Genomic DNA, 54104 nt, shown 5'->3' on the forward strand with positions numbered 1-54104 from the left:
GGCCGAGGCGTCGCCGGGCGCAGGCGGGGCGGCGGGGGGCCGGGAGGGGGGCCGCGGGCGGGGGGGTGCAGTGGGCGCTGAGCGGGGCGAGGACGCCGTACACGATGCGGAACGGCTCGACCGCCTCGTCGAGCCCGTCCAGCACCACGGTCACCGGGTCGCCCGGCTCGGCGAGGTAGGCGTCGAGGAGGGCGGTCCACCGTTCCACCGGGTCGTCCGTCGGGCCGGGCGGGGACGGCTCGACGCCCAGCCCCAGGAGCAGTTCCCGCAGCACGTCGGCGGCGGAGAGCCGGCGGGCCAGGACGGCGACCGTCACGGCGTCCGGCGCGGGGACGGTCCCCGGCGGCGCCGAGCCGACGGCGTCGCGGTAGCGCGGGTGGGTGCGGAACAGCGGGTCGCTGAGCGTCACCGCCCGCCCCAGCACCGCCGACTTCCCGCTCCCGGCCGTGCCGGTCAGCAGCAGGACACCGCCCGGCCGGCCGAGGAAGCCGGTCAGTTCCCGGTTGAGCCGGCGCCGTCCGCTGAAGTACCAGCCCGGGTCGTCCTCCTGGGGGCGTCCGCTGGCCCGGGCGAGCCATACGTCGATGTCGTCGGCGGGCGTGGCGACCTGGCGGCGCGCCGGTGCGACCACCTCGCGCGGCGGCCGGTACCCGGGGTTGGGCAGGCACGGCGTGGGGGTGGTCTGCCCGGCGCCCTCGACGATCCGGTGCAGCCGGTGCTTGCGCCGCTCCGCGTCGGAGCCCAGCTCGTTCTCGAACTCGGTCATCAGATGGGCCACGCTCAGCCACGGGCTGGTGATCTGCGCGGTGGTGCGCAGCCGGTCGAGGACGCGGCGCAGCACCGAGGGGAAGCGCCGTACGTGGACGAGCTGGTCGTGGTCGCAGGTGGCGATCACCTCCAGGGACCCGCCGTGGCGCCGCTTCGGACCGATCTCCCGGCACAGCCGCACCAGTTCGTCGGCGACGCCCCTGGCGTAGCAGGTGTTGACGATGACCAGGACGTGTTCGGCGTGCGAGTCCAGGGCGGCGGCGACGATCTCGCTGGTGCGCACGGCCGTGGCGAGCTGGCGGCGGGGTTCCGTCCTCGGCAGTTGCAGGAAGTGCGTGCCCGAGGCGCCCAGTCTGCCGTGTCCGGTGACGAAGAGGACCAGTGCCTTGCCCCGGGTCTCGCGCACCCCGGCCTCGTGCAGGAACCGCTCCACGTCGTGGCGTTCGAGCAGTTCGGGCTGGGGCACCTTGTGGAACGGTTCCGCGGCGCCCGGCGGGCACCACCACTCGTCGAGGACGGCGAGCTGTTCGTCGATGCCGTCGGCGAACTCGCCCGCGTCGTCGCCGTAGTCGCGGACCGCGACGGTCACCAGCACGCGCTCGGCCGGCTCTCCGGCCGGACCGGGGCCGCCCTCGCCCGGGTCGCCCGGCAGCCCGGCCGACGGCGTGTTCCCTCTTCCGGCAAGTGCGCCCGCCCCCCGCTGCATGCTCCCTATTCTTCCGTCATGAGCCCAGCGTCGCAGCAGTATCCGGCACCCCAACGGCCCTATCACCTGCCCGGTCTGTCCCCGAACACCACCCAGGACGCCGTGGTCGTCGTCCCCGGCATCATGGGCAGCGAGCTGTACGACGCGGAGCGCGACGCGGTGGTCTGGGGGCTGGCGGACGCCGGCTGGCTGCTGCGCGCCTGGACCACGCCCGGGGGCCTGCGCCCGCTGCACCTGACACCGGACGAGCGCGAGGGGCGGCTGGGCCGCATCCGCGCCCGGCGGCTGCTGGCGACGCCCGCCTGGAGTCCCGTGCTGCGCGGGGTGGAGCCGTACACCGACCTGGTCGCGACCGTCACGCGCAGCGTGGCCGACCCGGCGGCGGTCCTGGAGTTCCCCTACGACTGGCGGCTGCCCGTGGCCGTCAACGCGCGTCTGCTCGCCGCGGCGGCGCGGGCGCATCTCGAACAGTGGCGCGCGCACCCGGCGCACGCGGCGGCGCGCAGGCACCGCGTCGACGAGCGCGAGGGCCGGCTGGTGTTCGTCGCCCACTCCATGGGCGGGCTGCTCACCCTGGCCGCGCTCACCGACGGCCCGGACGGCGACCTCGCGGCGGACACCCGGGGGGTGCTCACGCTCGGTACGCCCTTCCACGGGTCGGCCGCCGCCGCGCTGATCCTCAACACCGGCCGGGGCACGCCGGTGCCGCTGCCGCACGGGCGGCTGCGCGACCTGGCGACGACCCTGCCCGGCCTGCACGACCTGCTGCCGACGTTCCCGTGCCTGGACGAGGGCCTGGACGTCCGCGCGCTCACCCCCGTCGACGTCGCCGATCTCGGCGGGGACAAGGACCTCGCCGAGCAGTCGCGGGCGTTCCACGAGCGGCTGCGCGGCCGGACGCTGCCCGGGCACCGGGCGGTGGTCGGCATCAGCCAGCGCACGGTGCAGTCGCTGGCGCTGCGCCAGGGCGTCGTGGTGCCCTTCGAGCACTGCTACCGGCAGCACAGCGACGGCGAGCTGATGCGGGACGCGGACGGTGTGCCGCGCCGCTTCGACGTGGCGGGCGACGGAACCGTGCACAAGGAGTCCGCCTCCCTGACCCGGGTGACGGTGCCGCTGGCCCTCCAGCACGGGGCACTGGCGAAGGGGCAGGCCGCGCTGGACGCGGTCACCTCTTTCCTGGAGGAGGACGAGCACCTCGGCCCGCCGCAGGCCGCGGCAGGCCTGGGGCTGCGGGTGCCGGACCTCGTCGCGCCCGGCACACCGTGGGCGGTCCGGGTGCACGGCGCGGACGGCCCTGCGGGGCTGGAGTGCACGGTCGAGGAGGTGGGCGCACCGGGCGGCTTCCGCGCCCGCGCCGCCCTGTACGCCGAGTACGCGGAGGAGGCGGGGGACGCGGGGGGCGCCGGGGAGTGGGGTGACGAGGTCGTCACCGGGCGCGTCACCGTGCCGTCGCCGGGGCTGTACCGGGTCACGCTCGACTCGGGTGACGACACGCCGCTGACCCAGCTCGTCCTGGCGGGGCCGACCGGTCCGGAGGGCGGCGACTGACCGCGGACGGCCGCCGCACGGCGCGCTCGCGCGTGGAGGCGGCCGTCACACCCCCATCCCACCGGCGGCCGTCACACCCGCCCGACCGGCAGCCGTCACACCCATCCCACCGGCGGCCGTCACACCCATCCCACCGGCGGCCGTCCTGCCGCACGTCCGCGGCCGGCACGGACGCCGGGAACCTCGCGGCCGAGGAACAGGCGTCCCGCCCGCGGTCCGAGTCCGTGACGGCCGTACCGGAGGCAGCGGCCGACACGCCCGTCACGCCGTCACCTCCGTCACTCCCGTACGGACACGGTGGCCGTCATGCCCGCGCAACCAAGGCCGGGTCAGGTCTTTCCCCCTGGTTCACCAAGGACTGGTGGGCTGCACTCCGTCGGCAGCCGCAAGGCATCCGTACGCCACACCCGTCGTACGGCCGTTCCAAGGAGTCGCTCCCATGCACAGACCCACCCGTCGCCAGCTCACGATCGCCACCGCGCTGGCCGCCGCCACCGCGGCCGCCCTGACCGCCACCACCGTGGCCGGCGCCTCGGACACCGCGCAGCACGCCCGGCACGCCGTCCAGGGCGGCAAGGCGAAGAACGTCATCCTGCTGATCGGCGACGGTATGGGTGACTCCGAGATCACCCTCGCCCGGGACTACACGGTGGGCGCGGCCGGCCGGCTGAACATGGACCGGTTCCCGCTCACCGGCGCCTACACGACGTACGCGGTGCACGCCGACGGCACCCCCGACTACGTCACCGACTCCGCCGCCAGCGGCACCGGCTGGGCCACCGGCCACAAGACGGTCAACGGCCGCATCTCCAAGACGCCGGGCACGGACAAGGCCGTCCCGACGATCCTGGAGCTGGCGCAGAAGAACGGCTACGCGACCGGCAGCGTCACCACCGCGGAACTCACCGACGCCACCCCGGCGGTGCTCGCCTCGCACGCCACCGACCGTTCCTGCCAGGGACCGGCCGACATGGCCAAGTGCCCCACGGACACCCTCAAGGCCGGCGGCCCCGGCTCCATCGCCGAGCAGTCCGTCAACCACAAGGTGGACGTCCTCTTCGGCGGCGGCAGGCAGCGCTTCGACCAGAAGGTCACCGACGGGAAGTACAAGGGCCTGACCGTCACCCAGCAGGCGCAGAAGCTCGGCTACCAGGTCGTCACCGACGCCGCGTCGATGAAGGCGGCGAAGGCGGGCCGGCCGGTCCTCGGCCTGTTCGCCCAGGGCAACGTCCCGGTGGAGTGGACCGGCAAGGCGGCCGCCGTCGGCGGCACCGCCCCGCAGCGGTGCGTGACCTCCAACCCGCAGCGCCCGGCGAGCACGCCGAGCCTGGCCGACTCCGCCACCAAGGCGATCCAGCTCCTGGAGGCCAAGCAGCGGCACGGCCACTCCGGGCAGGGCTTCTTCCTGCAGATCGAGGGCGCCTCGATCGACAAGCAGGACCACGCGGCCGACCCGTGCGGCCAGATCGGTGAGACCGCGGCCTTCGACCGTGCGGTCAAGGTGGCCCGCGACTACGCCGCCAAGCACCCCGACACGCTCGTGGTGACCACCGCCGACCACGGCCACAGCAGCCAGATCGTCCCGGTGGACGCCACCCCGCCCGGGCTGTCCTCCACCCTGGTCACCGACGAGGGCCAGCAGCTGAAGGTCAACTACTCGACCAACACGCCGGGCCAGTCCCAGGAGCACACCGGCACCGAGGTCCGTATCGCCGCCCAGGGCCCGCAGGCCTACCGCGTCCTCGGCGTCACCAACCAGACCGACCTGTTCACCACCGTGCGCGAGGCCCTGCGCCTGCGCTGAGGCCCTGCGCCTGCGCTGAGCCCCGCGGCCTGCCGGCCGCCCGAGCGGGTGCGGGGAGAGGAGCGACACCTCCTCTCCCCGCACCCCTCAGTGCTTCTCCGGGGCGCGGAGGGCGGGGAAGCCGTGCCTCCGCGCGCCTGCCACGACGAGCAGCACCGGCACGAGCAGGGCCAGCACCGTCCACGGGAAGGAGCCCGGCCCGGCCGCGTCGAGCAGGACGCCGCCCGCCGCTCCGCCGACGGCCATGAACGAGTTCCAGGTGGTCACCAGCAGGGGCTGCGCCCGGTCGCCGCCCGCCCCGGTCACCGCCGTCTGCAGCAGGGTGGACACCCCGCCCCAGCCCAGGCCCCACAGCACCACCGCCGGGTACACCAGGGCGGCGCCGCCGCCGGGCGCGGCCAGCAGTGCGGCGGCCAGCAGGAAGGCGGCGGTGCTCGCGAGCGTCAGGGGCCGCAGCAGGCGGTCGACCAGGGCGCCGGTGACGGCGATGCCCGCCACCGACGCGACGCCGAGCACCAGCAGGACCGTGTCCCGGGCACCGCCCATGCCGCGCGCGTCCAGGAACGCGGCGACGTAGGTGTAGAGGATGTTGTGCGCCAGGACGTAGGCGGCGACGACGAACAGCACCGGGACCACTCCGGGCAGCCGCAGCGCCCCCAGCACCGGCTCCCTGGCCCCGGACCGCCGGCCGGGGTGGTCCGGCACCGACGCGGCGATCCACACCGCGAGCCCCGCCGAGACCACACTCACCAGGACGAACGTCGCCCGCCAGCCGATCAGACCGCCCAGGAGGGTGCCGAGGGGGATGCCCAGGGAGAGCGCCAGCGGAACCCCGGCCATGGTGATCGCGATGGCGCGGCCCACCAGGTGCGGGGGCGCCAGCCGGCGGGCGTACCCGACGAGTTCGGCCCACACCACGGCGGCGGCGACCCCGGCGGCGGCGCGGACCACCATGGTCAGCAGGTAGTCGGAGGAGAGCGCGGTCACCGTGTTGGCCGCGGCGAAGGTGACGACGGCCGCCACGACCAGCCGCTTGCGGCGCCAGGCCGCCGTGGCCGCGGTCACGGGCAGCGCCGTCAGGCCGGTGGCGATGGCGTAGACCGTCAGGGTCTGCCCGGCGGCGGACTCGCCGACGGAGAGGCCGCGGGCCATCTCGGGCAGCACACCGGCCGGCAGGGCCTCGGTGAGAATGGCCATGAAGGCCGCCGTGGCCAGGGCGAGCAGCGGGGAGAGCGGGAGCCCCCCGCGCTCCCGGCCGGACGGGGGCGCGGTGGAGGCCGTGGAGGGCTCGGCAGGGGGGACGTCCGTCGGGCGTCCGGGCTCGGACATCTGCGACATCGACATGCCTGTTAGGGTTCAACCTTCACATGTATGTGAGGGTCAACGCGACATGATGTGAGGTGGGCCACATGCGCATCGGGGAGCTGTCCGACCGCACGGGAACCCCGCGCCGGCTGCTGCGCTACTACGAGGAGCAGGGGCTGCTCACCTCCGACCGCCGCCCGAACGGCTACCGCGACTACGACGAGCGCAGCGTGGACCGCGTGCTCCAGATCAGGGGGCTGCTGGACTCCGGGCTGCCCACCCGGGTCATCAAGCAGATCCTGCCCTGCCTGAAGAAGCCCCGCTCCATCCAGGTCGCCGACGCCACCCCGGAGACGATCGCCACACTGGAGCGCGAGCGGGACCGGATGACGCGGCGGATCGAGTGCCTGGTCCGCAGCCGGGACGCCATCGCCGTGTACGTGGACGCCGTCCTCGCCGAGCAGCGGGACGCCGCCCCGTCCGTCGCCTGACGCCTCGTCCCAGGCCGCGGTACGCCCCCGCCCGGCGCGTGCGGCGCCCGGCGGCCTCGCCCGCCGCGCCCGCCGCGCCCTTCCACGCCGCACCCTTCCACGGCCCCCGCGCACGACCGCGGCCCGCGCGCCCCGGCCCCCGCAGCGCCCCCGCCCCGCACGGCTCCCGCCCCGCATGTGTCCCGGCGCACGGCACCGACCCGGCCGTCCGGGCAACCACACCTCCGGCTGCTAACGTCTACCAACCTGTAGACGTTCATCTGTCGGACAACCCGACTTCACGAGGATTCCACTCCTGCACCCACGAGCGTTCACCGCGGCGCTCCCGCCCTAGAGAACCTGGCCCGGAGATCCACCTGATGACGACTTCCTCCCCGACCGCCCTTGCGCTCGACGGCGCGTCCATCGACGGCGGCCTCTACACCGACGTCACCGACTTCGCCCGCCACACGCACTGGCTGAACGGGACGGCCGCCGCCTACTCCTCCGTCGGCATGGGCGTCTTCGTGGTCCTGCTGCTGGCCGCCTGGTGGGGCGCCCGGCGGCAGGGGAACTCCGTGATGACCGCCGTACTGGCGACGCCGTTCGCCGTCGTCATCGCCTACGTCGCCAACACCGGCATCAAGGACGTCTTCGAGGAGCCCCGCCCCTGCCGGGCCCTGCCGCACGACTTCCTCATCGAGGCGTGCCCCCCGGTGGACGACTACGCCTTCCCCAGCAACCACACCACGGTCGCCTTCGCCTTCGCCGTCGCGCTGCTGATCGTCAGCCGGTGGCTGGGCTCGATCGCGCTGCTCGCCGCCGTGGCGATGGGTGCCTCGCGGGTCTACGTCGGCGCCCACTACCCGCACGACGTCGCCGTCGGCGCCGTGGTCGGCAGCCTCGTCTCGGTCGCCGTCGTCCTGCTGGCCTTCCGGTTCTGCACCCCGCTGGTGCAGCGCCTGCGGGCGGGGGCGCTGCGCCCGCTGCTCGCCGCTCAGACGCCCTGAGCGCCTTCCCCGGCCGCGTTCCCGGCCCCGGCCCCCGCGGCCGGGGCCGCCGCGTGCCGGGGGTGCGCCGCGCCGCCCGGGTGAGCCGTCCCGCCCCTGAGGGCCGCTTCGACGGCGGCCAGGCGGTCGGCCAGCAGGGAGAGGGCGGCGGTCGCGCGGACCAGCGGGTCCTCGGCGGGACCGCCCAGCGCCCGGCTGCGGGCGTACGCGGCCTTCAGGGCCGCCCAGCGCTCCGCCTGCTCCCCGGTGAGCGTGCCGCGCAGCTCGGCCAGCTTCAGCAGGTTGGCCTCCGCCCCGGTGGCGAGGGTCTGCGCCTCGGCCGTGAAGTGGTCCTCGACGACGGCGGCCGCCTCGGCCTCGTTCATGACCGGCCGGAGCCGCTGGGCGATCTTGTTCATGGTGCGGTACGAACCCTGGAGCCGGAACGGCGGCTCGGTACGCGTCTCCTGCGAGCGGGCGGCGGAGGCGATGTACGCGGCGTTCACCGCGAGGACCGTCTCCCGCGCGGTGAGCAGGTGGCGCAGCACGCCCGTGATCTGCTCCAGCTCGGCCGGGGCGCAGGGGTGAGCGAGCCGGTCCGCGCGGGCCGCCGGGTCCCCCTGCGCCAGCCGGACCAGCAGCGGGAGGTCCTGGCGGTCGCGGCCGGCCAGCGGCGCGAGGACCGGGTTCGCGGTGAGCGCGTTCTCCAGGAAGCTCAGCGCGAAGACGTCCTCCTTGCCGGTGAGCACGTCACCGAGGTTCCACACGTCGGCGCGGTCGGCGAGCATGTCGGGCACGCGGAAGCGCTCGCCCGACTCGGTGTACGGGTTGCCGGTCATGCAGACCGCGAAGCGCTTGCCGCGCAGGTCGTAGGTGCGCGGCTCGCCGTCGCGCACGCCCTCGATGCGGCGGGTGGCGTCGCACAGCGGGATGAACTTCTGCAGCAGCTCGGGTGAGGTGTGCTGGATGTCGTCCAGGTGCAGCAGCGTGTTGTTGCCCGCCGCCAGCGCGAAGTTGATCTTCTCGACCTCCTGGCGGGCGGTGGCGTTCGGGGCCTCGGCCGGGTCGAGCGAGGTGACGGCGTGGCCGAGGGCCGGGCCGCTGACCCGCACCATCATCAGGCCCAGCCGGTCGGCGACGTACTCCATCAGCGTCGTCTTGCCGTAGCCGGGCGGGGAGACGAGCAGCAGCAGACCGCCGGTGTCGGTCCGCTTGTCCTGCCCCGCGGTGCCGATCTGGCGGGCCAGGCTGTCGCCGACGAGCGGCAGGTACACCTCGTCGATGAGGCGGTTGCGGACGAAGGCCGCCAGGGAACGCGGGCGGTGCTCGTCCAGCCGGAGCCGCGCCCGCTCGGCCGCGACCAGTTCGGCGCGCCGGCGCTGGTGCGCCCGGAAGGCCGGTACGTCATCGCGCGCGAAACGGCCCGTGCGGGCCAGGAACTCGTCGATCCGCAGCGCGAGGGAGCGGCCGTGGATGCGCGGGTGGGTGCCGAGCAGCCCCTCGGCCACGGTCACCGGGGAGGCGTCGCACTCGTAGCGGGGCAGGTCCGCGCACAGCTCGGCGGCCACCGCCTCGGCCAGGTCACCGGCCGTCACCTCGCTGCCGGTGGAGTCGGCGTACGCCGACAGCCACGCCCCGGCGAGCTGGCGGCGCGCGGCGAGGTCACCGAGCGCGGCCAGGTCCTCGTCGTAGGCCGAACCGCCCACCGTCCTGCGGAACTTGTCCAGCAGGGTGCGGGTGGCGGCGGCGACGGCGAAGCCCTCGGGTCCGGTCGTCAGCTCCTCGAAGAGGTACGCGGCGGCAGCGCGCGCCGCCTCCCGCGCGCCGTCCACGTCCCCGGCCAGGTGCCCCTCCGGCCGCTCCCCGGCAGCCCCCGGGCCGCCCCCGCCGGACGCCCCCGGCACCCCGCCGGCCGCCCGCGCGAGCCCGGCCCCCCGGCCCCGGGAGCCGGCCCCGGCGTCCTCGCCCGGGGCGGGCCCCCACCCGCCCGTGCGGGCGGCGGTCTTGGCCGTCCACCCCCCGATCGCCTGCGCGAGTTCCTCCTCCAGTTCGGTCACGGCACCCGCCGCCGCCGGGCCGAACGTGTCGCGGGCACGGGCCAGGGAGCGGGCCCGCCGGGTCCAGGCGGCGCGGGCGTCCGGCGCGGTGCCGTGGGCCCAGAACAACTGGGCGGCCGCGCGGGCGGCGGGCTCGTGGCGCAGCACGCCCACCCGCTCGTACAGCGGGAGCAGGGCGGTGAGGACGACCGTGGCGTCGTGGTCGTGGACGCCCCGCTCGTACCCCTCGTCGTAGGCCTCCTCGGCGGCCCGGCGGACCAGCCCCGGCAGGTCGTCGGCGGCCGCGAGCGCGGCCGGGCCGTGCTCGCGCAGCAGCCGGGCGGCCAGGTACTCGCCGCGGTAGACCTCCGGCGACTCCGAGGGGAGCTGCCGGTCCGCGTACGCGCGCAGCGCGGCGGCGCCGGGGCCGGTGACCGGGGAGCGGTAGTCGGTGCCGGTCAGCGCGAAGGCGAGGCCGTCGCCGTCCGGGACCAGGGTGAGGTCGAGGGGCTGGGTCGCGACGGCGAAGCGGTGGCTGCCCAGGCGGATGGTCCGGCCGCCGTCGTCGTACAGGTCGGTGCGGTCGCGCAGCGCCCGGCCGGCCTCCTGGCGGGCGGCCTTGAGCCGGCCGTCCAGTTCCTCCGCCCGTACCGGATCGCCGAGTTCGCGCAGTTCGGCGGCGGTGCGCCGGACCTTGGCGACCATCGGGTCGGAGGCGAAGTAGGTGCTGACCGCGTCGGCGTCGGCGAGGGTGGCCGCACGCCGGGCGACCGTCAGCAGGATGCGGCCGGCGGCCTCGGCGAGCTGTCCGGCACGGCGGGCGCGGGCGTCCAGGAGTGCCTGCTTGCGGGCGGAGAACGCGTCGTGGACCTCGGTGCGCTTGGTGGTCAGCTCGCCGAGGAAGTCGTCGTACTCGGCGAAGCGGGACTCCAGGTCCTCCAGCCGCGCCAGCGCGCCCGACAGCTGCTCGTCGCACGCCTCGGGACTGCCGGCGGCGGCCAGCGCGCCGGTGACGGCCTGTCCGAGCAGCGCGAACTCGGCGGCGAACTCGGCGCGGCCCTCGCGTTCGCCCAGCTCCCGGCGGCGGGCGTCGAGGAGGGCGCGGGCCCGGTTGACCCCGCCGAGCACTCCGGCGACGCGCTGGAGGACCGAGGTGCGCACGGTGGCGTCGCCGATGTCGAGGCCCGCGACGACCTCGGTGACCGTGCGCAGCGTGCCGGCCAGGTCGTCGAGCCGGGCGGCGACCGGCCGCGCCGCGGCCACGGACTCGATCGCCCCGGCGTCCGCGGCGAGCTGTTCGACGTCCCGGTGGTGGCCGGCGAAGGCGTCCTCGCGGGCGAGGAAGGTCACGGCCCGCTTGCCGAAGGCGGCGAGGTCGCTCTCGGCACCGGCGGCGAGTTCGTCGATGCGGGCGGTGTCGGCGTAGCGCATCTCCTTCAGGGTGAGCAGGTGGCCCTGGGCCCGGCGCAGTTCGGTCAGGCCGCTCACCCAGGCGGCGGCGCCGCGCGGTGCCTCGCCGCGCAGCCGCCGCACCACGGCGGCGAGCCGTTCGGCGGCCTCCTCCAGCGCCTCGGCCGCCCGCCGGGTCAGGTCCCGCACGGTGCGGAACTCGCCCAGCACCTGCTCGGCGGTGGCCCGTACGGCCTCCAGGGGGGTGCGCAGGTCCCCGAGGCCGGCCTCGCCCAGCCAGTGGTGGGTGTCGGCGGCGCGCACGCAGGCGGCGGCCAGCGCCTCGTACACCTCCACGGTCGGTGTGGTCTCGGCGACGGCGCGGCTGATGGACAGGCAGTCGGAGATGCCGCGCACCAGGTCGGCGTTGCCGACGCGGGCCAGGGGGCCGGTGCCCGCGGTGGCGGCGGCGTGCGTGTCGGAGACGTACGGGGAGGCCCACCGCTGGACCGGGTGCACCCGGGCCGGCTCCGGGGCCGTGCCCGCCGCCTCCGCGCGCAGCGCGAGCAGTGCGCCGTCCTCGAACAGCGCCCAGCCGTGGCAGGTCAGCGGGGTCGCGACCTCCTCGCGGATGGTGTTGTACGACAGCAGCAGGCCGCGTCCCCCGGCGGGCGCGTGGAAGGCGTACAGCACGTCCTCGCCGTAGGGCGAGCGCACCTCGCGCTCGAACTCCAGGCTGCTCGTGTCCAGTTCGTACGTCTTGTACGCCCCGGTGGCCAGGCAGTAGCCGCCGGGGAAGACGATGCCCTGGTCCTCGGGCAGGCGGCGGCAGGCCCGGCCGATGCCGTCGAGGCGGACGACCGAGCGGGTGAGGGTGTTGAAGACCAGGTGGCGGTGGGCGTCCTCCTTGTAGGGGCGGACGCGCAGCAGGATCAGCGCGCCGACGCGCGCGTGCGCGATCTCGGCGTCGGCGAGCGCCTGCAGCGGCTCGTCCACCGGCTCGCTGTGGACGCCCTCGCCGGTCTCGGTGTCGTCCTCGGTCTTGACGGTGAGGGTGCCGCCGACGGTGGAGACGTAGATCTCACCGGCGACCGCGACGTGCGGGTGGCGGCCGAGGCGCTGGTCCTCGCGGGTCGCCTCGGTCCAGGTGAAGTCGTGGGCGGGCGGCAGCACGTGGTCGCGTTCGCCGCGCGCGTCGAGGAAGGCGGCCCGCCCGTCACCGGTCAGGTTCCAGCGCAGGACGCGGATGTCACCGGCCTTCTCACCGGTGCGGAAGACGGCCAGCAGCCGCCCCTCCACCCGGTGCAGCCGCAGCAGCCGGGCCTGCCGGTAGTAGCGGTGCAGGGCCGCGAACTCCCGTACGAACGCCGGGTCGTCGAGCAGGCCGGGGACGGCGTCCTCGGGCAGCGGTTCCAGCTCCCGGTCGTACAGGGCGAGGACGTCCCCGATCCGGGGCTCGGGCCGGGTGCCGTCGTCCGGGCCGGCGTGCGCGCCGTTGTACCCGAACAGCAGCCGGTCACCGACGGCGACGACGTCCCGGGGGACGCTCGGCCGCTCGGTGCGCAGCCGCCCGGTGCCGGTCAGGCCGAGCCGGGTGGCGCCGAACTCCGCGGCCCGGCGGGCGTTGAGCTGTTCGGCGCCGCGGGCCAGCTCCGCGGCCTGCGCGGCCAGCCGGTCGCGCAGCACCTCGTAGGTGCCGCTGTCCACGGCGCCGTACGGACCCGGCTGCTGGGCGGTTGCCATCGACGTGCGTCCCTTCGAAGGCTCGGGATGGGGGGGAGCGCGGGCCCCGCGCGGCCGCCGTCCCCCGTACGGCGGCCGCGCCGGGCCCCCTGGACCGTCAGGCCCGGGCGGTGCCGTTGACGGCGAGGGCGGTGACCGGGGTGTCGGCCAGGCCCAGTTCGCCCGCGCGGTCCAGGAGCTGCTGGAACCGGCCGGCGTGCGTACCGCCGGAGTTCATCAGCTTCATCAGCAGTGCGGACACGGTCAGGTTCTGCACGTCGGCCGTGGAGACCGAGCCGAGGATCCGGCCCAGGTCCTCGGCGAGGCTCGCCGAACCGTCCAGGTAGGGGCCGGCCAGCGCCTGCGCCGTCCCCGAGTGCTCGACGAACCCGTCGACGCCCTTGCCGAGCGAGATCGCGTTCACCAGCCGGTCGAAGAAGACCGAGTCGCCGCCCACGATGTCGATGTCGGCGTTCTCCAGGCCGGTCGCCAGCACCGTGGCCTGCGCCTCGGCGACCTGGCGCTGCACGTCGAGCCCGGCGAGCCGGATCTCCTTCTCCGCCTGGAGGCGCAGCCGGTACTCCTCGTGGCCGCGCGAGGCCTCGTCCAGGGCGGCCATCGCCGCCGCCTTCTCGGTCAGGCCCGCCGCCTCCGCCTTCAGCTTCTCGCCGATCGCGGTCGCCTCGGCCAGCGCCTTGGCCTGCGCGCCCTCGGCCTCGGCCCGCAGCCGCGCCTGGGTGCCCTCGGCCTCCGCGAGCATCCGCGCCTGGGTGGCCCCGGCCTCCGCGCGGCCGGTCTTCTCGACGACCTCGGCCTCCTTGTCGCGGACCTGCACGGCGGCCAGTCCCTCGGCGGCGGCCTCCGCCTGGATGCCCTCGGCCATCCGCAGCTTGGCGCGGGCCTCCAGGTCGGCGGACTTCAGCCGGGCCTCGGCCAGGGTCAGCGACTCGGCGGCGCGGTGGGTCGCCGCCTGCTCGGCGGCCTCCGCGGCCTTGATGTCCTTGACCAGCTTCTCCTGCGCCTCCGCCTCGGCGGCGATGATGATCGCCTGCCGCTCGCGTTCCGCCTCCTCCACGGCGCGCAGCTTCTTGATGGACTCCTCCTGCTCGGCGACGGTGCGGTCCACCGCGACCCGCTCGCGCACGACCTCGGCGATCTCCCGCTTCTCCGCCTCGACCTCCTTGTCGGCGGAGATCTTCGTCAGCTGGGTCTCGCGCTCGCGGGCGATGACCTCCAGCATGCGGTCCTTCTCGATGCGCTCGTTCTCGACGGCGATGACCCGCTCGCGGTTCTTCGCGGCGACGGCGACCTCGCGGGCCTGGTTCTCGCGCTGCACCCCGAGCTGTTCCTCGGTGCGCAGGAAAGCGCTCTGGGCGCGCAGCCGCTCCTCCTCGACGACCCGGGCCGTCTCGGCCTCCTCGCGGGCCCGGGAGGTCTCGATCTCCCGCCTCTGCTTGATCTCGGCGTCCGCCTGCCGGCGCTCCAGCTCCAGGATGGTCTCGCGCGCGTCGACGTTCTGCCGGGTGATCTCCTTCTCCTCGGTGCGCTGCGCCTCGTTGGTGCGCACGTGCTCGACGGCCGTCAGCTCGGTGATCTTCCGGATGCCCTGCGCGTCGAGGACGTTGGCCGGGTCGAGCTGGGACAGCGGCGTCTGCTCCAGGTAGTCGATCGCCGCGTCCTCCAGGTGGTACCCGTTGAGGTCGACGCCGATCAACTCGATGATGTGGTACCGCAGTTCCTCACGCTTGGTGTAGAGGTCGGTGAAGTCCATCTGCTTGCCGACGGTCTTCAGCGCCTCGGAGAACTTCGCGTGGAACAGCTCCTGCAGGGTGTCCTGGTGACTGGCGCGCGCGGTGCCGACGGCCTGGGCGACCTTGATGACGTCCTCGGCGGTCTTGTTGACCTTGACGAAGAACGAGATGCGGATGTCGGCGCGGATGTTGTCCCGGCAGATGAGCCCGTCGCGCCCCGAGCGGGTGATCTCGATGGCCTTCACCGAGATGTCCATCACCTCGGCCTTGTGCAGCACCGGCAGCACGACCTGCCCGGTGAAGGTCACGTCGACCTTGCGGGTCTTGGAGACGATGAGCGCCTTGCCCTGCTCCACCTTGCGGAACAGCCGGGAGAAGACGAACAGCGCGAGCAGTACGAGAATCAGGATGGCCGCGACGAGCGCGCCGATGACAACCATGGCAAACGTCCCCTGGAGTAACGAAGTTGTGGCGTGCGGGCGGCGACTTCGGACCCGGTGACCGGGCCCGGCGTCTCGGTGTCAGCTATCGACGCCCGGCCGCCGGTCCCGGTTCCTGATCCGCGCGCACCGCTTTCCGCGGCCGTTCCCGCGGCCCCCGCGCGCGCCACCGGTTCCGGTGTACGCCCTCCGTACGGCGGCCGGTTCCGGGCCCCGTTCCCCCGTACGGCGGCCGGTTCCCGGGCCCGCTCCCCGCACGGAGCACGACGACGGGTTCCGGTGCCGGTGCCCGCGTACGAGCACCGGGTCCGGCGCCCGTTGCCGTGTACGAAGACCGGTTCCGGCGCCCGTCCCCGTGTACGAAGACCGGTTCCGGTGCCGGCTCCGCGCCCGGCGCGGCCGGTTGCGGGCGGCCGTCCCGGCCGTGCGGATCCGGACGGCCCTTTCCGCGCGGCCCCCCGGCGGCCGTGACGGCCGCGTGGGTGAATCCCCCTCTCCCCCGTACGGTTCCCGGCGCGGCCCGGCACTGCCGGGTCCCGGCACCGGAAACCGTCCGTAGTGCTCCCCTGCCGCCATCCTGCCCGCGTACAGGCGCCTCGCGCATTGCCGGTTCCCGGCAGTCTTCCCCCCTGCCTCCATGCCGGGACCGCACCCGTGACCGCGGCAAGGGGGCGGCCCGGCCCGGCAAGCGGGCCGGCCAGGCCGACCGGGCCGGTCCGGTGCGTCCGGCGCCCCGTCCGGGACACGGTGTTGCCGTCCGTCGCTCGTGAGGCTCCCGCAGGACCGGCGTCGGGGCGCGGCCCGGTGAGGGCGTCGGGCGGGGCGGTCGGCGACGGCGGCCGGGAAGACTCCGCCGGTGCTCCGCCCCTCGTGATCCCGCGAGGGGCGTCACCGAAGGGGCCGGCGGAGAGGGGAGCGGAGAGGGAGGGGGCCTCCCGTCGACGGGTGGGCGCGGGCCGCTCGCAGGAGGGTGGCCGCGCCCCGGACGGCCGCCGTGTGCGGGGCCGCCACGGGAACGAGAGGGGTGTGCAGGCGGCCGGTGAGCCGGTGGACGATCTCGGGGCGCAGGGCGCCGCCGCCGGCCAGCAGCGCGCCCCGGCGCAGCGCGTCCGCGGTGAGCGTGGTCCGGTCCTGGCGCTCCATCGCGCTCACCATGGCGGCCACCGCCCCGCCGATCTCCGCCGGGGCGACAGTGTCCAGATCACCGGTGCCGAGCGCGGTGCGGCGCGCGTCGACGACCGCGCCGTCCGCCAGCAGCACCACCTCGGTGAGCTGGGCGCCGACGTCGACGACGAGCAGCGGCCGGGACAGGTCGGCGCCCGCTCCCAGCGCGACCGCGCGGGCGCCCGGGACGGTCAGGACACCGCGCGGGCGCAGCACCTGCAGGGCCGTACGGGCCTGGGCACGGAAGGCGACGCCGTCCAGCACGGGCGCGGTGATCACGACCAGCGGGCGGCCGAAGCGGGGCAGCCGGTGGGCGAGCAGGCGGGACAGCATGCGGGCGGTGCCCGGGGTGTCGACGATCGTGCCCCGCTGGATCGGGTACGCGGCCCCGGCACCGGGGAAGGTCACCGTCGGCACGTCCAGGACCAGGCCCCGGCCGGCCACCCACGCCCGGGTGCGGGCACTGCCCAGGTCGAGGGCGACGCCGCAGCCGGCGCGGGGCACCGGCCACGGGCAGCGCGCCGGCCACGGCCCGCGGGACAGCGTCACCTGTCCGCCTCCCTGACCTGCTGGCAGCGGGCGCAGTAGCGCGCCTGCGGCACTATCTCCAGGCGCTCGCGCGCGATCGGCCCCCGGCACAGGTGGCAGGCGCCGTAGCTGCCGTCGTCCATGCGCGCGAGGGCCGCCTCCACGTCGGCCAGGACCATCCGGGCGGAGGCGGCGAGCTGGACGCGGACCTCGACCTGGGCGGCGGCCCGCTGTTCGAGCAGGGCGTCCGCGCGGGAGAGCGCGGCGGCCGTGATCTGCTGCAACTGCTCCCGCCGGAACAGGCGCTGCTCGTGCAGGCTCTCGCGGAGCGCGGCGAGGTCCTCGGCGGTCAGCGCGCCGGAGCGTGGCGCGCCGGAGGACGGGGAACGGCGCGGCGGTCGCGTGCCGTGGTCGGCGATGGTCTGGTGGTTCACCGGTTCACCCCTCGGGCAGGGCGGGAGACGAGTGCGGGCAGGGCCTGCCGGCGGGCGGTCAGACCGCCCCGCGCCGGCAGGCGACGCAGTGGCTGGTGTAGGGGAGGATCTCCAGGCGCTCGGCGGGGACCGGTGCGGCGCAGGCCACGCAGGTGCCGTAGGTGCCGTCCTCGATGCGGGCGAAGGCGGCGTCGATCTCCTTGAGCACCCGCCCGATGGCGTCGCGCTGGGCGGACATCAGGTGGTCGTCCGCGCTCTGCCCGGTGTCGGTGAGCGCCTGGAGCTGGACCAGCCGGGTGCCCCGGGCGTGTTCGAGTCGCCGGCGGGCCTCCTCGGCGGTGAGGCGTTCGAGGCGGGGCGCGGTCCGGATGGCGTCGGAGGGCATGGCGGATCCTTTCTCCGAAGGAGGGGCGGGGACGGGGACGGGGGCGTGCGTTCGTCAGCCTGGCGCGTGCGGCGGCCGGCGGCCATCGGTCCCGGAACCCATTTGCGCGGGGTCGCGGGATCCACACCGGGCGGACCGGACCGGGCGGACCGGCGGACATGGGTGGGGCGCGCCCCGCGAAATGGGCGCCACGACCCATCGACGCGGTGGCCCGGCAGGCGGGAGGCTCGACGGCGTACGGCACGACACCACGAGGTCACCACGTCACCACGTCACCACGACGGGCGTGCGGCACCACGGAAGGCGTACGCCCCTGCGGAGGGCGTACGGCAGGGCGGGACGACCGGGACGGGGCCCGCGGCCCGCCCGCGACGTGCGATGGCCGACAGTGGAGGAGTACAGGCCACGTCGGTCACGTCAGGTGCGCGGGCCGCGTCAGGTGAGGAGGAACGACCCCGGTGTCGCTGTTCTGGCGGATCTTCGGGCTCAACGCCGTGGTGCTCGGTTCGGCCACCGCGCTGCTGCTGTGGGCCCCGGTGACCGTCTCCGTACCGGTCGTGCTGACCGAGGCCGTCATCCTGGTCGGCGGACTCGTCGTCATGCTCGTCGCCAACGCGGCACTGCTGCGCTGGGGCCTGGCCCCGCTGGACCGGCTGACGAAGCTGATGACCACCGTCGACCTGCTGCGGCCGGGCCAGCGGCTGCCCGCCGCGGGCGGCGGCGAGGTCGCCGAGCTGATCCGCACGTTCAACGCCATGCTCGACCGGCTGGAACAGGAGCGCGCCACCAGCAGCGCCCGGGTCCTGCTCGCCCAGGAGGCCGAGCGGCGCCGTATCGCGCAGGAACTGCACGACGAGGTGGGACAGAGCATGACCGCGACCCTGCTGGCGCTCAAGCGGGCGGCCGACCAGGCCGGGCCGCCGCTGCGCGACGAGCTGCACCAGGCCAGGGAGATCACCCGGGAGAGCCTGGACGAGGTGCGCCGGCTGGTGCGCCGGCTGCGGCCCGGTGTCCTGGACGACCTCGGCCTGATCAGCGCGCTGACCTCGCTCACCTCGGACTTCGCCACCCACACCGGACTGGAGGTCGTACGCCGCTTCGACCCCGGCCTGCCCGCCCTGGAGCCCGAGACGGAGCTGGTCCTCTACCGGGTCGCCCAGGAGAGCCTGACCAACGCCGCCCGCCACGCGGAGGCCGAACGCGTCGAGGTGAGCCTCCGCCGCGCCGAGGGCGCCGTGGTGCTGGCCGTCACCGACGACGGCCGCGGCATCAGGACGGCCTGCGAGGGGGCCGGCATCCGCGGAATGCGCGAGCGCGCCCTGCTCATCGGGGCCGCCCTGGACATCGGCGACGCCACCGGCCCGGCGGACGGCGCGGGCCGGGCGGCCGTCCCAGGACCCGGCGGCACCGCACGTCCGGCGGACGCCGCACGCCGCCCCGCGACCACCGCACCCGCGAACACCGGGGGTCCGGCGGGCGCCGCACGCCCGGCCGGCCTCCCGGACCCGGTGGACGCCCCCGGCCCGGCGGGTGCCACCGGCCCCGCGAGCGCCACCGCCCCGCGGGACGCCACCAGCCCCGCGAGCGGCCCCGGCACCCGTGTCCGGCTCACCGCGCCCGTCCCCGGAAAGCGACCCTGACCATGCACGTGCCCCTGTCCGACGACCGGTTTGCCGCACCCGCACCCGTGCCCGGCGACCGGCCCGCACACCCCCGCACCGGCACCGGCCGCGCCCCGGCGCCCGTCCGCATCCTGCTCGCCGACGACCACGCGCTGGTCCGGCGCGGCGTGCGGCTCATCCTCGACCAGGAACCGGACCTCGAAGTGGTCGCCGAGGCCGGCGACGGGGCGGAGGCCATCGAGATGGCCCGCACGCACGACGTCGACCTCGCGGTCCTGGACATCGCCATGCCCCGGCTGACCGGTCTGCAGGCCACCCGTGAACTGGCCTCCCTCAAGCCGGACCTGCGCATCCTCATGCTCACGATGCACGACAACGAGCAGTACTTCTTCCAGGCGCTGAAGGCCGGCGCCTGCGGCTACGTGCTGAAGTCGGTCGCCGACCGCGACCTGGTCGCCGCCTGCCGGGCCGCGATGCGCGACGAACCGTTCCTGTACCCGGGCGCGGTGACCGCGCTGATCCGCAACTACCTGGACCGGGTCCGGCACGGCGAGGAGACCCCCGACCAGGTCCTGACCCCCCGCGAGGAGGAGGTCCTCAAGCTGGTGGCGGAGGGCCACTCCTCCAAGGAGATCGCCGGGATCCTGTTCATCAGCATCAAGACGGTCCAGCGGCACCGCGCCAACCTGCTGCACAAGCTGGGCCTGCGTGACCGCCTCGAACTCACGCGGTACGCCATCCGCGCCGGACTGGTCGAACCCTGACCGCCGCACCGCTGCGCGGCCGTCCCCGTCCCCGTCGCGGTCCCCGTCCCCGTACGGCCGGGTGCCGCCACCCCCACGACCACCCGGGATCCCGGCCGCCACTCCCCGGCCGGGGTCCCGGGTACGACCGCCACCGACCGGCCCGCAGGAAGGGGAACGGCGCATGCACCGCGTGTCACGCAGCACCGCCCCGGCGCTCCTCGTCCTGCTGGCGGCCGCCCTGCTGCTCCTGCCGCCCGTGCTCCGGGCCTTCGCGGCGGACGCGACGGCCACGGGGCACCCGGTGGCCGCCACGCCCGCGCACCCCTCCGCCCACGCCTTCCTCCCGGCCGCCACGGCGAACGGCACGACCGCGCACCCCTCCGCCCACGTCTCCGTCCCGGCCCCCGCCCCGCACACCGGCGACCCTCGCCACACCCCCGTTCCCCGTACCGGTGCCCCCCGCGGCACCCCCGCCGCGCACACCGGCGATCCTCGCGGCACTGCCGCCCCCGCCGCGCACACCGGCGGCCCCCGCAGCGACACCTCCCCCCGCGCCACCGCCCCCTGCCCCGCCGCCTGCGTCCTCCACGCCGGGCCGCGGCCCGAGCCGCAGCGCGAACGTCCGGCCGCGCCCGGCCACCCCGTCACCGCCGCCCCCGTCACCGCGGTCCCCGCGCCGGGCCCCGGACGCGCACCGCCGTCCCCCGCTCCCGCCGCCGCCTCCCCCGCCCCCGCGGTCCCCGGCCGGGACCGCGCCCCGCCCGCGCCCTCCGGCACCTGACCCCTCGCTCCACTCACCCCTTGCGTGCCGCCGGAGGCATCCGTTGATCCGCTCCGCCCGGGTGAGGGCGCTGTTCGCCCTCGCCGTCGTCGCCGTGTCCCTGTACGTCACCCTGACCGTGCCCGTCCGTCTCGGACTCGATCTGCGCGGCGGCACCCGGATCGTGCTGGAGACCCGGTCCACACCGACCGCCGAGGCCGGCCGCGCGGCCACCGACCGCACCCTGGAGGTGCTGCGCGGCCGGGTCGACGCGCTCGGTGTCGCCGAACCGGTCCTCGTCCGCTCGGGCGCGCACCGGATCATCGTCGAGCTGCCGGGCGTCCAGGACCCGAAGGAGGCCGCGCGCGTGCTGGGCCGCACCGCCCAGCTGACCTTCCACCCGGTCCTCGGCCCGGCCGGCACCGGCACGCCCGGCGGCGGCGCCCGCACCGGCGCCACCGCGCCCCCCTCCGCCGGAGCCCCCGCCGGCGAACAGGTCCTGCCCGACGGGTCCGGGCAGCGGCTGCGGCTCGCCGCGCCCGCCCTGACCGGCAAGGACGTGCGGGGCGCCGACGCCCGCTTCGACGCGGAGAGCGGCGCCGGGTGGCACGTCACCGTCGGCTTCGACCGGACGGGTCAGGACCGCTGGGCGGAGCTGACCGGCCGGGCCGCGTGCCGGCCGGTCGGCGACCCCGCGCGCCGGGTCGCGATCGTGCTGGACGGCCGGATCATCTCCTCGCCCCAGGTCGATCCCTCGGTCGGCTGCGGCACGGGCATCACGGGCGGCTCCACGCAGATCACCGGCTCCTTCGGCGACCGCGAGGCCCGCGAACTGGCCCTGCTGGTCAGCGGCGGCGCCCTGCCCGTACCGGTCGAGACGGTGGAGCAGCAGACCGTCGGCCCGACCCTCGGCGCGCGGGCCATCACGGCGAGCGCCTGGGCAGCGGCCGTCGGCACCGCGCTGACCGCGCTGTTCATCGTCGTGATGTACCGGCTGATGGGCGTCCTGGCGGCGGTGGCGCTGCTCTGCTACGGGCTGATCTCCTACGCCGCCCTGGCCGCGCTCGGTGCGACGCTGACCCTGCCGGGCCTGGCCGGCTTCGTGCTGGCGATCGGCATGGCCGTCGACGCCAACGTGCTGGTCTTCGAGCGTGCCCGGGAGGAGTACGCCTCCCGGCACCGGCCCACCGTCCGCTCGGCGCTGAGCGCCGGGTTCCGCAACGCCTTCAGCGCCGTCGCCGACTCCAACGTGACCACGCTGATCGCGGCCGGGCTGCTGTTCTTCCTGGCCTCGGGTCCGGTGCGCGGCTTCGGGGTCACGCTCGGCATCGGTGTCCTGGCGTCCATGGTGAGCGCGCTGGTGGTGACCCGGGCGCTCGCCGACCTCGCCGTCGGCCGCCGGTGGGTGCGCCGCCGCCCCGGAGCCACCGGGCTGGCCACCACCGGGCGGGTGCGCGACGCGCTGGTGCGGCGGGCGCCGCGGCTGATGCGCCGGCCGCGCCGCCTGCTGGCCGTGTCCGCCGTGGTGCTGGTGCTCGCCGGGTCGGGCGTCCTGGTGCGCGGCCCGCAGTTCGGCGTCGAGTTCACCGGCGGCCGGATGATCGCGTACGAGACCGTGCGGGCCGTGGACCCCGAGCGCGCCCGTGCCGCGCTGGCCGGCGCGGGGCTCGGCCGGGCGGTCGTGCAGTCCTCCGGGGAGCGCGGGCTGACCGTGCGCGCCGGGGAGCTGACCGACGCCGAGGCGGCCGGGGTGAAGCGCACCGTCGCCTCGCTGGGCGGGGGTGCGCGGACCGTGCGCGACGAGCTGATCGGTCCGAGTCTGGGCGAGGAACTGCGCCGGGACGCCCTGATCGCGCTCGCGGTGGCCCTGGGCGCCCAGTTGCTGTACCTCGCGGTCCGCTTCCGGTGGCTGTTCGGCACGGCGGCGGTCGCCGCCCTCGCGCACGACGTGGTCGTCCTCGTGGGGGTCTTCGCCTGGCTGGGCAAGCCGCTGGACGGGGTGTTCCTGGCCGCGCTGCTCACCGTGACCGGCTACTCGGTGAACGACTCGGTCGTGGTCTTCGACCGGGTGCGGGAACTGGTGCGGCGCGAGCCCCGGGCGCCGCTGGACCGGCTCGCCGATCTGGCGGTCGCGCAGACGCTGCCCCGGACCGTGAACACCGGGGCGGGCGCCCTGCTCATTCTTTGCTCTCTGGCCGTCCTGGGCGGGGACTCCCTGGCCGATTTCGCGCTCGCGCTGCTCGTCGGGCTCGCCGTCGGGACGTACTCGTCGGTGTTCACAGCCGTCCCCGCCGCGGTCGCGCTGCACAGCCGTGGTCGGCGGAGCATGCCCAGCCGCAAGCGAGCCGAAACATAGCTTTCCGGACCCTTGCTTGGTGCAACTATTGCAAAGCGCAAAGAAAGGCCCTGTATAGCTATGCTCAACTCTGCGTAGCCCTATGGGAACGCACCGTTCCGATGCGTAAGGCTGGCCCCACCAGCACCGGCCGTCCGGGCGTGACCACCCGCGGCCGGTGTGCCGCCGACTTCATAGGGGATGTGAGCGCAGTGGGACGGCGCGCGGCACGAAAGGAAGCGGAACGAATGGCGGCCCTGGCCGCCGATCAGTTGCTTCAGGCGGGGCGCATACTGCGACGCTCCGTGACCACTCCCGACCTGCGGGCGGTCTTCCGCACCGACCAGGGCGTCAACGACGCCCCCTACCGGGAGCGCTGGGCGCACGACAAGGTGGTGCGCTCCACGCACGGCGTGAACTGCACCGGATCCTGCTCGTGGAAGGTGTACGTCAAGGACGGGCTGATCACCTGGGAGACCCAGGAGACCGACTACCCCTCCACCGGCCCCGACCGGCCCGAGTACGAGCCGCGCGGCTGCCCGCGCGGCGCCTCGTTCTCCTGGTACACGTACTCGCCGACCCGGGTGCGCTACCCGCACGCCCGCGGTGTGCTCCTGGAGATGTACCGCGAGGCCCGCGACCGGCTGGGCGACCCGGTGGCCGCCTGGGCCGAGATCACCTCGGACCCGGACAGGCGGCGCCGCTACCAGGCGGCGCGCGGCAAGGGCGGCCTGGTGCGGGTGGGCTGGGACGAGGCCCTGGAGATCGCCGCCGCCGCCCATGTGCACACCATCGCCGCGCACGGGCCGGACCGGATCGCCGGGTTCTCCCCGATCCCGGCGATGTCGATGGCCTCGCACGCGGTCGGCGCCCGGTTCATGTCGCTGATCGGCGCGCCCATGGTGTCGTTCTACGACTGGTACGCGGACCTGCCGATCGCCTCCCCGCAGGTCTTCGGCGACCAGACGGACGTGCCGGAGTCCGGGGACTGGTGGGACGCCGCGTACCTGATGCTGTGGGGATCGAACGTGCCGGTGACGCGGACCCCGGACGCGCACTGGATGACCGAGGCCCGCTACCGCGGCCAGAAGGTCGTCGTGGTCTCGCCGGACTACGCGGACGCCACCAAGTTCGCCGACGAGTGGCTGCACCCGCACCCCGGCACCGACGGGGCGCTGGCGATGGCCATGGGGCACGTGATCCTCACCGAGTTCTTCGTGCGCCGCCGGGTCCCGTACTTCACCGACTACGTCCGCCGCTTCACCGACCTGCCCTTCCTGATCGAGCTGGAGGAGGACCCGCGCCGGCGGGGGTCCTGGGTGCCGGGCAAGTTCGTCACCGCGGCGATGCTCGGCCTCGACGAGGAGTCGGGGGAGGACGCCCGGTGGAAGCCGGTGCTCCTCGACGCCGTCTCCGGACGGCCCGTCGTCCCCCACGGCACCCTCGGCGACCGCTGGTCCAAGCTGGGCGAGGGCCGCTGGAACCTGGACCTCGGGGACGTCGAGCCCGAACTGACCTTCCACCGGCCGGGGGGCGGCGGCGACAGCGCACGCGTGCTGCTGCCCCGCTTCGACGGCCAGGAGCCCGGGGGCTGCTCGGTGCGCGGCGTGCCGGTGCGGGAGGTGGGCGGACGGCGGGTGACGACCGTCTTCGACCTGCTCCTCGCCCAGTACGGCGTCGCCCGCGAGGGGCTGCCCGGCGAGTGGCCCGACGGTTACGACGACGCCTCCCAGCCGCACACACCCGCCTGGCAGGAGGCCATCACGTCGGTGCCGGCCGCGGCGGTGGTGCGGGTGGCACGGGAGTTCGCCCGCACGGCGGAGCAGTCCCGGGGCCGCTGCACGATCGTCATGGGGGCGGGCACCAACCACTGGTTCCACTCCGACACGATCTACCGCTCCTTCCTCACCCTGCTGCTGCTCACCGGCTGCCAGGGCGTCAACGGCGGCGGCTGGGCGCACTACGTCGGCCAGGAGAAGGTGCGGCCCTACGCGGGCTGGCAGCAGCTCCAGTCCGCCGCCGACTGGGTCCGCCCCTCCCGGCAGGTCGCGGGCACCCCGTACTGGTACCTGCACACCGACCAGTGGCGCTACGACGGCCACGGCGCCGACACGCTCGCCGCGTCCACCGGCAAGGGCCTGTTCGCCGGCCGGCACACCGCCGACCTGGTGGCGCAGTCGGCGCGGCTCGGCTGGATGCCGTCCGCGCCCGCCTTCGGTGCCAACCCGCTCGACCTGGGCCGCGCGGTGCGCGAGAGCGGGCACGAGCCCGGCGAGTGGGTGGCGTCCCAACTTGCGGCGGGCAAGCTGTCGTTCGCCTGCGAGGACCCGGACGCCCCGGAGAACTGGCCGCGCGTGCTCACCGTGTGGCGGGCCAACCTGATCGGCTCCTCCGCCAAGGGCAACGAGTTCTTCCTGCGCCACCTGCTCGGCGCGAGCGACAACGCGCACGCGGCCGAGGCGCCGCCCGAGTCCAGGCCACGGGACCTGACCTGGCACGAGGAGGCGCCGCGCGGCAAGCTCGACCTGCTGCTCGCCCTCGACTTCCGGATGACCTCGACCACGCTGATGGCCGACCTCGTCCTGCCCGCCGCCACCTGGTACGAGAAGCACGACCTGTCCAGCACGGACATGCACCCCTACGTGCACGCCTTCTCGCCCGCGATCAATCCGCCCTGGCAGGCCCGCACCGACTTCGAGATCTTCCACGCGCTGGCCCGGAAGTTCAGCGAACTGGCCGCCGGCCGCCTCGACGTGGCGTACGACCTGGTGGCCACCCCGCAGCAGCACGACACCCCCGGCGAGACCGCCCAGCCCGGCGGCACCGTCCGGGACTGGCGCGAGGAGGGGCGCTCCCCCGTGCCCGGCCGCGACCTGCCGCAGTTCACCGTGGTGGAACGGGACTACACCGCCGTGGCCGACCGGCTGGCCGCGCTCGGACCGCTGTGCGAGCAGCAGGGCGTCACCGTGAAGGGCGTCACCGTCCGGCCGGGTCCCGAGGTGCGCTGGCTCGGCGCCCGCTGCGGCACCGCCGCGGGCCCCGGCCCGGTCCGGGGCCGCCCGCTGCTCGACACCGACGTGAAGCTGTGCGAGGCGATCCTCGCCCTGTCCGGCACCACCAACGGCCGGATCGCGGCCGAGGGCTTCGAACGCCTCGCCGAACGCTGCGGGCCCGAGGCCGGGTTCGAGACGCTCGCCGAGGCCGTGCACGAGCGGCGCGTGGTCTTCTCCGACACCCAGCAGCGGCCCGTCCAGGTCGGCACCAGCTACGAGTGGTCCGGCAAGGAGGCACCCGACCGGCGCTACTCGCCCTTCACCGTCAACACCGAGCACAAGAAGCCCTGGCACACCCTCACCGGCCGCCAGCACTTCTACCTGGACCACGACTGGATGGCCGAACTGGGCGAGCAACTGCCCGTCTACCGGCCCCCGCTGGACCTGACCGCCGAGACGGTGGCGGGCGAGCGCGAGGTCAGCGTCCGCTACCTCACCCCGCACTCCAAGTGGTCCATCCACTCCGAGTACCAGGAGAACCTGCTCATGCAGACCCTGGCCCGCGGCGGCCCGGTGATCTGGATGAGCGTCGCCGACGCCGAGGCCATCGGCGCCGCCGACAACGACTGGGTGGAGGCGGTCAACCCCAACGGGGTCGTCGTCGCCCGCGCCGTCGTCTCCCACCGCATGCCGCCCGGCACGGTGTTCATGTACCACGTGCAGGAACGCCTGGTGAACGTGCCGCGCTCCGAGACCACCGGCCGGCGCGGCGGCGTGCACAACGCGCTGACCCGCATCCTCGTCAAACCCACCCACCTCATCGGCGGCTACGCCCAGCTCTCCTTCGCCCCCAACTACTACGGGCCCACCGGCAACCAGCGCGACGCCCGCACCGTCATCCGCCGCCGCGCCCAGGAGGTGCAGTACTGACATGCGCGTCTTGAGTCAGGTCGCCATGGTCATGAACCTCGACAAGTGCATCGGCTGCCACACCTGCTCGGTCACCTGCAAGCAGACCTGGACCAACCGCACCGGCACCGAGTACGCCTGGTTCAACAACGTCGAGACCCGCCCCGGCCAGGGCTACCCCCGCGGCCACGAGGACCAGGACAGGTGGAAGGGCGGCTGGCGGCTGGACGGCAGGGGCCGGCTGGTCCCGCGCTCCGGGGGCCGCGCCCGCCGCCTCGCCCGCCTCTTCGCCAACCCCGAACTCCCCTCGCTCAAGGACTACTACGAGCCCTGGACCTACGACTACGACACCCTCATCTCCGCCCCGCTCGGCGACGACCTGCCCACCGCCCGCCCGCGCTCCCTGATCGACGGCCGCCCCACCGACGTCACCTGGGGCCCCAACTGGGACGACGACCTCGGCGGCGGCCCCGAGCACCTGTCCGCCGACCCCGTGCTCAAGTCGATGAACGAACGGGTCAGGCTGGAGTACGAGCAGGCGTTCATGTTCCACCTGCCGCGCATCTGCGAGCACTGCCTCAACCCGAGCTGCGTGGCCGTCTGCCCCTCCGGCGCGCTCTACAAGCGCATCGAGGACGGCATCGTCCTCGTCGACCAGGACCGCTGCCGCGGCTGGCGGATGTGCGTGAGCGGCTGCCCGTACAAGAAGGTGTACTTCAACCACAGCACCGGCAAGGCCGAGAAGTGCACCTTCTGCTACCCGCGCATCGAGGCCGGCGAGCCGACCGTCTGCTCGGAGACCTGCGTGGGCCGGCTGCGCTACCTCGGCGTGATGCTGTACGACGCCGACAAGGTGGGCGAGGCCGCCTCCGTCGCCGACGAGAAGGACCTGTACGAGGCCCAGCTCGGCTGCTTCCTCGACCCGCACGACCCCGAGGTGGTGCGCGCCGCCGAGGACTCCGGCATCCCGCACGACTGGATCACCGCGGCCCGCCGCTCCCCGGTGCGCGACCTCATCACGACGTACCGCATCGCCCTGCCGCTGCACCCGGAGTACCGCACCATGCCCATGGTCTGGTACGTGCCGCCGCTCTCCCCGGTGGTCGACGCGCTCACCCGCAGCGGCCACGACGGCGAGCACCCGGCCCCCCTGTTCGGCGCCATCGACGCGCTGCGCATCCCGCTGGAGTACCTGGCCGGGCTGTTCACCGCGGGCGACACCGCCCCGGTGGAGGCCGCCCTGTGCCGGCTGGCCGCGATGCGCGCCCACATGCGCCGCGTCAACCTCGGCGAGGACCGTGACCCGGCGATCGCCCGCGGCGTCGGCATGGACGAACGCGGCCTGGAGGCCATGTACCGGCTGCTCGCGCTGGCCAAGTACGAGGAGCGGTACGTCATCCCCACCACGTACGTCGCCGACGGCGGCGCGGGCGGCCCGCACGAGTCGGGCTGCAGCCTGGAGGGCGACGGCGGACCCGGCATGTACGGCACCGACGGCGCCGGCGCCTTCCACGCCTCCCCCGTCCCGGCCGCCGCCCCGGCCGAGCGGTCCGCGCTGCGCGGCCGGGTCAACCTGCTCAACTGGAACGGGCGCGGCAGGCCCCGCGGCCTCTTCCCCGACCGGTCCGCCACCGGGAGCGCCGAGGGATGAACCTGCACCGGGCGGTCCACCAGGCCGCCGCCCTGCTCCTGGACCATCCCGGCGAGGACTGGCCGCACCGGCGCGAGACGGTGGCCGGCGCGATCGGCCCGCTGCCCGGCGAGGCCCCGGCCCTGCTGCTGCGCTTCTGCCGGTGGGCGGCCGGCACCGCACCGATGGACCTGGCCGCCGGCTACGTCGCCACCTTCGACCGCACCCGCCGCCGCACCCTGCACCTGACCCACTACACCGACGGCGACACCCGCCGCCGGGGCGCCGCCCTCGCCGCGCTCAAGGCCGTCTACCGCGAGCACGGCTGGGAGCCGCCCCCCGGCGAACTCCCCGACCACCTGCCCTCCCTGCTGGAGTTCGCCGCCCGCTGTCCCGGCCCCGGCACCGGTCTCCTCCAGGAGCACCGCCCGGCCATCGCCCTGCTCGCCCACGGCCTGGAGACCCACCACAGCCCCTACGCCGACGTGGTCCGCGCGGTCCTGACCACCCTGCCCGCCGGCGCGCCCGCCCCGGCGCGCCCCGCGCACCCGGCCGCCGAGCCGCACCTGCTGCCCTTCCCCCCGCCCGTCTCCGTGCCCCTGCCCGTGCCGTACCCCGTCCGGCACGCGCCGGGCGACGAAGGAGTACGCCGCTGATGAACCCTCCCCACCTGCACGCGCAGCACCTGAACATCGCCCTGTGGGGCGTGCTGCCCTACCTCGCCCTGGTCGTGCTGGTCGCCGGGACCGCCTGGCGCTACCGCTACGACCGCTTCGGCTTCACCACCCGCTCCAGCCAGCTCCACGAGTCCCGCATGCTCAGGGTCGGCGGTCCCCTCTTCCACTACGCCCTCTTCCTGGTCATCGGCGGCCACGTCATGGGCCTGCTCGTCCCCGAGGCGCTGACCCGGCGGCTGCGGGTCAGCGAGGAGCAGTACCACGTGGTCGCCCTGGCCATGGGCGGCACCGCGGGCGTCGCCGCCGTGGCCGGACTCGGCCTGCTGCTGTACCGGCGGCTGCGCGTACGCGCCGTGCGGCAGGCCACCAGCCGCGGCGACCGCCTGACCTACCCGCTGCTGACCCTCGTCCTGCTCGCCGGGCTGACCGCCACCGTCTCCTCGGCGGCCAACCCCTACGACTACCGGCTCGGCGTCTCCGTCTGGTTCCGCAGCCTGTTCACCCTCGACCCCGACGTCACCGCCATGGCCCACGCGCCGCTCGTCTACAAGATCCACGCGCTGCTGGCCATGGCCCTGTTCGCGCTGTGGCCCTTCAGCCGTCTGGTGCACGCCTTCGCCGCCCCGCTCGGCTATCTGGCCCGCCCCTACGTCGTGTACCGCTCCCGGGGCGGGGCCGTCCGGGGCACACTGGCCGGGCGCCGGCCGGGCCGGGCGCCCGTGCGCTGAGACACATCACCCCGGCTCCGGGCAACGCGCGGGGCCGGATTCCGGTCCATACGGTTGTGCGCACGTTTGGGTGGGAACTGCTTCGAGGAGCCGAGCGGTGGTGCAACGGAACGGAAGCCCGGTGGAGCCGGACAGGGCGACGGTGTGAGACCCGGCGGGCCCAACGCCCGACGGCGCGGGCGGGACACGGTGTCCCGGCTCGCGCTGTTCGTCGTACGCACCCTGCGCGGCGAGTGGCACGCCATGGTCGTCGACCCGGTGCGGCAGCTGCTGCGCCGCGGCCTGTCCGGCCTGGTGCTCGCCTTCGTGGCCGCCTTCGGCGTGATCTTCTTCCACGCGGTCGCCCAGCACCCGGCCGGTGAGGCGGCGGTCCGGGCGGTCGGCGGCGTCCAGGCCGACCTGCCGCTGTGGCTGGCCCTGGCCCGCACCCCCGTCTCCCTCTACGTGCCCGCCCTGGACCTGCCGGTCTGGGCGGGCATCACCCAGCTCTTCCTCGCCTTCGCCCTCGCCGAACTCACCCTGGGCCGCGCCCGCACCCTGTTCATCTCCTACGCCGCCACCCTCGCCGGCACCTTCACCGTGCGCGTGATGATCGCGATCGGGCCGGGGTGGTGGGGGCTCGGCCTGCCCCCGGAGACCGGCCACGTCCTCGACACCGGTCCGTCGGCGGCCGTCGTGGGCCTGTTCACCTACCTCTCCGTGGTCCGCCGCGCCCCGGTCGTCTTCTTCCTCACCGGCGGCTCGATGGTCGTCGAGTCGATCGTCCGGCCCAACCTGGCCGGACGCGAGCACCTCATCGCGGTGGCCGCCGCGATCGTCCTGGCCCTGGTCCACGAACGTGCCTGGCGCCGCCTGCGGTTGCCGCGCGGCCTTCGCGCCGCCGCCCCCGTCGAGCCCCCTGCCACACGGCCCGCGGTTGTCTGTCCTGAGCCCGTGCTGGAGTGCGCGGACGCGGCACCGGCGCTCCACGGCGAGCGGGTGCCGGGCGGCCGCGCCGGGCAAGGGGCGGGGGAGAGATGAACTGGATCTGGTGGGTGCTCATCCTGTTCTGGACCGGCGGTTTCGCCTGGTTCGCCGACACCGTGCGCACCGCGCTGCGCAACCGGCACCAGCGCAAGCTGGAGCTGATGGAGGCACAGAAGGCGGAGCGGCCGGCCGTCGAGGCCGCCCACCAGCCACCCGAGCCCGTCTGCGGGTGCACGCACCACCTCGCCAAGCACGACCGGAGCGGCCGCTGCCACGAACGCGTGGAGGTGCCCACCGCCTGGGACGAGAACAAGAAGCCGCTGCGCTACGAGCCGGGCCAGTGCAACTGCCGGCGCTACGTGGGCCCGCAGCCCCTCTCCCAGGTCTACGCCGAGGAGCTGACCGACCGGGCCTGAGAGCCGTCCGGCGCGCGCCGCTGCCCCGGCAGGTGCAGGGTCCGTGCCGCGGCCCCCTGCCCCCGGCGCGGCCGGCGCTGCGGCCAGAACAGCACGTACAGCGCGGAACCGGCCGCGAACGCCAGCCGGATCAGGCCCTGCGCGGAGTCCGAGGGCACCAGCAGGGCGCTGCCGTACAGCGAGATCAGCGCTATCCAGCTGACCCACGGCACCAGCCGCCGCTGCCCCACCGAGTCCCAGATGAGCGTGCCGAGCAGCACGGAGGCGTTGTAGTACGTGTACACGCTCGGGTCCAGCACGATCCGCGCGTCGGCGGCGAGCACCACCACGGCCGCCCAGCGGCCCCGGCGCACCGCCAGCGCGCCGAGCGCGATCCCGAGTCCCATCTGGGCGGGCCGGTCCCACCAGGGCGTGGCCGGGTCGTTCACCCCGAACCAGCGCAGCGCGGAGGCCGGCTGGTTGGGGATGGTGAACCGGGCGGCGGCGAACGTCTCCAGGTGGGTCAGGTAGAACGGCAGCCAGGCGGCGGCCACCAGACCCACCGTCCAGGCCGCCGCGCGCAGCCGGCCGGGCCTGGGCAGCGCCAGCAGCAGCGGCAGGAAGCCCACCGCCCACGGCTTGGAGTCCACGGCCAGCGCGAGGAACACCCCGACGGCGGTGGCGTTGCCGCGCACCAGGGCACGGACCGCCAGGGTGGTGAAGAACAGCGCCAGCACGTCGTCCAGGTGCGCGAACCGCACCGAGACCTCCACCCACATGGGGATGAAGGCGGCACCGGCCACCAGGACGCGCTGCTGGAGGCGCTTGTGGTTGGTCCCGGTGCCCAGGCCGTACTCGGCGGCCGTCCGGCCGATCAGCACCAGCATGTACAGGCCCAGGCCGGACATGAACGCCTCGGCCAGGTTCTCGCCCAGGGCGGCCGGGAACGGCCCGAACAGCGCGGCGACGAGGAAGGAGACCGGGCCGATCTGGAGTTCCGGGTGGTGGGCGTACAGCGCGAGGCCGCCGCCCGGCACCTGGTTGAAGAGCAGTTCCTCACCGCTCCTCAGATAGTGCCAGGACACGGCCCCGTGCCGTTCGGCCACCAGGAACCACAGGACCGTCCACCCGGTCAGCAGAGCGGTGTGCCGGCGCAGGGGGTAGCGGCCGATGCGGCCGAGCCGCCCACCGCCGCCGGCCGTGCCCGCCGCTCTCTCGCCGTTCCGCACGTTCCGTCCTTCCGTCACATGGCCGCCCAGTCAGATGCGGATCGGCCGGGTACGGTTCAGCGCAGCACCCTAGCCCAGGCGGGTGAAGAGAGGTCGGCGCCGTCGAGGACGGTGCGGGCGGCGGCCCTCACCTGCGGCGCGGGCGCGGACGGCCCGCACAGGGCGCCGATGACGTAACGGTTGAGGGCCTCGTCGACCGGGCTCGGTTCGAAGCCGGTGTTGTCGGCGTTCAGGCGCTCGTACTTCATCAGGTTCCAGCCGGCCGCGACCTGCCGCCTGCCGTCCGGGCTGGACAGCGCGATGGTCCCGGCGCCGAACACCGCCCCGTCGTGGCCCCAGAAGCGTCCGCAGCCGGGGATGTCGACGGCGTAGAGGCCGAGGCCGTAGTCCATGCCGTCCACCGGGACCGTGCGCTGCATCTCCTCGAGCGCGGCCGGCCCGATCAGACGGCCGGTGAGCAGGGCGCGGTAGAAGCGGTTCAGGTCGTCGGTGGTGGAGACCACCGCGCCCGCCGTGTACGCCCACGACATGTCGTAGACGCTGTAGTCGCGGGGCGGGTCGATCAGGCCGTAGAAGTTCTCGTACATCCGCGCGTGCGGGCCCCGGATCGCCGGGGTGCGCGGGTAGGAGGTGTGGTGCAGCCCGGCCCGGTCGATGACGTGGCGGGTGATGTACGCCTCCGGGTCCTGGCCGGTGACCTTGGCCAGGAGCAGTCCGGCGATGACGTAGTTGGTGTTGGAGTAGTGGCCGGGCAGCGCGCCGGGCGCTCCGGTGGCGGGCGCGGCGAGGCCCAGGCGGACCAGTTCCTCGGGCCGGATGGAGCGGAACCGCTCCTCGTCGAGGCTGGCCGTCGAGCCCTTGGCCAGGGACGGGAAGGCACCCACGACGTAGTCGCCGATGCCGCTGGTGTGGTTCAGCAGCATGCGGACGGTGATCCGCCGCCCGCGCTCGCCCGGGATCAGGCCGGGCAGGTAGTCGCCGATGGGCGCGTCCAGGCGGATCCGGCCGCGTTCGGCCAGCTGGAGCACGGCCACCGCGGCGAAGGACTTGCTGATGCTGCCCACCCGGTGCCGCATGTCCGGCCGGACCGGGCGTCCGGTGTCCACGTCGGCGACGCCGGACGCGCCGGCCCAGCGCCGGCCGCCGTCGCGGACGGACGAGTAGATGCCGTACATGCCCGCGTCGTGCACGGCGCCGAGCGCGCTGCCCAGGGCCGCGGGGTCCAGGGCGGAGGCGGCCGGCGCGGAGGCGGCGGGACCGGCGGCCAAGGTGCCGGCGAAGGCCGCGGGGGCGGCGGCGGGGGTCAGTGACAGGACGGTGGCGGCGACGGCGGTTGCGGCGATCCTGCGGATGCGCAAGGGACTTCCCTTCCCTCGGGTCCGAGCATGTCCCCGTCATCCTCGGCGATCATGAGGGGGTGCCACATCCTTCCGGCGGACGAGACCGGGCGCCGAATCCGCGCAGGAGTGTCACACAGGCTCCACACAGGGCCCCGGAGCGCTTGTTAGCGTGACTGGCCGCCCGGCAGCCGACCCAGGAAGACCCGCATGGACTACTGCTCCACATGCCGACGGCACCTCAACGGTGCTCTGGTCTGCCCCGGTTGCGGGGCGTACGCGCCGGACATAGCCCCGAACGCCACCGCCGACGCGGCGGTGCCGTTCGCCCCGGGCCCGGCGGCGGACCCGGCTCACGAGCCCTTCGCGGAGCCCGGCGCACCCCTCGCCGCCGCCGGGGGCCCGGCCGATCCGGGCGGCCCGGACTCCCTGGACCTGCCGGTGACGGAGGACCTGCCGTCGGCGGCGCCGGACGGGGCGCCGGTGCGGCAGCGGCCGGGCCGGGCGGCGCGGCGCCGGCAGCAGGCCCGCTGGAAGAAGACACAGCGCCGGGCCCTGGTCGCCACGGCGGTGGCCCTGGTCGGCGGCGGTCTGACCGTCGCCTCGATGGACCGGCACACCGCCGACAGCGCCCAGGCCGCCTCCGCACCGGAGGCCCTGCACCCGGACGGCCTGGCCGCGCAGCCCGCCCAGCCGGACGGGACGGCACCTTCCCCCGGCGCCCGGCACGCGAAGCCCGCCTCCCCCGCCCGGACCTCCGCGACCGGCCCCGCGCACACCCGGTCCACGTCCGCCGGGGCCTCCCTCGACGCCACCGCGCCGGAGGGCGTCCGCCCCTACGCCGCCGCCCCGCCCGCGGCGGTGGACCCGGCCGGGCCGGGCTCCCCGCACGCGGCGGCCGGCCAGGACCACCACGCGGACACGTCCGGGACCACGGCCCCCGACCACTCCTCCGGCTCGGGTTCCGGTTCCGGTTCCTCCGGATCGTCCTCCGCTTCGGGCACCGGCGGTGCGGCCCCGGCCGGCTCCTCGGGTACGACGGCGCAGCATCCGTCGTCCGGTTCCGGTGCGGCGGGCGGCTCCTCCTCCGGCACCGCGCCGGCCGGCTCCGCCGCCACGGACCCGGCGTCCCCCTCCTCCCCGTCCTCCCCGTCGTCCCCGCAGCTCTGCCTGCTGGTCCTCTGCCTGGGCTGACGCCCGGTCAGCCCGCCTCGGACCGCGGCTCGTCGAAGCTGGCGAAGTAGGCCGCGGCCATGTCCTCGCCGCCGTGCCCCTGGGCGGCGGCGCGGGCGAAGCGCTCCGCGCTCGCGGCGGCCACGTCGAGGCGCACACCGTGCCGCTCACCGGCCTCGACGATCAGACGTGCGTCCTTCTCCGCGGTGTTCACGGCGAAACTCGGCGGCAGCAGCCCGCCGTCGAGGATGAGCCCGGCCTTGGCGTGCAGGTAGCCCATGTCGAGCGGGCCGCCGGAGATCAGGTCGAAGAAACCCGCCGGGTCCACGCCGAGCCCCTTGGCCAGCGCCAGCGTCTCGCCGGTGGCCGCGGTGACCGCGACGACCCAGCTGTTGGCCACCAGTTTCAGCCGGGTCGCCCCGGCCGCCGCGCCGTCCTCGCCGGCCCACACCGTGCGCGCGCCGACCGCGTCGAACACGGGCGCCACCGCCTCACGGCCCTCGGCGGGCCCGGCGGCCAGCACGGTGAGCTGCCCCGCCTCGGCGGGCTGCCTGGTGCCGAGCACGGGGGCGTCGTAGAAGAGCAGGCCGTACCGGCGGGCCAGGTCCGCGAGTTCGCCGGCCGACTCGACCGCGGCGGTGGTCGACTGCACCCAGACGGCGCCCGCGCGGGCCGCCGGCGCGGCCTCCCGCATCACCTCCAGCACCGTGCCGCCGTCGTACAGCATCGTCAGGATCACGTCCGCGTCGCGGACCGCGTCGGCGGCGGAGCCGGCGACCTGTGCGCCGTCGGCGGCCAGGGGGCCGGCCTTGGCGGGGGTGCGGTTCCAGACCCGGACGGTGTGTCCGGCACGCAGGAGGTTGCGGGCCATCGCGGCGCCCATGATGCCGGTGCCCAGCACACCGACGGTCCGGGTCCCGGTGGTCAGGTCAGCCATGTCGTTCCCTTCGCGAGGCCTGTGAACGGATCCCGTGCACCCGGTCATTGTCCGCCCGGTTCAGTGTTCCGGCTTGCCCGCCGCCTTCGCCGGGCCCGGCAGCAGCGGCGTGAGGATCTTCGCCATCCGCGTCTCGGACGTCGTGCCGATCCGGACGGCCGCGGCCCTGCCCTCCGGGTCGACGACCACGGTGAAGGGGATCGTCTGGGTGCTCACGAGGCCGTGCGGCAGCCGCAGGACCTGCTTGCCCGCCGGATCGTGCAGGGACGGGTAGCTCAGGTGGTGCTCCTGCTGGAACCGGAGCGCCGCGGTGCGGCTGCTGTCGTCGGCGATGCCGAGCACCTGCACCCCGCGGGCGGACCACTCCCGCTGGATCCTGTCCAGTTCCGGGGCCTCCGCCCGGCAGGGGCCGCAGAAGTGGGCCCAGACGTTGAGCAGGACGACCTTGCCCCGGTAGTCGGACAGGTGGATCTCCCGGCCCTCCAGGGAGGTCCCGGTGAGGTCGGGCACGGCGGGGCGGTCACCGGCCGCCAGGGTCCGGGTGAGCACGTCCCGCGGGCCGCTCCCGGCGTCCTGGCCGGCGGACGAGCAGCCCGCGAGCACCGCACAGGCCGCGATCACCGCTGCGCACCTGCGCCGCTCGGGCATCGTCGTCTCCCCCTCGTCCGCATCACCCCGGGCCCCGTGGTGATCATTGTCCGCACCGCGGCCGGCGGCCCGGGCCCGGGGGCCGCTCCGGCCGCCGCCCGCGCCGGACGCGAGCTGCCGCGGGACCGTCCCGGTGATCGGCATCGCCTGGCCTGCCCGCCGCCGGACGCCACTTCGTGCTCCCGCCCCCGGCGGCGGCCCGGCGCCCGGGCCCGGCCCCAGGGCGGAGTGAGCGGGCCGGGCGCGGGCGGACCGGGCGGACCGGGCGGAGGCCGGCCGGCGCGGGCGGGACAGGCGGAGGCCGGCCTCTGCTCAGGGCCCCCGGCTAGGCGAGCCACACGGTGGTGTCCGGGGCGAGCCGGCGTCCGCTCAGCGGCGCGCTGCTCAGCAGCACCTCACCGGGCGGCAGCGCGACCTCGGTGTCCGAGAGGTTGGTGACACACCGCCAGCCGTCACGGCGGGCGAACGCCAGTACGCCCTCCGGGGTGTCCTCCGCCCAGGTCAGCGACTCGCCCGCGAGCAGTTTGCGGCGCAGCCGCAGCGCCGTGCGGTACAGCTCCAGCGTCGAGCCCGCCACACCGTCCTGCGCCTGGACGGAGTACGCCGCGAAGTGCGCGGGCTGCGGCAGCCAGGCGCCGGCCGGGCCGAAGCCGTACGACGGCCCGGTCGTCGTCCACGGCAGCGGCACCCGGCAGCCGTCCCTGCCCTTGCGGACGTGGCCGGTCTGCTCCCAGACCGGGTCCTGGAGCACCTCGGTGGGCAGGTCGGCCACCTCGGGCAGGCCCAGTTCCTCGCCCTGGTAGAGGTAGGCCGAACCGGGCAGCGCCAGCATCAGCAGGGTCGCCGCGCGGGCCCGGCGCAGTCCGGCCTCCGCGTCGAGGGCGGGCGCGCGGCCGCCGGACAGCAGCCAGGCGTTCTCGTCCGTGCCCGGCGGCAGCATCAGCCGGGAGGCGTGGCGGACCACGTCGTGGTTGGACAGCACCCAGGTGGCCGAGGCGCCGGCGGCCCGGGCGGTGTCCAGGGAGGCGGCGATGGTCCGGCGCAGCGCGTCCGCGTCCCAGCCGGTCTGCAGGTACTCGAAGTTGAAGGCCTGGCCCAGTTCGTCCGGGCGGGCGTACAGGGCGCGCCGCGCGTCGGGCACCCAGGCCTCGGCGACGGCCGTGCGGGGCGGTGTGTAGGCGTCGAAGATCTTGCGCCAGTCACGGTAGATCTCGTGGACCTCGTCGCGGTCCCAGTACGGGTGGCTGCCCGGCTCGACGTGCGGCAGCGCGTCCTCGCCGGTGGCGCCGAGGTTCCCGACGTCGCGCAGCGGCTCGTCGAGGTCCTTGACCAGGGCGTGCGCCACGTCGACGCGGAAGCCGTCCACGCCCCGGTCGGACCAGAAGCGCAGGGTGGTGCGGAAGTCGGCGCGGACCTCCTCGTTCGCCCAGTTGAAGTCGGGCTGCTCGGGCGCGAACAGGTGCAGGTACCACTGTCCGTCGGACACCCGCCGCCAGGCGCTGCCGCCGAAGACGGACTGCCAGTCGGTGGGCGGCAGTTCGCCGTGGGCGCCGCGCCCGTCCCGGAAGACGTACCGGTCGCGGGCGGTCGAGCCCGGCCCGGCCCGCAGCGCCTCCTGGAACCAGCGGTGCCGGTGCGAGCTGTGGTTGGGGACGATGTCGGCGATCACCTTCAGACCCAGGCGGTGCGCCTCGGTGACCAGCGCGTCGAAGTCGTCGAGGGTGCCCAGGCGCGGGTCGACGTCCCGGTGGTCGGTGACGTCGTAGCCGCCGTCGGCCAGTTCGGAGGGGTAGAACGGGCTGAGCCACACGGCGTCCACGCCGAGGGCGGCGAGGTGCGTCAGCCGCTGGGTGATGCCCCGGAGGTCACCGAGTCCGTCGCCGTCGGCGTCGGCGAAGCTGCGGGGGTAGACCTGGTAGACGACGGCCTGCCGCCACCAGTCGGGACTCCGGGAGGACAGGTCGGGCGGCGCGTCGTCGGTGCGGTCGGTCACGCGGTCTCCTCTGTGTGCGTCGGAGCGACACAGAGAATCTGTCCAGATCACCGGAAAAGCCAACACGCCGTGCCGTACCGGCGCACAGGGGGACGACCGGACGGGGGCGGGGGCGACGGGGCGGCGCCTGGCGGGGCGCCGTGGCGAGTGGGCGGGGGCGGTCGCCGGACGAGTGCGGACGCGGCACGGCCGCAAGCGCCCCACGGACCCGAACGCCGGCCGCCGGCGCCGCGGCACCGGACGGGTACGGCCGCCGGGCAGGCGCGAACGCCCGACGGGTACGGCCGCCGTGACGGACGTGGACGGCGGTGGGTGCGGGCGGCGTGGCGGACGTGGCCAACGGGCAGACGCGGACGGCGGGTCGAGTACGGCCGCCGTGGCGGACGCGGACGCCGGACCGGGGGGACCGAACGGGCGTCGCACCGGGCGGGGGCGGCGTGGCCCGGGCCCGGCGCTCATCCGGCTGCCGGGCCGGCCGGGTGCAGTGATGTCAGTCCGTGTCCGCCGCGCAGTGCTCCAGCAGGTGCCGTACGTCCTCGTCCACCAGCCGGTAGCGCACCACGCGGCCCTCCTTCTCGCCCTCCACGGTGCCCGCCGCGCGCAGCAGCCGCAGGGCCTGGGAGACCGCCGGGTCCTTCATTCCGGTGGCGACGGCGAGGTCGGAGACGGCCAGCGGGCCGGTGCGGTGCAGGGCCAGCAGCAGGGCGAGCCGCTTGGGGTCGGCCAGCAGCGAGAAGCGCTCCGCCCACGCGCGGACGTGACCGGGCTCCCCGATCGCCGCGATGGCGTCGCACACCCGGTGGCCGTCGATGGTGCGACGCTCCGCGCGGTCGGCAGGGACGAGATGCATGCCCCCATCCTCGCAGGCGCCCGCGGGGTGATCTTCGGCACCTGCGCAGGTATGCAGCTATGCAGGCGACGGTCCGTCCCTCTACCGTGGGCGGGCCGTGGTGCTCGGGAAGTCGGTGCGAAGCCGACGCGGCCCTCGCCACTGTGATCGGGGAGTTCCCCTTCCGTCCGGCATCCGCCGGGCCACTGGTCGCACGACCGGGAAGGCAGGGAGGGCGGGCGCACGACCCCTAAGCCAGGAGACCGGCCACGGCAGCTCACGAAGTGATCCACGAGGTGCTGGAGCGTGATACCGGATGACCCTGCCCGAGCCTGTCCCGACGCCGACGTCCGCCCCCCGAGGGGCGGCCCCCCGGACGTCCTTCCGCTGGCGCCGTGAGGACACCCTCAAGACCGCGGGCCTGCTGGCGGTGATAGCCGCCCTGCACGTCGTCGCCTTCGGCATCCTGTTCCTGCTCGTCGTCCCCGAGCACTACCAGGTCGGCACCAAGGCCTTCGGCATCGGCCTCGGCGTCACCGCCTACACCCTCGGCATGCGGCACGCCTTCGACGCCGACCACATCGCCGCCATCGACAACACCACCCGCAAGCTGATGGCCGACGGCAAGCGGCCGGTGTCGGTGGGCTTCTGGTTCGCGCTGGGCCACTCCAGCGTGGTGGTGGCCATGGCCGCGCTGGTGGCGGGCGGCGCCCAGCTCGCCGGCACGCTGATGAACGACGACTCCCGTACGCACCAGACGCTCGGCATCGTCGGCACCACCGTCTCGGGCTCCTTCCTCTACCTCATCGCCGCCCTCAACCTGGTCGCCCTCGTCGGCATCCTCAAGGTCTTCCGGGCGATGCGGGCGGGCACGTACGACGAGCGGGAGCTGGAGGCCCACCTGGATTCGCGGGGGTTCATGAACCGGATCCTGGGCCGCCTCACCAAGTCGGTGTCCCGGCCCGGCCAGATGTACCCGCTCGGCTTCCTCTTCGGCCTCGGCTTCGACACCGCCACCGAGGTCACGCTGATGGTGATGGCCGGTTCCGGCGCGGCGGCCGGACTGCCCTGGTACGCGATCCTCTGCCTGCCGCTGCTGTTCGCGGCCGGCATGAGCCTGTTCGACACCCTGGACGGCACGTTCATGAACTTCGCCTACCAGTGGGCGTTCTCGAACCCCGTCCGCAAGGTGTTCTACAACCTGACCATCACCGGCCTGTCCATCGCGGTCGCCTTCTTCATCGGCACGATCGAGCTGGTCGGCGTCCTGCACGACAAGCTCGACCTGAGCGACACGGTCACCGGCTGGATCGCCGGACTCGACCTCGACCACGTGGGGTACGTCATCGTCGGCCTGTTCGTGGTGGTGTGGGCGGCGGCGCTGGCGTACTGGAAGGTGGCCCGCGTCGAACAGCGCTGGGCGGTGCGGGTCGGGACCGCGGAGATCGACTAGGCCCCGCCCGGCCGGACCGGGCGAGGCCCCGCCCGGCGGGAGCGGGGGCCGGGCCTGCCCGACGGGGCTGGGGGGGCCGGGCCCGCCCGGCGACGCGGGGCCGGGGCTAGGCCCCCGCGCCGCCCGCTTCGACGGTGGCCAGGTACAGCTTCACGTACCGCTCCACGTCGATGTCCAGGGCGACGTCCACCAGTTGCTGTTCGCGCGCCTCGCCGTGCAGTTCCGCCTCGCCGGGGCGCGCGCGGCGGTCGACGACCGTCTGGCCGCGCGCCGGGCCGGGCGCGAGGTTCACCTCGACCGGCAGCCGGCGCGTGGTCAGGCCCGCCGGGTCGGCGACCGCGCAGACCGCGCCCGCGTCACCGAGACCGCCCGCCGGGTCCTCCTCGCTCGTCACCGGGTCGCGGTGGGACAGCAGCCGGCCGGCCAGCCGCGCACCCGCCTCGCCGCTCCCGCTCAGCCGCCGCACGTCACCGGCCGGGACGATCACCCGCTCGAACACGTCGAGTCCGTACATCGTGATCGGCACCCCGGCGGTGAGCAGGACGGCGGCGGCCTCCGGGTCGTGCCAGACGTTGAACTCGGCGACCGCCGTGGCGTTCCCGGTGGCCACCGCCCCGCCCATGAACACGATCCGCTCGATGTTGCGCGTCACCTCGGGGTGGGTGCGCAGCAGCAGGGCGATGTTGGTCAGCGGCGCGGTGGGGATCAGGGTGACCGGGCGGGGCGAGCCGAGGATCTCGCGCCGCAGCAGCGTCACCGCGTCCACGCCGGCGGCCCGGCGGCCCGGGGCGGGCAGCCCGAGGTCGCCCATGCCGTCCCGGCCGTGCACGTGGTGGGCGGTGCGCAGGGGCTCGATCAGCGGGCGTTCGGCGCCCCGCGCGACGGGGATCCGGGGCGCGCCCGCCTGCTCCAGCACGGTCAGCGTGTTGCGCACCACCTGGTCCACGTCCGTGTTCCCGGCCACGCAGGTCACCGCGCGAAGGTCGATCCCCGGGTGGCGTACGGCGAACAGCAGGGCGAGCGCGTCGTCGACACCGGTGTCGCAGTCGATGATCACGGGCGTGGCGTCGGAGGCGGACTGCTCGGTCACGTCGGGCTCCCTCGGAAACGGCGGTGCGTGCGCTCCTTCGTACCGACCCTATGCCTGTGCCGCGGGCGGGCCTCACCCGGACGGACCGGCGCGGTGGTGGGGGGCCCGACTCGGTGGTGCCGTGGGAGGACCGTCCGGTTCGCGTCGTGCCCGTTCCTGTGGAGGACCCGCCCATGCCCCGTCCCCCGGCCGCCCGTGCCCTTGCCGCCGCCGTGCTCTGTGCGGGCGCCCTGCCGGCGGTCTCCGCCTGCGGCTCCGGACCGGTGGAGCGGACCGCCGGCGCCTCGCCGTCCGCCGCCGCGGCCACCCGGCCGGCCGCCCCCGCCTCGCCGTCCGCCGCCGCGCTCACCGCCGCCCAGGCACAGGCCGCGCTGCTCACCGCGGCCGACCTCGGTGTCCCCTGGGAGCCGACCGACGGCGCCGCGACCTGGCGGGACGGCATCCTCAAGGCGCGGGCCGAGGCGGCACCGGCGGACTGCCGGCGGCTGCTCGACGCGCTCTACGCCGACCAGCCGCTCGGCGCCCCCACCGGGACGTACGCGGTGACCGGTTTCGACGACGGCGACGACGGCGCCCAACTGCGCCACCAGGTCCTCTCGCCGCGCCCGGCGGACGTGGACCGCGCGCTGGCGTGGCTGCGCACGCTGCCGAGGACGTGCGCCCGGTTCACGGCGACGACCACCCGGGCGGGCGAGCAGACCGTGCGGGTCGGCGACCTGGCCCTGCCCGCCGCCGGGGACGCCCGCCAGGGACTGCGGGTCACCTTCACCGGACCGCCGGACGGCGCGGACGGCGCGGAGGGCACGGACGAGGCGGACGGCGACGGCTCGGACGGCTCCGGCGGGGCGGACGTCACCACGCTCACGCTGGACGTCGTCGCCGTGCGCGTCGGCGGCGACGCGCTCACCCTCACCGACGGCGCCCCCGGCACCCTCACCTCCGACGCCACCGTCCAGGCGGTGCAGAAGGGCGTCGAGCGTCTGAAGGCCGTCCGCCGCGCCGGCCGCGCCCAGGCCTGAGCGCCGGCCGGGCGGGGGCCGGTGCCCTTGGGGTCACAGCAGCGGCTGCGCCGGTGCCGGGCCCAGGGTGGTCGTGCCCGGCGCCGTCCGGTGCCCCAGACCGGTGCGGTAGGCGTCCAGGGCCGCCTCCACCCGGCCGGTGCGGCGCAGCAGGTCACCGAGGAGACGGCAGAGGTCGGCCAGGTCACCGGCGGCGCCGGCCCGCTCCAGCAGGCTCAGCGCGCGGACGTAGTGCTCCTCGGCGGCCTCCGCGTCGCGGGCGTCCTCGGCGATGATGCCGAGCAGGCGGTGCGCGGCGGCGGCGTGCATCGCGCCCCGTTCGGAGGAGAGGTCGCCGAGCACGTCCCGCAGCAGGTCCGAGGCCTCCCGCGACCGGCCGCGCCGGTGCAGGACGTCGGCCAGCTCGACGGCGACCTGCCGGGTGTAGAGCGCGGCCCGCTTGGCGGTCAGCATGTCCAGCGCGGCCCGCAGCTCGCTCTCGGCCCGCTCCAGTTCGCCGTTCTGCGCGCAGACGTAGCCGCGCATCCAGTGGCAGTTGGCGAGTTCGGTGCGCAGCTGGAGGTGCCGGTACAGTTCGGCGGCCTTGGCGAGCGAGGCGTCCGCCTCGGCGATCCGGCCCTCGGCGAGCAGGGTGCGGGCCACCGACCGGTGCATACGGGCCACCAGCGCGGGATCGCCCGCCTGCGGGGCCAGCGCGAGGGCGAACTCGGCCGCCTGCGCCGCCCGCGCGTGCGCGCCCATGTCCATGTACGGTCCGATGACGCTCGCGTAGAGCAGGAGCAGGGCGTCGGGGTCGTGCAGCCCGGCGCGGTTGAGTTCGTCGAGCGTGGACTCGAAGAGGTAGACGGCGTACCGCAGTTCGCCGGTGAGGTAGTGGGAGACGGCACGGCCGCGCAGGGCCGGGACCCGGGCGGTCAGCGGGGCGTCGGCCAGCACCCGTTCGGACCGTTCGAAGTACTGCCGTCCGCTCTCCAGCTCCCCGGTCTCCAGGGCGCACTCGCCGAGCCCGAGGAGCGCGTCGGCCTGGATGTCGGTGAGTTCGTGGTCCTCGGCCTCGGCGAGCAGCCGGGCGTACAGGCCGGCGGCCTTGCCGGTCTCCCCGGTGGCCAGGGTCCGCTGCGCCTCGGTCAGCCGCAGGCGCAGGTCGGTGGCGAGGTGGGCGGGGCGGCCGGTGGCCAGTTCCTCGAAGGCGACGCCGAGCCGTTCGGCGAGGTGGCGCAGCGCGGTCTCGGAGGGGCGCACCCGGCCGGCCTCCAGGGTGGAGACGTAGGCGGGTGTGTACGCGGGCTCGGCCAACTGCCGCTGTGTCATGCTCCGTTCGCGCCGCAGCCGCTGCACCCTGCGCCCGATGGTCTCCGGGTCGTCCCGCTTCGCCATGCGGTTCATCATGCCAGTAAGCCGGCTTGCGAAGCGGCTGGCACCGCCTTGTCCCCGCCACCGGGACGAGCCGCCCGTACGGTCTCAACTCCCGCCTCTCCCCGTCCTGTTCCTCCCTTTGTTCGGACCCTGCCCCTCTTCCGGCCGAGCGCTCCCACCCCCTAGGTTGGGGAGTACGTTAAACCTGCTTAACCCCCCACTGTCGTTCCCTGTCGCTGTGAGGTCGGTCGCCGTGCTCGGACGCCCTGTCGCGCGCCCTGGTCACATCCGTGGACGTCACGTCAGGGGCTTCGGCGCGGCCCTCGTCGCCGTCGCCGCCCTGGTCGCGGCGGCCAACGCGAACCCCGCCCCGGCCGCCACCGACCCCGCACCCGTCCAGCGGGCCGCCGTCCAGGACCGCTAGGAGCGGCGCGGCAGCACCTTGCGCAGGGCCTCGTCCAAGCTGTCGGCCAGCGTCGCGTCGCTCGGCGGGTCGGCGGTGAAGAGCCGGCCCAGTGCGGTGCTGAAGGTCTGGGTGAAGGCGCCGTACAGGGGGGTGCGCGGGCGCGGGACCGCGTGCGTGAGGGCGGGGTAGAGGATGCGGCGGGCGTAGTCCGGCCGGCCGGCCGCGTCGCGCGGCGTCCGGTCGGTGCTCTCCCCGGTGGGTGCCGCCGACGCACCCCCGGCCGCCGCGCACCTCACGTGGTCGTCGGTGTACGCCGACGTGCGGGTCGCGGCGAACCCGGCGTCCAGCAGGCACCGTTCGCTCTGCGCGTCGGTGAGGTAGGCGATGAGCTGGGCGGCCTTCCCGGCCCGGTTGGAGGAGCGGGCCACCGCCAGGTTCTGCCCGCCGAGCACCGCCCGGCCGGGCAGCGGGGCCACGCCCACCTGACCTGCCGAGAAGGTCTGGTGGAGGGTGCCGTAGGCGTACGGCCACTGCCGCAGGAAGGCGGTGCGGCCGCTCGCGAAGTCACTGAGCGAGGCGGCCTCGTCGGAGGCGAACGCGTGGTCCAGGGTGTACGGCTTCTCCGTGCGCCGGCGCAGTTCCGCGATGCCGTCGGCCAGCTCCTGGCGGCTCGCGGTGTAGTGACCGGAGGCGTCGGTGAGCGCGAAGTCCTTCGTGGCGGAGGCGAACGCCTCCACGGCGTTGACCGTGCGGCCCTCGTAGGCGGCGAGCTGGGTCGTCCAGGCCTTCTCGAAGCCCTTGGGCGGGTGCGCGTCCAGGGTGTCGGCGAGGTCGCGCAGGTCCGTCCAGGTCGTGCCCGCCTCCAGCGTGGTCTGCTGGATCCCCGCCGCCCGCAGGTAGTCGCGCCGGTAGTACAGCAGCCCCACGTCCGTGTTGAACGGCACCGCGTAGACCCGGTCCTTCCAGTACGCCGTGGCGGCGACCGACCCGATGACGTCACCGTCGAGGGTATCCCGCGGCAGCGGCGCGACCAGTCCCGCCTCGGCGAACTCCGGGACCCACGTCACGTCCAGGTTGACCACGTCGTAGTCGGCGCTGCCCGACTGCAGGGCGCCCAGCAGCTGGCTGCGCTGCTCGTCGGCGGAGCCGGGCAGCTCGACGAGGCGGGCGTGGTAGCCCGTGTTCTCCTTGTCCTGCTGCCGGTTCCAGGCGTCGATGAGCTGCTGCCGGATGCCGTTCTTGCCGGTCACGTCCCGGCCGCTGGCCACGACGATCTCCCCGGGCACGTCGGCGGCGGGCGACCGCGCCGCGTCCGGGTCCCCGCCGGTGCAGGCGGCGGCACCGAGCAACAGCACCACCCCCGTGAGCACACCGGCCCGCCCGGACGCCCCGTACCGCCCCCGCGGACGGCCCTCGGGCAGGCGTCCCGGCCGCCGTGCGCGCCGGTCGGTCCCTCGCCGCATCAGTCCTCCCCCGTCCCCACCCGGGCGACCTCGTCGTGCAGGACGGTGCCGAGGTCGTCGCCGACGTCCAGGCAGCGGCCGTGACTCGCCGCGGCGACCGCCGCCGCCGGGCGGCCCTGGTCGCAGGAGCCGCCGACCAGGGACACCATGTCCACCGGCACCCCGCCGTGCCCGGCCCGGTCCAGCACCTGGGAGAGGTTCTTCCCGGTCAGCCGGTTGTCGTCCTCGTCGTCGGTGATGTACACGATCAGCTGCGGCCGCTTGTCGTCGGCGCCACGCTGCGCCATGAAGCCGAGCGCGGCCAGCAGCGCCGCGTGCGGATCGGACTCGGCGTCCCGCACCCGCGCCGCCGCGCCGACGCGCCGCTCGGCGTCCGCGCGGCGGTGGTGGCCGAAGTCCAGCACCTCGTCGTGATGCTGCCCGCCGGAGCCCTCGTAGACGCCCCACACGCCGTACTCGTCCTCGGTGCCGAGCCCGCCCAGGGACTGCTTCAGGATGCCGGGGCCGCCACTGGGTCCGGGCCACCACCTGTGCATCGAGCCGGAACTGTCGAGGAGGAAGAGGACCCGGCCGGGGCCGTCGGCGCTGCGGTAGCGCGCGAGTGCCGTGTCCATCGCCACCCGCCCGGCGGCCCCCGGCAGCGGGCCGGCCTCGCGCAGCACGCCGGTGCCCGCGGGACCGGGATCCAGCAGCGGGTGCCCGGCGCCCGCGGCGGAGCGGAAACCGGCGCCGGCGAACGCGGCGAGCCCGTCCCCGCCGGTGAGCCACGCGCGGAAGCGGTCCACGGCGTCCTGCCGCGCCGCGGCGTCCCGGTCCCCGCCGTCCCAGCCGACCCGCACGAAGGTGGGCGTCAGCGCCGGTACGTCGGAGGGGTACTCCCCGGTCCGCGGCACCCGGGTGCGCTCAGCGCAGCCCACGCCGCTGTCGAGCAGGAACTCGGGGACGAGGACGGCCGTACGGCTGTCGGCGGCGGGGTCGGCCGGCAGCGAGCACAGCAGCGCGGCCGCCGTCGCGGCGGGCGGTCCGGTGCCGCGCACGCTCTGCTCGGCGCCGCGCGGATCGGCGCCGCCGCCGTAGAGGCCGATGGTCGCCAGCAGCGCGGAGTCGGTGACCTCCGGGTCGGCGCGCAGCACCCCGGCGCCCGCGTCCCGCTTGCGCAGGTCCGCGACCAGCCGGGCCAGCGGCAGCCCGGAGCGCTCCTGCGCCCGCTGTCCGGCGATGTCCCGCGGCACGGCCAGGACCACCGGCGAGTACGCGAACGGCCGGGTGTCCGGCCGCAGTTCGGCGAAGGAGCGCCCGCCCGGGTCGGTGGTGACGCGGGCCACGTCCGTGGCGGAGGCGGGGATCCAGACGTCCGGTTGCGGACCGACGTCCCGCTGCGGATTGGTGTCCTCCTCGTGGGGCTCCTGCCAGGCGTCGGTCTGCTCGCGCAGCGCGGTGAGCGCCGCGCTGGCGCCCGCGCTGTAGACGGTGATCCCGGTGCGGCGGCAGCCGTGCCCGTCGGTGTTCGCGTCCGAGGTGAGGTAGGTGTCCGCGGCCGTGCGGACCACCGGCTCCAGGTCGGGGTCGGTCAGCACCCGCAGTTCCAGCGGCGGCCCGCACTCGGCTCCGCCGCCGGTGGTGAGGAACCGGTGCCCGGCGTAGCCGACACCGGCGAGCGCCAGGACGAGGGCGGCGGCCATGGCGACGCGGCCCGGTGCTCCGCGGCGCCCGGCCCACCGCACCGGCGCTCCGGCCGCCGCGGCCAGGGCCCGGACGGCGCGGAGCAGGGCCGCGAGCGCGCGCCGGACCCAGGATTTGGGCGGCTCCCCGCCCTCCTGCTCGTGGGACGGCCCGGGTTCCGGGCCGGGCGAGGACCCTGGGTGCGGGCCCGGCGGCCCGGGTGCGTCCGGCGGGGCGGAGGTGACCGGCGGGATGAAGGTGACGGGCGGGATGGGCGTGACCTGCGGCTCGGGTGAGACCGGCGCGGGCGGATCCTGCGTGACCGGACGGGGCGGACCGGGCGGCACCGGCCGGGGCGGACCGGGCACCGGGTCCGGGTCGGCCGGACTGGCCCCCGCCAGCAGTACGTCCGTGTCCGGCGCGGCGGCGAGCTGCGGCTCCCACGGGTCCCCGAAGGCGGTCGTGAGACCCGCGGCCAGCATCCGTCCCCGCAGGTGCGCGAAGGCCTCCAGCAGCGACAGCTCCCCGTCCGTCCCCAGGAGCCGTACGAGCGCGTCGGTGAACGGAGTCGGCCCCGTGCCGTCACCGGAGTCGATCAGCCGGTTGGCCTGGACGCTCATCAGCAGCAGGATCTTCTGCCGGCCGGGGAAGTCGTGCCACACCTTGGCGGCGTTGCCCGCGTAGCAGCAGTCGAGGATCACCACGATCCGCTCCGCTCCGCTCCCGGCGAGCACGGTGAGCACCTCCGTGAAGGAGGTCGCGTTCGGGAAGACCGCCTGGGCGCCGGCGACCACGCGCGCGTTGCGCATCTGGAGGAACAGCTCGTTGCCCGCGCTCGGCACGGCACCGTGCCCGGCGAAGTAGCACAGCAGCAGCCCCTCGGCCTCGTGGGCCGCCTTGCGCAGGTCCTCGCCGAAGTCGTCGTGGGAGGGCGAGCGGCGCTCCGTGATCTCCCGGTCCTCGAACACCCCGCCCCGCAGTGCCTGCCGCAGCCGGCTGACGTTGTGCCGGACGGCGGGCAGCTGACCGGCCACCCCGTCCCAGGCGGCCGGCTGCGTGTGCTCGTACTCCGATACGCCGACCAGCAGTGCCCGGTTCACCCGCCCCCGCGGGTCGAAACGGCTCACGGCACTATTCCCCGCCGGTGTTCACCGGATCGACGCTCTCCTCGGGGGGCGGGCCGGGCTCCACCCGGCGGCGGTTCTCGCGCCAGGCCGCCACCGCCCGTCTGGTCTGCTCCAGCAGCTCGCCGAACACCACCTCAGCGCCCGCACCGGCCAGGACCAGCAGGATCTCCATGCCCGCGCCCATGTGGCCGGGCGGCGCGTCGGACCGCGGCCGTTCGAGGATCCGCAGCCGCCCGTCGGCGACCAGTTCCTCCAGCGGATTCTCCCGCTCCAGCCACGCCTTCAGCGCGTCGATGTCCCGGTTGCTCGCACTTCCGTCCAGCCGGACCCGGATACCTCGGCCGGCCACGCCCTCCCCCTCAGCCATGACTCACCATTCTGGCACCGCGCGCCCGCCCTGGGGAGGGGGCGGACACGACGGGCACCGGTCCCCTGCCCGCGCCCGCCGCCTCGCCCACCGACGGACCGCCAGGCGCGGCGCGCCGTCGGCCGGCGCTTCGCCGACGGACCGTCAGGGCCCGGTGCGCCGTCAGCCCGCCGTCAGCCCCGCGTCCTCCAACTGCCGCAGCTGCCGCCGCAGGTGGTCCAGTGCGCCCTGCCGGCGGCCCGGCACCCGGCCGCGCAACTCGGCCAGCAGCGGTCCGAGTTCCCGGGCACGCTCCGGTTCGCGGATCCGGCCCCACTGGTGGTGCGCCCGGTCCACGGCGGCCTCCACCTGCGGGGCGCCGGCGCTCTGCCCCAGGGCGAGCCGGGTCGCGGCGACGGACAGCCAGGCACGACAGCTGCGGGCCGGGTCCCCCGCGAACATCGCGAGGTCGGCCCGGACCTCGGTCCAGTGCAGGGCCTCCTCGGACGCCGCTCCGTGCTCGCGCACGGCGGCCTGCTCCCAGCGTGCGGCGAGCGCGTCGGCGTCACCGTGCCGCCCGGACTCCACCCAGGCCGCGATGGCCGCGTGCGGGTCGGCCGCCGCCGGCCGCCCGGCGGCGAGCACGATGCCCGGGCCGCCGTGCGCCCCGCGCCCCCCGCCGCCCTCCTCCACGGCCAGCCGTGCCAGCGCCTGCTCGTGCAGCTCGTCCACCGGCGGACGGTGCCCGCTGCGCAGGATCGTCGCCACCGCCTTCATGTAGGCGGGCGCGGCCACCGCGCGCCGGGCGGGCGGCGGGGCGACACGGCCGTACACGGCGATGTTGCGCCCGGTGTCCAGGGGGCGTTCGCCCAGTTGCCGCCAGCTCTCCTGGTCCGCGTAGAGGTCGGCCACGACGGTGGTCGTGCCGTCCGGGCGCAGCCGCAGCTCCTCGCGCAGCCAGTGCCAGGGCAGGGCGGTGTAGCGGACGGTCGCCGGGGTGGTGCGGGCGAGCGCCAGGTGCGGCAGGTTCTGGCGGCGGTCGAACTGGAGCTGGCCGGTGACGAAGACGGTCAGCGGTCCCGGGGCGGCCGCGGCGGCGCGCAGCCGGCTGAGGACGGCCTGCGGCTCCAGCGGGTCGGCGAGTTCGACCACGCTCGCGGTGCGGGTGCCGGACAGCACGGCGGGCTCCACGGCCGCCAGCACCGGCAGCACGGACGCCGCGTCGACCAGACGGCCCTTGCCCACGGGCGAGGCCGCGAGCAGCAGCACGGTTCCGGGCATGGTCCCCCCGCGGTGATCCGGTCGTCGTTCGCGTACCTCAGCACCGTAACCGCTGCTGGTGCGCGGGCGGGTGCCGGACCGTGGAACATCCGGGTCCGGGGCCAGAGGGCGGGGCTGGGGTCCGGGGCCCGGGTGCGGGGGCTGGGGTCCGTCGTCCGGGGTACGGGGTGCGGGACTGGGATCCGGCCGTGGGGTGCGGGGCCGGGTCCGAGGTCCGAGGTCCGGAGTCCGAGGGTGCGGGGGCTGGGATCCGGGGTGCGGGACTGGCATCCGGGCGTGGGGTGCGGGGCCGGGGCACGTCCGCGGCCGCCGACTTGCCAGGGCCGTCCCCCAGGTGTGCTCTGGTAGGCGGGGGCGAGGAGAGAGAGGAGCGCTCTCATGGTTCACGCGGCACCCGTGTCCGGCCGCACCGCGGCCCCCCGCGCCCGGCATCCCCGGTCACCCGACATCTTCAGCGCCCGGACCCACCGCATCGCCCGGTGGGCGGCCCCGTTCGCCATCAGCCTCGTCTACGGCTACTGGGCCGCCGCCATCCGGCGGTCCGGCGGCCCGATCACCGTGGGGAACCTGGTGTTCGGCTTCGTCACCGCCGTGGTGTTCACGCTGGTCACCGCGGGCGTGCTGACCCTGGCCCCCCGGCTGCCGCGCGAACTCCACGCCTTCCTGTGGTTCCTCTTCACCGGCGCGGCCTTCGGGTTCCTCTACGCCCAGTCCGGCGAATCGGTCCTGCTGGCCATCGGCCTCTCGCTGGCCTTCGGCGTGGCCGTGGGGCTGATCTGCTTCTACTGGGTCTACACGCACGAGGACGCCAGGGGTCACCGCATCGGCTGACCCGGCCGCCCGGACAGGCACCCCGGCCGCGGGTCCCGGCAGCACACCGGGACCCGCGGCCGGACGCCGTGCCGCCCCGGCTCCCCTCCGGCGCCCCGCCTCACGGGACGGCCCCGCCTCCCGCGCCCTCCCCCGCGCCGCGCCTCGCCCGGCTCCTGCTCACCCGACCCTCCCCGCGTACGCGGCGCGGTCACCCGAATGCCGTGCGTCCACTCGCGCGGCCGTCGCCGGGAGACTTCGCTGGGGAGGGTGACCCGACGCCTGCGCAGCGGCCTGTCGGCCGTGCTGATCAGCCTCTCGTGCCTGCTCGTGCCGTTCGGCGCGCTGACGGCCTGGGCGGCGTACGGGCTCGCCGACACCGGCCACTACGTCACCACGATGGCGCCGCTCGCCGCCGACCCGGACGTGCGCGACGCGATCGCGGACACGGTCGGCAACGGCATCCTGGACCAGATCGGGCAGGAGACGGACTCCCGGGTGCTGCGCGCGACCGTGGCGCCCTTCGTGCACGACGCCGTCCGCTCGTTCACGCAGACCGCGGCCTTCCGCACCGCCTGGAACGAGGGCAACCGGGTCGCCCACGACGCCGTCCTGCGCGCCCTGCGCGACGGGGACGACGACCGCGGCCGCCCGGTCACCGTCGACCTCGCCCCGGTCACCGCCCAGGTCAAGGCCCAGCTCGCCCAGGACCACGTGCCGCTCGCCGACCGCATCCCCGTCGAGCACACCGAGGTCGCCCTGCTCCCGGCCCAGGATCTGGGCCGCATGCGGAAGGGGTTCCACGTGCTCGAAGTCGCCGGCTTCTGGCTGCCCGTCTCGGCCGTCGCGTTCGCCGTCGCCGGCATCGGCCTGGCCGCCCGCCGCCGCCGCGCGGTCACCGCGACCGCACTCGGCACCGCGCTCGGCGGCGCGCTGCTCGCCCTCGCCCTGGCCGTGGGCCGCGGCCTGACCCTGTCCGACCTGCCCCCGGAGGTCTCCCAGCCCGCCGTGGGCGCCGTCTACGACGCGCTCACGGCCCCGCTGCGCACGACGTCCTGGCTGCTGGTGGCGCTGGGGCTGACCGTGGCCGCCCTGACCTGGCTCACCCGGCGCCGCCCGGGCCGCGACCGCCCCCGGCCCGGCGCCGGCCCGCGCCCCCGCGGCCGCCTCCCGCGGCTGCGCCCCGGCCGGCGCGGACGCTCCCCCGAGACGACGCCCCCGGCACCGCCGCAGGAACCGACCCGGGTGGAGGCCTGAACGGACCCGAGCGGACCCCCGGCCCCGCCTGCGGACGGACCGGGGCTGTCGGGGCTCCAGGACGTCCGGGGCTTGCGAGGCTTACGGGGCTCCGGCTCAGCGGGGCCGCTCCGGGACTCTCGGCGCTTCGGTGACTCTCGGACTCGCGGTGCTTGGGTGCCTCCCGGGCTCCCAGAGCTTGCGGTCTCCGGGGCTCCCGGGGCTCGCGGCTTCCGGGACTCTCGGCCTCTCGGTGCTCGGGTGCCTCCCGGGACTCCTGGGACTGTCGGTGCTTGGGGGTTTCCCGGCCCCCGGGGCTCGCGACTTCGGTGACTCTCGGACTCGCGGTGCTTGGGTGCCTCCCGGGCTCCCGGGCTCGCGGCTTCCGGGACTCCAGAGGCTCCCGGGGCTACCGGGGCCGCTCTCGGGGCTCTCGGGGTTCACCTGGGGTCCCGGGCTCTCGGGCCCTGTGACTGCACGTGCTGCGGGCCACGCCCGGCCCGCCTTGACACGGCCCTGCCCGCGTCCCTCTCCCCTGGCCTGGCGCGCCACCAGGGGCCGCTAACCTTACGTGTCCGTCCTGGCCAGGGATCGACGGGATCAACTCACGCGAAGGGTTGCGCACATGGGCATTCTCACTCGCCTGCGGAACGCGTTCGGCCGCTCACGCAAGGAACGTGCGGCCGCAGCAGAGGGTGCGGAGCGGGAGCAGGTTCCGACGACGACCCCCCAACCGGCGGACCCCGCCCCGGCCGAGGCGCAGCAGCCGGCGCCGAAGATCCCGGCCCCGGCCGCGGAACCGGAGCCCGCCCCCACCGCCCACGTCCCCGATCAGCGCACTTCCGCCGGCGACGAACACGAACTGGTGGCGGCGGCCTTCGACAACGTCACGGTCCCGCCGAGGCCGAGGGACGAGCAGCCGAAGGAACCGGAGGAGCAGGAGGAACGGGAGGAACGGGAACACCCGGAGGACCCGCCGTCAGCGGCGGAGCCCACCCCGGCCCGGCCCCCGCAGGCTCCGGAGACCCCGGAGGCCACCGAACCCGTGGAGGCTTCGGAGAGCCAGGACAACGGGGAGGCCCAGGCCGGCTCAGAGCCATCGCAGGCCAGGGAGGCCGACGACCGGCAGGAGGCCACGGAGACCGCTGAGGCCGCGGAGTCCAGCGAGCCCTCTGAGTCTGCCGAGGCGGTCGAGCCCAGCGAGACCTCTGAGGCCTCTGAGACCTCTGAGACAGCTGAGGCTGATGAGCTGCGGGAGCCCGCTGAGGCTGCCGAGGCTACGGAGACCGGCGAGGCGCGGGAGACCCCGGCGTCCCCGCAGCCCGCCGATGGTGAGCAAGCCCCGCAGGGGTCACCCGCACCCGACGGCGAAAGCCGCACGGGTGGTGCGGGTGGGAACGGATCCCCGGCCGAAGGCGAAGCCGGGGCCGAGCCCGCCCCCACGACCGGCACCGCCCCCCACCCCGGGACCGAGGCCGAAGGCGAGGCCGGACCCCACCCCACGGC

At 75.4% G+C, this 54104-nt stretch carries 38 protein-coding genes, 2 pseudogenes and 1 riboswitch; of the genes and pseudogenes, 21 read left to right on the forward strand and 19 right to left on the reverse strand.

Features of this window, described 5'->3' with window-relative positions:
• Positions 1 to 1474 (reverse strand): annotated as a pseudogene (locus tag IG64_RS31230) (ATP-binding protein); the annotation flags it as partial.
• A gap of 18 nt (positions 1475 to 1492) precedes the next feature.
• Here IG64_RS31230 and IG64_RS31235 point away from each other — a divergent pair.
• Entirely contained in the window at positions 1493 to 3025 is a 1533-nt protein-coding gene (locus tag IG64_RS31235; RefSeq protein WP_420710019.1) for a lipase/acyltransferase domain-containing protein, read from the forward strand.
• A gap of 439 nt (positions 3026 to 3464) precedes the next feature.
• The gene (locus tag IG64_RS31240; protein ID WP_037862286.1) at positions 3465 to 4829 is read left to right on the forward strand and encodes an alkaline phosphatase; all 1365 of its coding nucleotides are present in this window, start codon (positions 3465 to 3467) and stop codon (positions 4827 to 4829) included.
• Between the two features lie 87 nt (positions 4830 to 4916).
• Here IG64_RS31240 and IG64_RS31245 read toward each other — a convergent pair whose 3' ends face one another.
• Complete coding sequence (locus IG64_RS31245; RefSeq protein ID WP_037862288.1) at positions 4917 to 6173, reverse strand: MFS transporter; 1257 nt, start codon at positions 6171 to 6173, stop codon at positions 4917 to 4919.
• A gap of 65 nt (positions 6174 to 6238) precedes the next feature.
• On the opposite strand from IG64_RS31245, the gene IG64_RS31250 reads away from it, so the two are divergent.
• A complete protein-coding gene (locus IG64_RS31250; protein ID WP_037862289.1) occupies positions 6239 to 6625 on the forward strand; it encodes a MerR family transcriptional regulator in 387 nt (128 codons plus the stop codon).
• A 359-nt stretch (positions 6626 to 6984) separates the two neighbouring features.
• Positions 6985 to 7614: a phosphatase PAP2 family protein gene (locus tag IG64_RS31255; protein WP_037862290.1), complete on the forward strand. Its 630-nt coding sequence runs from the start codon at positions 6985 to 6987 to the stop codon at positions 7612 to 7614.
• Here the strand turns inward: IG64_RS31255 and IG64_RS31260 are convergent.
• The 5 genes from IG64_RS31260 to IG64_RS31280 all read right to left on the reverse strand — a co-directional run bounded on the left by IG64_RS31260 (position 7602) and on the right by IG64_RS31280 (position 17442).
• On the reverse strand, positions 7602 to 12761 hold the full coding sequence (locus IG64_RS31260) for a DNA repair ATPase (protein WP_051813542.1): 5160 nt from the start codon (positions 12759 to 12761) through the stop codon (positions 7602 to 7604). The two genes, IG64_RS31255 and IG64_RS31260, sit on opposite strands and share 13 nt — an antisense overlap.
• A 97-nt stretch (positions 12762 to 12858) precedes the next feature.
• Complete coding sequence (locus IG64_RS31265) at positions 12859 to 14931, reverse strand: hypothetical protein (protein WP_037862291.1); 2073 nt, start codon at positions 14929 to 14931, stop codon at positions 12859 to 12861.
• A gap of 888 nt (positions 14932 to 15819) precedes the next feature.
• Complete coding sequence (locus IG64_RS31270) at positions 15820 to 16644, reverse strand: rod shape-determining protein (RefSeq protein ID WP_037862292.1); 825 nt, start codon at positions 16642 to 16644, stop codon at positions 15820 to 15822.
• Entirely contained in the window at positions 16641 to 17057 is a 417-nt protein-coding gene (locus IG64_RS31275; RefSeq protein WP_199811687.1) for a TraR/DksA C4-type zinc finger protein, read from the reverse strand. The genes IG64_RS31270 and IG64_RS31275 overlap by 4 nt, the downstream gene beginning before the upstream one ends.
• Before the next feature lie 58 nt (positions 17058 to 17115).
• A complete protein-coding gene (locus IG64_RS31280; protein WP_037862293.1) occupies positions 17116 to 17442 on the reverse strand; it encodes a TraR/DksA family transcriptional regulator in 327 nt (108 codons plus the stop codon).
• A 458-nt stretch (positions 17443 to 17900) separates the two neighbouring features.
• Between IG64_RS31280 and IG64_RS31285 the strand changes: the two genes are divergently transcribed.
• From IG64_RS31285 to IG64_RS31330, 10 genes are all read left to right on the forward strand, one after another.
• A complete protein-coding gene (locus IG64_RS31285; protein WP_037862294.1) occupies positions 17901 to 19082 on the forward strand; it encodes a sensor histidine kinase in 1182 nt (393 codons plus the stop codon).
• Between the two features lie 2 nt (positions 19083 to 19084).
• Positions 19085 to 19828 carry a response regulator gene (locus IG64_RS31290; protein WP_234438671.1) on the forward strand — a complete coding sequence of 248 codons (744 nt, stop codon included), beginning with the start codon at positions 19085 to 19087 and terminating at the stop codon, positions 19826 to 19828.
• A 163-nt stretch (positions 19829 to 19991) separates the two neighbouring features.
• Positions 19992 to 20591, forward strand: coding sequence for a hypothetical protein (locus IG64_RS37740; protein WP_051813543.1), 600 nt, complete (start codon positions 19992 to 19994; stop codon positions 20589 to 20591).
• Positions 20592 to 20634: 43 nt separating this feature from the next.
• Positions 20635 to 22926 (forward strand): protein translocase subunit SecD, encoded by a 2292-nt coding sequence (gene secD / locus IG64_RS31300; RefSeq protein WP_037862295.1) that lies wholly within the window; start codon positions 20635 to 20637, stop codon positions 22924 to 22926.
• A gap of 227 nt (positions 22927 to 23153) precedes the next feature.
• On the forward strand, positions 23154 to 26828 hold the full coding sequence (locus IG64_RS31305; RefSeq protein ID WP_037862297.1) for a nitrate reductase subunit alpha: 3675 nt from the start codon (positions 23154 to 23156) through the stop codon (positions 26826 to 26828).
• A 1-nt stretch (position 26829) separates the two neighbouring features.
• Positions 26830 to 28458, forward strand: a complete 1629-nt coding sequence (gene narH, locus IG64_RS31310) for a nitrate reductase subunit beta (RefSeq protein ID WP_037862299.1) — start codon at positions 26830 to 26832, stop codon at positions 28456 to 28458.
• Positions 28455 to 29093 (forward strand): nitrate reductase molybdenum cofactor assembly chaperone, encoded by a 639-nt coding sequence (gene narJ / locus IG64_RS31315; RefSeq protein WP_037862300.1) that lies wholly within the window; start codon positions 28455 to 28457, stop codon positions 29091 to 29093. Before narH ends, narJ begins: the two co-directional genes overlap by 4 nt.
• On the forward strand, positions 29093 to 29842 hold the full coding sequence (gene narI / locus IG64_RS31320) for a respiratory nitrate reductase subunit gamma (protein WP_037862301.1): 750 nt from the start codon (positions 29093 to 29095) through the stop codon (positions 29840 to 29842). Before narJ ends, narI begins: the two co-directional genes overlap by 1 nt.
• 189 nt (positions 29843 to 30031) lie before the next feature.
• Complete coding sequence (locus IG64_RS31325; RefSeq protein WP_234438672.1) at positions 30032 to 30862, forward strand: hypothetical protein; 831 nt, start codon at positions 30032 to 30034, stop codon at positions 30860 to 30862.
• A complete protein-coding gene (locus IG64_RS31330) occupies positions 30859 to 31224 on the forward strand; it encodes a hypothetical protein (RefSeq protein WP_037862305.1) in 366 nt (121 codons plus the stop codon). The genes IG64_RS31325 and IG64_RS31330 overlap by 4 nt, the downstream gene beginning before the upstream one ends.
• Here the strand turns inward: IG64_RS31330 and IG64_RS31335 are convergent.
• On the reverse strand, positions 31194 to 32432 hold the full coding sequence (locus IG64_RS31335) for a hypothetical protein (protein ID WP_037862308.1): 1239 nt from the start codon (positions 32430 to 32432) through the stop codon (positions 31194 to 31196). The genes IG64_RS31330 and IG64_RS31335 overlap by 31 nt on opposite strands.
• A 56-nt stretch (positions 32433 to 32488) precedes the next feature.
• A complete protein-coding gene (locus IG64_RS31340; RefSeq protein ID WP_037862310.1) occupies positions 32489 to 33790 on the reverse strand; it encodes a serine hydrolase domain-containing protein in 1302 nt (433 codons plus the stop codon).
• A gap of 189 nt (positions 33791 to 33979) precedes the next feature.
• Between IG64_RS31340 and IG64_RS41305 the strand changes: the two genes are divergently transcribed.
• The gene (locus IG64_RS41305) at positions 33980 to 34963 is read left to right on the forward strand and encodes an SCO2400 family protein (RefSeq protein ID WP_037862313.1); all 984 of its coding nucleotides are present in this window, start codon (positions 33980 to 33982) and stop codon (positions 34961 to 34963) included.
• Between the two features lie 7 nt (positions 34964 to 34970).
• Here the strand turns inward: IG64_RS41305 and IG64_RS31350 are convergent, their stop codons facing one another.
• The 4 genes from IG64_RS31350 to IG64_RS31365 all read right to left on the reverse strand — a co-directional run bounded on the left by IG64_RS31350 (position 34971) and on the right by IG64_RS31365 (position 39370).
• Positions 34971 to 35879, reverse strand: a complete 909-nt coding sequence (locus IG64_RS31350) for an NAD(P)-dependent oxidoreductase (RefSeq protein WP_199811688.1) — start codon at positions 35877 to 35879, stop codon at positions 34971 to 34973.
• Between the two features lie 60 nt (positions 35880 to 35939).
• Positions 35940 to 36527 (reverse strand): TlpA family protein disulfide reductase, encoded by a 588-nt coding sequence (locus tag IG64_RS31355; protein WP_037862360.1) that lies wholly within the window; start codon positions 36525 to 36527, stop codon positions 35940 to 35942.
• Between the two features lie 325 nt (positions 36528 to 36852).
• Positions 36853 to 38520, reverse strand: a complete 1668-nt coding sequence (locus IG64_RS31360) for a glycoside hydrolase family 13 protein (protein ID WP_037862315.1) — start codon at positions 38518 to 38520, stop codon at positions 36853 to 36855.
• Between the two features lie 490 nt (positions 38521 to 39010).
• Positions 39011 to 39370 (reverse strand): ArsR/SmtB family transcription factor, encoded by a 360-nt coding sequence (locus IG64_RS31365; protein WP_037862318.1) that lies wholly within the window; start codon positions 39368 to 39370, stop codon positions 39011 to 39013.
• Positions 39371 to 39451: 81 nt separating this feature from the next.
• A riboswitch (cobalamin riboswitch) is annotated at positions 39452 to 39636 on the forward strand.
• A 29-nt stretch (positions 39637 to 39665) separates the two neighbouring features.
• Here IG64_RS31365 and IG64_RS31370 point away from each other — a divergent pair.
• Positions 39666 to 40802: a HoxN/HupN/NixA family nickel/cobalt transporter gene (locus IG64_RS31370; RefSeq protein ID WP_037862320.1), complete on the forward strand. Its 1137-nt coding sequence runs from the start codon at positions 39666 to 39668 to the stop codon at positions 40800 to 40802.
• A 106-nt stretch (positions 40803 to 40908) separates the two neighbouring features.
• Here IG64_RS31370 and IG64_RS31375 read toward each other — a convergent pair whose 3' ends face one another.
• Positions 40909 to 41892 carry a nucleoside hydrolase gene (locus IG64_RS31375; protein WP_037862321.1) on the reverse strand — a complete coding sequence of 328 codons (984 nt, stop codon included), beginning with the start codon at positions 41890 to 41892 and terminating at the stop codon, positions 40909 to 40911.
• Positions 41893 to 42065: 173 nt separating this feature from the next.
• Between IG64_RS31375 and IG64_RS37745 the strand changes: the two genes are divergently transcribed.
• Positions 42066 to 42911: a hypothetical protein gene (locus IG64_RS37745; protein WP_051813544.1), complete on the forward strand. Its 846-nt coding sequence runs from the start codon at positions 42066 to 42068 to the stop codon at positions 42909 to 42911.
• 33 nt (positions 42912 to 42944) lie between these two features.
• On the opposite strand, the gene IG64_RS31395 is transcribed toward IG64_RS37745, so the two are convergent.
• Entirely contained in the window at positions 42945 to 44288 is a 1344-nt protein-coding gene (locus IG64_RS31395; RefSeq protein ID WP_037862325.1) for a helix-turn-helix domain-containing protein, read from the reverse strand.
• A 232-nt stretch (positions 44289 to 44520) separates the two neighbouring features.
• On the opposite strand from IG64_RS31395, the gene IG64_RS41310 reads away from it, so the two are divergent.
• Positions 44521 to 44691 (forward strand): hypothetical protein, encoded by a 171-nt coding sequence (locus IG64_RS41310; protein ID WP_158771691.1) that lies wholly within the window; start codon positions 44521 to 44523, stop codon positions 44689 to 44691.
• On the opposite strand, the gene IG64_RS31400 is transcribed toward IG64_RS41310, so the two are convergent.
• The 4 genes from IG64_RS31400 to IG64_RS31415 form a co-directional block, all read right to left on the reverse strand.
• A complete protein-coding gene (locus IG64_RS31400; protein ID WP_234438673.1) occupies positions 44688 to 46031 on the reverse strand; it encodes an extracellular solute-binding protein in 1344 nt (447 codons plus the stop codon). The genes IG64_RS41310 and IG64_RS31400 overlap by 4 nt on opposite strands.
• A 104-nt stretch (positions 46032 to 46135) precedes the next feature.
• Positions 46136 to 48925: a VWA domain-containing protein gene (locus IG64_RS31405; RefSeq protein WP_037862328.1), complete on the reverse strand. Its 2790-nt coding sequence runs from the start codon at positions 48923 to 48925 to the stop codon at positions 46136 to 46138.
• 4 nt (positions 48926 to 48929) lie between these two features.
• Complete coding sequence (locus IG64_RS31410; RefSeq protein ID WP_037862331.1) at positions 48930 to 49292, reverse strand: effector-associated constant component EACC1; 363 nt, start codon at positions 49290 to 49292, stop codon at positions 48930 to 48932.
• Positions 49293 to 49454: 162 nt separating this feature from the next.
• On the reverse strand, positions 49455 to 50552 hold the full coding sequence (locus IG64_RS31415; RefSeq protein WP_037862332.1) for a hypothetical protein: 1098 nt from the start codon (positions 50550 to 50552) through the stop codon (positions 49455 to 49457).
• Positions 50553 to 50930: 378 nt separating this feature from the next.
• Between IG64_RS31415 and IG64_RS31420 the strand changes: the two genes are divergently transcribed.
• The 3 genes and pseudogenes from IG64_RS31420 to IG64_RS42545 form a co-directional block, all read left to right on the forward strand.
• Positions 50931 to 51383: a hypothetical protein gene (locus tag IG64_RS31420; RefSeq protein WP_037862336.1), complete on the forward strand. Its 453-nt coding sequence runs from the start codon at positions 50931 to 50933 to the stop codon at positions 51381 to 51383.
• A gap of 249 nt (positions 51384 to 51632) precedes the next feature.
• Positions 51633 to 52619: a hypothetical protein gene (locus IG64_RS31425; protein WP_037862339.1), complete on the forward strand. Its 987-nt coding sequence runs from the start codon at positions 51633 to 51635 to the stop codon at positions 52617 to 52619.
• A 604-nt stretch (positions 52620 to 53223) separates the two neighbouring features.
• Positions 53224 to 54104: pseudogene (locus tag IG64_RS42545) on the forward strand (Toxic cation resistance protein); the annotation flags it as partial.

The sequence above is a fragment of the Streptomyces sp. NRRL S-340 genome (genome assembly GCF_000720185.1).
Taxonomy (GTDB): domain Bacteria; phylum Actinomycetota; class Actinomycetes; order Streptomycetales; family Streptomycetaceae; genus Streptomyces.

Bases quoted from the DNA above. Each gene is read 5' to 3' on its own strand.
- IG64_RS37740 (WP_051813543.1), top strand. From the start codon at position 19,992: ATGCACCGCGTGTCACGCAGCACCGCCCCGGCGCTCCTCGTCCTGCTG.
- IG64_RS31255 (WP_037862290.1), top strand. From the start codon at position 6,985: ATGACGACTTCCTCCCCGACCGCCCTTGCGCTCGACGGCGCGTCCATC.
- IG64_RS31355 (WP_037862360.1), bottom strand. From the start codon at position 36,527: ATGCCCGAGCGGCGCAGGTGCGCAGCGGTGATCGCGGCCTGTGCGGTG.
- IG64_RS31305 (WP_037862297.1), top strand. From the start codon at position 23,154: ATGGCGGCCCTGGCCGCCGATCAGTTGCTTCAGGCGGGGCGCATACTG.
- IG64_RS31235 (WP_420710019.1), top strand. From the start codon at position 1,493: ATGAGCCCAGCGTCGCAGCAGTATCCGGCACCCCAACGGCCCTATCAC.
- IG64_RS31280 (WP_037862293.1), bottom strand. From the start codon at position 17,442: ATGCCCTCCGACGCCATCCGGACCGCGCCCCGCCTCGAACGCCTCACC.
- IG64_RS31395 (WP_037862325.1), bottom strand. From the start codon at position 44,288: ATGGCGAAGCGGGACGACCCGGAGACCATCGGGCGCAGGGTGCAGCGG.
- narI (WP_037862301.1), top strand. From the start codon at position 29,093: ATGAACCCTCCCCACCTGCACGCGCAGCACCTGAACATCGCCCTGTGG.
- IG64_RS31260 (WP_051813542.1), bottom strand. From the start codon at position 12,761: ATGGCAACCGCCCAGCAGCCGGGTCCGTACGGCGCCGTGGACAGCGGC.
- IG64_RS31265 (WP_037862291.1), bottom strand. From the start codon at position 14,931: ATGGTTGTCATCGGCGCGCTCGTCGCGGCCATCCTGATTCTCGTACTG.
- IG64_RS31240 (WP_037862286.1), top strand. From the start codon at position 3,465: ATGCACAGACCCACCCGTCGCCAGCTCACGATCGCCACCGCGCTGGCC.
- IG64_RS31420 (WP_037862336.1), top strand. From the start codon at position 50,931: ATGGTTCACGCGGCACCCGTGTCCGGCCGCACCGCGGCCCCCCGCGCC.
- IG64_RS31365 (WP_037862318.1), bottom strand. From the start codon at position 39,370: ATGCATCTCGTCCCTGCCGACCGCGCGGAGCGTCGCACCATCGACGGC.
- IG64_RS31415 (WP_037862332.1), bottom strand. From the start codon at position 50,552: ATGCCCGGAACCGTGCTGCTGCTCGCGGCCTCGCCCGTGGGCAAGGGC.
- IG64_RS31250 (WP_037862289.1), top strand. From the start codon at position 6,239: ATGCGCATCGGGGAGCTGTCCGACCGCACGGGAACCCCGCGCCGGCTG.
- IG64_RS41305 (WP_037862313.1), top strand. From the start codon at position 33,980: ATGGACTACTGCTCCACATGCCGACGGCACCTCAACGGTGCTCTGGTC.
- IG64_RS31245 (WP_037862288.1), bottom strand. From the start codon at position 6,173: ATGTCGATGTCGCAGATGTCCGAGCCCGGACGCCCGACGGACGTCCCC.
- IG64_RS31370 (WP_037862320.1), top strand. From the start codon at position 39,666: ATGACCCTGCCCGAGCCTGTCCCGACGCCGACGTCCGCCCCCCGAGGG.
- IG64_RS31330 (WP_037862305.1), top strand. From the start codon at position 30,859: ATGAACTGGATCTGGTGGGTGCTCATCCTGTTCTGGACCGGCGGTTTC.
- IG64_RS31350 (WP_199811688.1), bottom strand. From the start codon at position 35,879: ATGGCTGACCTGACCACCGGGACCCGGACCGTCGGTGTGCTGGGCACC.
- IG64_RS31290 (WP_234438671.1), top strand. From the start codon at position 19,085: ATGCACGTGCCCCTGTCCGACGACCGGTTTGCCGCACCCGCACCCGTG.
- IG64_RS37745 (WP_051813544.1), top strand. From the start codon at position 42,066: ATGCCCCGTCCCCCGGCCGCCCGTGCCCTTGCCGCCGCCGTGCTCTGT.
- narJ (WP_037862300.1), top strand. From the start codon at position 28,455: ATGAACCTGCACCGGGCGGTCCACCAGGCCGCCGCCCTGCTCCTGGAC.
- narH (WP_037862299.1), top strand. From the start codon at position 26,830: ATGCGCGTCTTGAGTCAGGTCGCCATGGTCATGAACCTCGACAAGTGC.
- IG64_RS31410 (WP_037862331.1), bottom strand. From the start codon at position 49,292: ATGGCTGAGGGGGAGGGCGTGGCCGGCCGAGGTATCCGGGTCCGGCTG.